This is a genomic window from Arthrobacter sp. NyZ413, assembly GCF_049390645.1.
Lineage (GTDB): Bacteria > Actinomycetota > Actinomycetes > Actinomycetales > Micrococcaceae > Arthrobacter.
Window position 1 is genome coordinate 1,137,210 of sequence record NZ_CP155434.1, and the last position, 56,163, is coordinate 1,193,372.

56 protein-coding genes and 1 pseudogene (2 of these 57 running past the window's edge) are annotated in these 56,163 nt (G+C 62.9%); 27 read left to right on the forward strand and 30 right to left on the reverse strand.

Going from position 1 to position 56,163, the window contains the following annotated elements; all coding sequences use genetic code 11:
- Together ABCW42_RS05410 and ABCW42_RS05415 are read left to right on the forward strand one after the other, a co-directional pair.
- Nucleotides 1-788, forward strand: partial view of a DUF3100 domain-containing protein gene (locus ABCW42_RS05410; protein ID WP_423183887.1) — the 3' portion only. It extends 622 nt beyond the left edge of the window; 788 of the gene's 1,410 nt are visible here — the last part of the coding sequence; its start codon lies beyond the left edge, outside the window; its stop codon occupies nt 786-788.
- A gap of 964 nt (nt 789-1,752) precedes the next feature.
- Nucleotides 1,753-2,250 carry a uracil-DNA glycosylase gene (locus ABCW42_RS05415; RefSeq protein ID WP_133204594.1) on the forward strand — a complete coding sequence of 166 codons (498 nt, stop codon included), beginning with the start codon at nt 1,753-1,755 and terminating at the stop codon, nt 2,248-2,250.
- Between the two features lie 63 nt (nt 2,251-2,313).
- Here the strand turns inward: ABCW42_RS05415 and ABCW42_RS05420 are convergent, their stop codons facing one another.
- The 5 genes and pseudogenes from ABCW42_RS05420 to ABCW42_RS05440 form a co-directional block, all read right to left on the reverse strand.
- Nucleotides 2,314-2,679 (reverse strand): TfoX/Sxy family protein, encoded by a 366-nt coding sequence (locus ABCW42_RS05420; protein ID WP_423183888.1) that lies wholly within the window; start codon nt 2,677-2,679, stop codon nt 2,314-2,316.
- A 224-nt stretch (nt 2,680-2,903) separates the two neighbouring features.
- The gene (locus ABCW42_RS05425) at nt 2,904-3,134 is read right to left on the reverse strand and encodes a hypothetical protein (RefSeq protein WP_423183889.1); all 231 of its coding nucleotides are present in this window, start codon (nt 3,132-3,134) and stop codon (nt 2,904-2,906) included.
- A gap of 18 nt (nt 3,135-3,152) precedes the next feature.
- A complete protein-coding gene (locus tag ABCW42_RS05430) occupies nt 3,153-4,133 on the reverse strand; it encodes a hypothetical protein (protein ID WP_423183890.1) in 981 nt (326 codons plus the stop codon).
- A gap of 272 nt (nt 4,134-4,405) precedes the next feature.
- A pseudogene (locus tag ABCW42_RS05435) lies at nt 4,406-4,897 on the reverse strand (GNAT family N-acetyltransferase); the annotation flags it as partial.
- Nucleotides 4,894-5,874 carry a ribokinase gene (locus ABCW42_RS05440; protein ID WP_423183891.1) on the reverse strand — a complete coding sequence of 327 codons (981 nt, stop codon included), beginning with the start codon at nt 5,872-5,874 and terminating at the stop codon, nt 4,894-4,896. The pseudogene ABCW42_RS05435 and the gene ABCW42_RS05440, both read right to left, overlap by 4 nt.
- A gap of 130 nt (nt 5,875-6,004) precedes the next feature.
- Here ABCW42_RS05440 and ABCW42_RS05445 point away from each other — a divergent pair, with 130 nt between their 5' ends.
- The gene (locus tag ABCW42_RS05445) at nt 6,005-7,459 is read left to right on the forward strand and encodes an MFS transporter (RefSeq protein WP_423183892.1); all 1,455 of its coding nucleotides are present in this window, start codon (nt 6,005-6,007) and stop codon (nt 7,457-7,459) included.
- Between the two features lie 27 nt (nt 7,460-7,486).
- Nucleotides 7,487-8,491, forward strand: a complete 1,005-nt coding sequence (locus ABCW42_RS05450; protein WP_423183893.1) for a nucleoside hydrolase — start codon at nt 7,487-7,489, stop codon at nt 8,489-8,491.
- Nucleotides 8,492-8,503: 12 nt separating this feature from the next.
- On the opposite strand, the gene ABCW42_RS05455 is transcribed toward ABCW42_RS05450, so the two are convergent.
- Together ABCW42_RS05455 and ABCW42_RS05460 are read right to left on the reverse strand one after the other, a co-directional pair.
- Nucleotides 8,504-9,286 carry a GntR family transcriptional regulator gene (locus ABCW42_RS05455; protein WP_423183894.1) on the reverse strand — a complete coding sequence of 261 codons (783 nt, stop codon included), beginning with the start codon at nt 9,284-9,286 and terminating at the stop codon, nt 8,504-8,506.
- Nucleotides 9,287-9,415: 129 nt separating this feature from the next.
- Nucleotides 9,416-10,693 (reverse strand): flavin-containing monooxygenase, encoded by a 1,278-nt coding sequence (locus ABCW42_RS05460; RefSeq protein ID WP_423183895.1) that lies wholly within the window; start codon nt 10,691-10,693, stop codon nt 9,416-9,418.
- Nucleotides 10,694-10,867: 174 nt separating this feature from the next.
- Here ABCW42_RS05460 and ABCW42_RS05465 point away from each other — a divergent pair, with 174 nt between their 5' ends.
- The 3 genes from ABCW42_RS05465 (at nt 10,868) to map (ending at nt 12,744) form a co-directional block, all read left to right on the forward strand.
- Entirely contained in the window at nt 10,868-11,473 is a 606-nt protein-coding gene (locus ABCW42_RS05465) for a glyoxalase (RefSeq protein ID WP_423183896.1), read from the forward strand.
- Between the two features lie 172 nt (nt 11,474-11,645).
- Entirely contained in the window at nt 11,646-11,930 is a 285-nt protein-coding gene (locus ABCW42_RS05470) for a hypothetical protein (protein ID WP_423183897.1), read from the forward strand.
- A gap of 43 nt (nt 11,931-11,973) precedes the next feature.
- A complete protein-coding gene (gene map, locus ABCW42_RS05475; protein ID WP_423183898.1) occupies nt 11,974-12,744 on the forward strand; it encodes a type I methionyl aminopeptidase in 771 nt (256 codons plus the stop codon).
- 53 nt (nt 12,745-12,797) lie between these two features.
- Here the strand turns inward: map and ABCW42_RS05480 are convergent, their stop codons facing one another.
- Together ABCW42_RS05480 and ABCW42_RS05485 are read right to left on the reverse strand one after the other, a co-directional pair.
- A complete protein-coding gene (locus tag ABCW42_RS05480) occupies nt 12,798-13,559 on the reverse strand; it encodes an alpha/beta fold hydrolase (protein WP_423183899.1) in 762 nt (253 codons plus the stop codon).
- Between the two features lie 406 nt (nt 13,560-13,965).
- On the reverse strand, nt 13,966-14,067 hold the full coding sequence (locus tag ABCW42_RS05485; RefSeq protein WP_423183900.1) for a type II toxin-antitoxin system Phd/YefM family antitoxin: 102 nt from the start codon (nt 14,065-14,067) through the stop codon (nt 13,966-13,968).
- A gap of 251 nt (nt 14,068-14,318) precedes the next feature.
- Here ABCW42_RS05485 and cspE point away from each other — a divergent pair, with 251 nt between their 5' ends.
- Nucleotides 14,319-14,522 (forward strand): transcription antiterminator/RNA stability regulator CspE, encoded by a 204-nt coding sequence (gene cspE, locus ABCW42_RS05490; RefSeq protein WP_423183901.1) that lies wholly within the window; start codon nt 14,319-14,321, stop codon nt 14,520-14,522.
- A gap of 62 nt (nt 14,523-14,584) precedes the next feature.
- Here cspE and ABCW42_RS05495 read toward each other — a convergent pair whose 3' ends face one another.
- Nucleotides 14,585-15,004: an excalibur calcium-binding domain-containing protein gene (locus tag ABCW42_RS05495; protein ID WP_423183902.1), complete on the reverse strand. Its 420-nt coding sequence runs from the start codon at nt 15,002-15,004 to the stop codon at nt 14,585-14,587.
- 892 nt (nt 15,005-15,896) lie between these two features.
- Between ABCW42_RS05495 and ABCW42_RS05500 the strand changes: the two genes are divergently transcribed.
- From ABCW42_RS05500 to ABCW42_RS05545, 10 genes are all read left to right on the forward strand, one after another.
- Nucleotides 15,897-18,461: a LuxR C-terminal-related transcriptional regulator gene (locus ABCW42_RS05500; RefSeq protein ID WP_423183903.1), complete on the forward strand. Its 2,565-nt coding sequence runs from the start codon at nt 15,897-15,899 to the stop codon at nt 18,459-18,461.
- A gap of 111 nt (nt 18,462-18,572) precedes the next feature.
- The gene (locus tag ABCW42_RS05505; RefSeq protein ID WP_133207180.1) at nt 18,573-19,646 is read left to right on the forward strand and encodes an IS630 family transposase; all 1,074 of its coding nucleotides are present in this window, start codon (nt 18,573-18,575) and stop codon (nt 19,644-19,646) included.
- A 175-nt stretch (nt 19,647-19,821) separates the two neighbouring features.
- Nucleotides 19,822-20,442, forward strand: coding sequence for a hypothetical protein (locus ABCW42_RS05510; RefSeq protein WP_423183904.1), 621 nt, complete (start codon nt 19,822-19,824; stop codon nt 20,440-20,442).
- Nucleotides 20,443-20,539: 97 nt separating this feature from the next.
- Nucleotides 20,540-21,157, forward strand: coding sequence for a hypothetical protein (locus ABCW42_RS05515; protein ID WP_423183905.1), 618 nt, complete (start codon nt 20,540-20,542; stop codon nt 21,155-21,157).
- A complete protein-coding gene (locus ABCW42_RS05520) occupies nt 21,157-21,753 on the forward strand; it encodes a hypothetical protein (RefSeq protein WP_423183906.1) in 597 nt (198 codons plus the stop codon). The genes ABCW42_RS05515 and ABCW42_RS05520 overlap by 1 nt, the downstream gene beginning before the upstream one ends.
- Nucleotides 21,750-22,373: an LPXTG cell wall anchor domain-containing protein gene (locus tag ABCW42_RS05525; protein WP_423183907.1), complete on the forward strand. Its 624-nt coding sequence runs from the start codon at nt 21,750-21,752 to the stop codon at nt 22,371-22,373. The genes ABCW42_RS05520 and ABCW42_RS05525 overlap by 4 nt, the downstream gene beginning before the upstream one ends.
- The gene (locus ABCW42_RS05530; protein WP_423183908.1) at nt 22,366-23,658 is read left to right on the forward strand and encodes a hypothetical protein; all 1,293 of its coding nucleotides are present in this window, start codon (nt 22,366-22,368) and stop codon (nt 23,656-23,658) included. The genes ABCW42_RS05525 and ABCW42_RS05530 overlap by 8 nt, the downstream gene beginning before the upstream one ends.
- An 8-nt stretch (nt 23,659-23,666) precedes the next feature.
- Nucleotides 23,667-24,329: a hypothetical protein gene (locus tag ABCW42_RS05535; protein WP_423183909.1), complete on the forward strand. Its 663-nt coding sequence runs from the start codon at nt 23,667-23,669 to the stop codon at nt 24,327-24,329.
- A gap of 71 nt (nt 24,330-24,400) precedes the next feature.
- Nucleotides 24,401-25,066 (forward strand): signal peptidase I, encoded by a 666-nt coding sequence (locus ABCW42_RS05540; protein WP_423183910.1) that lies wholly within the window; start codon nt 24,401-24,403, stop codon nt 25,064-25,066.
- Complete coding sequence (locus tag ABCW42_RS05545) at nt 25,050-25,556, forward strand: DUF7507 domain-containing protein (RefSeq protein ID WP_423183911.1); 507 nt, start codon at nt 25,050-25,052, stop codon at nt 25,554-25,556. Before ABCW42_RS05540 ends, ABCW42_RS05545 begins: the two co-directional genes overlap by 17 nt.
- A 21-nt stretch (nt 25,557-25,577) precedes the next feature.
- Here ABCW42_RS05545 and ABCW42_RS05550 read toward each other — a convergent pair whose 3' ends face one another.
- The 13 genes from ABCW42_RS05550 to ABCW42_RS05610 form a co-directional block, all read right to left on the reverse strand.
- Nucleotides 25,578-26,030 (reverse strand): NTF2 fold immunity protein, encoded by a 453-nt coding sequence (locus ABCW42_RS05550; RefSeq protein WP_423183912.1) that lies wholly within the window; start codon nt 26,028-26,030, stop codon nt 25,578-25,580.
- A 335-nt stretch (nt 26,031-26,365) separates the two neighbouring features.
- Nucleotides 26,366-26,932 carry an ABC transporter ATP-binding protein gene (locus ABCW42_RS05555; protein WP_423183913.1) on the reverse strand — a complete coding sequence of 189 codons (567 nt, stop codon included), beginning with the start codon at nt 26,930-26,932 and terminating at the stop codon, nt 26,366-26,368.
- Nucleotides 26,933-26,982: 50 nt separating this feature from the next.
- Nucleotides 26,983-28,518 carry a hypothetical protein gene (locus ABCW42_RS05560; RefSeq protein WP_423183914.1) on the reverse strand — a complete coding sequence of 512 codons (1,536 nt, stop codon included), beginning with the start codon at nt 28,516-28,518 and terminating at the stop codon, nt 26,983-26,985.
- A 6-nt stretch (nt 28,519-28,524) separates the two neighbouring features.
- Nucleotides 28,525-28,932, reverse strand: coding sequence for a hypothetical protein (locus ABCW42_RS05565; RefSeq protein WP_423183915.1), 408 nt, complete (start codon nt 28,930-28,932; stop codon nt 28,525-28,527).
- A gap of 35 nt (nt 28,933-28,967) precedes the next feature.
- A complete protein-coding gene (locus ABCW42_RS05570) occupies nt 28,968-29,576 on the reverse strand; it encodes a YIP1 family protein (protein ID WP_423183916.1) in 609 nt (202 codons plus the stop codon).
- Nucleotides 29,577-29,589: 13 nt separating this feature from the next.
- On the reverse strand, nt 29,590-30,081 hold the full coding sequence (locus ABCW42_RS05575; RefSeq protein WP_423183917.1) for a hypothetical protein: 492 nt from the start codon (nt 30,079-30,081) through the stop codon (nt 29,590-29,592).
- A 72-nt stretch (nt 30,082-30,153) separates the two neighbouring features.
- A complete protein-coding gene (locus ABCW42_RS05580) occupies nt 30,154-30,432 on the reverse strand; it encodes an uberolysin/carnocyclin family circular bacteriocin (protein WP_423183918.1) in 279 nt (92 codons plus the stop codon).
- Between the two features lie 282 nt (nt 30,433-30,714).
- Nucleotides 30,715-32,154 carry a UDP-glucose dehydrogenase family protein gene (locus ABCW42_RS05585; RefSeq protein WP_423183919.1) on the reverse strand — a complete coding sequence of 480 codons (1,440 nt, stop codon included), beginning with the start codon at nt 32,152-32,154 and terminating at the stop codon, nt 30,715-30,717.
- Complete coding sequence (locus ABCW42_RS05590; protein WP_423183920.1) at nt 32,151-33,353, reverse strand: glycosyltransferase family 4 protein; 1,203 nt, start codon at nt 33,351-33,353, stop codon at nt 32,151-32,153. The genes ABCW42_RS05585 and ABCW42_RS05590 overlap by 4 nt, the downstream gene beginning before the upstream one ends.
- Before the next feature lie 205 nt (nt 33,354-33,558).
- Entirely contained in the window at nt 33,559-33,801 is a 243-nt protein-coding gene (locus ABCW42_RS05595; protein WP_423183921.1) for a hypothetical protein, read from the reverse strand.
- 21 nt (nt 33,802-33,822) lie between these two features.
- Complete coding sequence (locus ABCW42_RS05600) at nt 33,823-35,256, reverse strand: flotillin family protein (RefSeq protein WP_423183922.1); 1,434 nt, start codon at nt 35,254-35,256, stop codon at nt 33,823-33,825.
- Between the two features lie 109 nt (nt 35,257-35,365).
- Complete coding sequence (locus ABCW42_RS05605) at nt 35,366-36,589, reverse strand: FAD-dependent oxidoreductase (RefSeq protein ID WP_423183923.1); 1,224 nt, start codon at nt 36,587-36,589, stop codon at nt 35,366-35,368.
- Nucleotides 36,582-37,895: an MFS transporter gene (locus ABCW42_RS05610; protein ID WP_423183924.1), complete on the reverse strand. Its 1,314-nt coding sequence runs from the start codon at nt 37,893-37,895 to the stop codon at nt 36,582-36,584. Before ABCW42_RS05610 ends, ABCW42_RS05605 begins: the two co-directional genes overlap by 8 nt.
- Nucleotides 37,896-37,943: 48 nt before the next feature.
- On the opposite strand from ABCW42_RS05610, the gene ABCW42_RS05615 reads away from it, so the two are divergent.
- The 5 genes from ABCW42_RS05615 to ABCW42_RS05635 all read left to right on the forward strand — a co-directional run bounded on the left by ABCW42_RS05615 (nt 37,944) and on the right by ABCW42_RS05635 (nt 43,217).
- Nucleotides 37,944-38,741 (forward strand): IclR family transcriptional regulator, encoded by a 798-nt coding sequence (locus tag ABCW42_RS05615; RefSeq protein WP_423183925.1) that lies wholly within the window; start codon nt 37,944-37,946, stop codon nt 38,739-38,741.
- A 106-nt stretch (nt 38,742-38,847) separates the two neighbouring features.
- Nucleotides 38,848-39,987 (forward strand): cupin domain-containing protein, encoded by a 1,140-nt coding sequence (locus ABCW42_RS05620; protein ID WP_423183926.1) that lies wholly within the window; start codon nt 38,848-38,850, stop codon nt 39,985-39,987.
- Nucleotides 39,987-40,817, forward strand: coding sequence for a fumarylacetoacetate hydrolase family protein (locus tag ABCW42_RS05625; RefSeq protein ID WP_423183927.1), 831 nt, complete (start codon nt 39,987-39,989; stop codon nt 40,815-40,817). Before ABCW42_RS05620 ends, ABCW42_RS05625 begins: the two co-directional genes overlap by 1 nt.
- Complete coding sequence (locus tag ABCW42_RS05630) at nt 40,817-41,560, forward strand: maleylpyruvate isomerase family mycothiol-dependent enzyme (RefSeq protein WP_423183928.1); 744 nt, start codon at nt 40,817-40,819, stop codon at nt 41,558-41,560. Before ABCW42_RS05625 ends, ABCW42_RS05630 begins: the two co-directional genes overlap by 1 nt.
- Before the next feature lie 325 nt (nt 41,561-41,885).
- Entirely contained in the window at nt 41,886-43,217 is a 1,332-nt protein-coding gene (locus ABCW42_RS05635; RefSeq protein ID WP_423183929.1) for a DUF6350 family protein, read from the forward strand.
- Nucleotides 43,218-43,260: 43 nt separating this feature from the next.
- Here ABCW42_RS05635 and ABCW42_RS05640 read toward each other — a convergent pair whose 3' ends face one another.
- Complete coding sequence (locus ABCW42_RS05640; protein WP_423183930.1) at nt 43,261-43,683, reverse strand: hypothetical protein; 423 nt, start codon at nt 43,681-43,683, stop codon at nt 43,261-43,263.
- A gap of 38 nt (nt 43,684-43,721) precedes the next feature.
- Here ABCW42_RS05640 and purN point away from each other — a divergent pair, with 38 nt between their 5' ends.
- Nucleotides 43,722-44,294, forward strand: coding sequence for a phosphoribosylglycinamide formyltransferase (purN, locus tag ABCW42_RS05645; RefSeq protein ID WP_423183931.1), 573 nt, complete (start codon nt 43,722-43,724; stop codon nt 44,292-44,294).
- Nucleotides 44,295-44,329: 35 nt separating this feature from the next.
- Here purN and murQ read toward each other — a convergent pair whose 3' ends face one another.
- Both murQ and ABCW42_RS05655 read right to left on the reverse strand, forming a co-directional pair.
- Nucleotides 44,330-45,202, reverse strand: coding sequence for an N-acetylmuramic acid 6-phosphate etherase (murQ, locus tag ABCW42_RS05650; RefSeq protein ID WP_423184811.1), 873 nt, complete (start codon nt 45,200-45,202; stop codon nt 44,330-44,332).
- A gap of 76 nt (nt 45,203-45,278) precedes the next feature.
- Complete coding sequence (locus ABCW42_RS05655; protein WP_423183932.1) at nt 45,279-46,205, reverse strand: N-acetylglucosamine kinase; 927 nt, start codon at nt 46,203-46,205, stop codon at nt 45,279-45,281.
- 132 nt (nt 46,206-46,337) lie between these two features.
- On the opposite strand from ABCW42_RS05655, the gene purH reads away from it, so the two are divergent.
- Complete coding sequence (gene purH / locus ABCW42_RS05660) at nt 46,338-48,023, forward strand: bifunctional phosphoribosylaminoimidazolecarboxamide formyltransferase/IMP cyclohydrolase (RefSeq protein WP_423183933.1); 1,686 nt, start codon at nt 46,338-46,340, stop codon at nt 48,021-48,023.
- A 180-nt stretch (nt 48,024-48,203) separates the two neighbouring features.
- Here the strand turns inward: purH and ABCW42_RS05665 are convergent, their stop codons facing one another.
- A complete protein-coding gene (locus ABCW42_RS05665) occupies nt 48,204-49,190 on the reverse strand; it encodes a trypsin-like serine peptidase (protein WP_423183934.1) in 987 nt (328 codons plus the stop codon).
- A gap of 208 nt (nt 49,191-49,398) precedes the next feature.
- On the opposite strand from ABCW42_RS05665, the gene ABCW42_RS05670 reads away from it, so the two are divergent.
- Nucleotides 49,399-51,618, forward strand: a complete 2,220-nt coding sequence (locus tag ABCW42_RS05670; RefSeq protein ID WP_423183935.1) for an NADP-dependent isocitrate dehydrogenase — start codon at nt 49,399-49,401, stop codon at nt 51,616-51,618.
- A 102-nt stretch (nt 51,619-51,720) separates the two neighbouring features.
- Here the strand turns inward: ABCW42_RS05670 and ABCW42_RS05675 are convergent, their stop codons facing one another.
- Nucleotides 51,721-52,845, reverse strand: a complete 1,125-nt coding sequence (locus tag ABCW42_RS05675) for an FAD-dependent oxidoreductase (RefSeq protein WP_423184812.1) — start codon at nt 52,843-52,845, stop codon at nt 51,721-51,723.
- A 113-nt stretch (nt 52,846-52,958) separates the two neighbouring features.
- On the opposite strand from ABCW42_RS05675, the gene ABCW42_RS05680 reads away from it, so the two are divergent.
- Nucleotides 52,959-53,405: a DoxX family protein gene (locus tag ABCW42_RS05680; RefSeq protein WP_423183936.1), complete on the forward strand. Its 447-nt coding sequence runs from the start codon at nt 52,959-52,961 to the stop codon at nt 53,403-53,405.
- A gap of 119 nt (nt 53,406-53,524) precedes the next feature.
- On the opposite strand, the gene ABCW42_RS05685 is transcribed toward ABCW42_RS05680, so the two are convergent.
- The gene (locus ABCW42_RS05685) at nt 53,525-55,219 is read right to left on the reverse strand and encodes a hypothetical protein (protein WP_423183937.1); all 1,695 of its coding nucleotides are present in this window, start codon (nt 55,217-55,219) and stop codon (nt 53,525-53,527) included.
- Between the two features lie 121 nt (nt 55,220-55,340).
- Nucleotides 55,341-56,163, reverse strand: partial view of a hypothetical protein gene (locus ABCW42_RS05690; protein WP_423183938.1) — the 3' portion only. 41 nt of this gene lie beyond the right edge of the window; the window shows 823 of its 864 coding nt (coding positions 42-864); its start codon lies beyond the right edge, outside the window; its stop codon occupies nt 55,341-55,343.

Genomic DNA, 56,163 nt, shown 5'->3' on the forward strand with positions numbered 1-56,163 from the left:
GGATGGGCATCTTCGACCCGCTCGCCCTGGCCCTCGGCTTGGGGCTCGGCTCGGGATCGATGATGCTCGGCGGCGTAGCGGCCCTCTCCATCCTCCATCCGGGGCAAGCGCCGGAAATCATGGCGCTCGCGGCCCTCTCCAACCTCGTGACGAACCTCGTGGGTTTCTACGCCGGCGCCTTCCTTTCATTGCCTATGGCCCTGAGGCTCTACAAGTTCTGGTCGCGCCTCTTCCGGCGTAACGACGACGGCAAGCGCCTTGACCGGTACGGAAAGGTCGTTTCGGCGAACCTTCGCGGGCGCAAGGATAGCGGTACGGTAGACGTTTCGGCGGTGATCCAGGACCCCGAGGTACGTACGAAGCCTTCGACGTGGATCATCGCGTTCGCAGCAAGCATCGCCACCGGAGTAGTCCTCAACGCCCTAGGCACCAAGTCCACCAGCCTTAACGACGTAGTTGGAGTGGTGATCCTCGGCCTCCTGACCGCCCTGGCCTTCGTCCTCGCGAAGTACATCCCCGCCGTGCCGTCGAGCGTATGGGTCCTCGCCCTCGCAACCTTGGCGACGGCGCCGATCCTTCCTTTCAGCGGCGCGATCGTTTCCCTCACCCACAACCTCGACGCCCTGTACGTAGGCCTCGGATCGATTGCCCTGCTCGGCATGAATGTGGGGCGCGATGTCAACGCGCTAAAGACCCTGAACTGGCGCACAGTAGTTGTGGCGACAATCACGTTCTCTGCGAGTTTCGTGGCAGCCGCGGCTCTTGCGCAATTCGTCATCCATGTCTGAGCGGTGACATAACCCCAATCCAGGCGGGTGGAATGGACTCCTTCGTCCCTTCCACCCACCTTCCCGCGTTTCCTGGGCGAAACCCTCGGCAGGGCCTGCAGGTGATATTCGACGCATCGTGGCCCCTTCGAGCCCTAGCGCACGCCATATTCGGTCGAACATGAACGGCGGATGGACAGCAAGCCATCTCGGGCTTGCTAAGATCTAAAGGCTCGTCGGCAAACCGGAGAGCCTCCCCATCAATTGGTCCGGAACGGACGTGCGTCGACGCGCCCGGTACCGGCCCCTGCCCGACCCGAGGAGACCCCCAGCCCTCATGACCGCATTGGCCGAACCGGACTATTTCGAAGACTACGACCAGGATTACCGCAGCGAGCTCGACTCGCGTTATGAGGAAGGCTTCGGGCGCGGCCCCGAGCTGGACGACGACTACGACAGTGGCTATGACGAACTCGACAAGCTCTTCGATGGTCTTTTTGACGACGAGGACGACTTCGACGCCCCTGCCAAGGCCGAAAAGAAGGCTCCGGCCAAGAAGGACGCTGTTAAGGTAGCTTCCGCCAAGGCAACAGCGACGAAAAAGGCCACGGCAAAGTCGCTGCCGAAGGCCAGCCCGGTCATTACCCGCCGGGTAGTGCCCGCCGCCGCTCCGGCGGCCGAGGCCCCCGCCGCCGTCGTGGAAACCGCGCCCGCCGCCGTCGTCGAGCGCACCGCTGTCGAAGAACCGGCCGTCGCTGCAACTCCCGCGCGCGAAAAGGCGACTGTGACCGTCGTCGAACCCGCCGCCGTCGAGCCCGTCAGTGCCGAATCGGTTTCCACGGAAGAAGCCCAGGCTCCTGCGGAAGAAACGGTTCCTGCGGTTCCGGACAGCCCCTTCTTTGCCCCTCACATAGCGCCGGTCAACGAGCACGTGGACTTCCTCCGCAAGCTCCGTCCGGGCTTCGAGGTCCCGTATGTCGATCCGATGCACTCCGTGGAGGAGTGCCGGATTGTTTCCCTGTTCTCCAACACCGGAGAGGCCTCTCCGCGCGGAGTTGTCTGGGCCGGCGACGACGTTGCCGCCACCCGGCTCCTGGGCCTGCAGTTCCAGCTCGGCCTGCGCCCGGAGTGGATGATGCCGTGGAACACCCACCCGTGGTTCACCCCAGGCGAGGCGAACGGAAAACTGACTCCCGAGCAGGTCAACGCCGGCCTCAAGCCGCTCATCGGCTTCCTCAGGCTCGTCCCGCGCGCCTCGGCGATCGTCGCGCACGGAACGGAAGCCAACCGCCTCGCGCAGATGCTCCTCAAGACCGACAATCCGCTGATCTGGCGGCGCGGCTTGAAGGTCTACAAGGCCCGTTCGCTCCACGGGCGTGCCTTCGCCGGGTCCAAGGAACGCCAGACCGAATGGCTGATCGAAATGGGCCGCTCCTACGCAGACGCGATGGCACGAGCGGGCCTCCAAGCAGGACGGCGCTAAGCAAACCGCCTATCCCCGGCAGGCGCTGAGTGGCTTACCACCCAGCTCGCGCCGGGGTTGCGGTTATTTCTTCGGCGAACGCGGTTTCGCGGCTTTTGGCGGAAGGGTGGCTACGTAGGCGAAAGCCTTGTCCACCCATTCGGCCGTTTGCTCTTCGTCGGCGTTCCAGGTTTCGGGCAGTCCGACGTAGCCGCCCATGGGCCGCCCTTCCGGGCCGAAGGGAAGAGTTTGGTGGTTGGCTTCGAGTGACTCCCGATCGGCGTCGGAGAGCCTGACGCCGATCATCGGACCGAACAATCCGGCGAACATGTTGCCGTTCACGAAGGCGCCGAGGTTTCCGAACATCGGCTTGACCACCACCTCGGGGTTGTCCGGCACCACTGCGCGGAAGTGAGCTTTGTCGGCGTCGGACGGTTTGGGTATCTGCACGTGCCTGCTCCGGAGTAGGGGATCGAAAGCCTGGGACTGCATGCAGCATACGACGTGAGGATGCGTGCGGCCAGCGTCTGGGGACCGTGCGCGTGGGCGTTGCGGACAGGGGTGGTGAGCGATCCATGCCGCGAGACTTGCGCTGGAGGGGCTCGGGGTCGGTCCACACAACGACTGGATTGTCGTTGCGCGGATCCGACCACGAGCCGTTCAGACTCCAGGGTCTAGAGAGATCCGTTTTCGCGGGCTTTTCCTGACCGGTAACGGTGAATTGCAGGGACACCAAGAAAGATGTATCCGAATGCGATGACCGGATATGCGGTCCAAAGTGGACCGAGCAGCACTCGAACGGGGTCGACGATAATCATGACGATGCCCAAGAGCGCTATCGCAAGAGTCAGCAAACCGCTCCAGCCGTGAAGCATGACTTGGCGGGTTTGTTCCGCAGAGATCATTTGGTGGCTCCTGCGCCGTTACCTGCAATTGCTGCCATTGTAAATGACAGGGAAGGATATCTGGCTGGTCCATCGATACGTTCGGATTCCTACGCAATCGCCCTGGTTGTGAGCTTGTGACGCAGCGATTGTCAGGGCACCCCCGATTGCCCCGCAAAGCACGGCCATCCCCGGAGTCAGCAGTCCGCAACCGAGGGAGACGACGCCCGTTGCTTGCCATCCATTGTCCGCAATGGTCTTGGTTTCGGACTTATTGAATTCGACAGTGCAGAACCAGGCGTCGCAGGCCGTCCGCGGGTCGGCGACTACTGGGAATGCCGCTCCTCGCAAATTGATGTCCTGTTGGAGAATGTTTCCATTGACTGAGTAGGACGTCGGCAGATCCTTGCCGGTGGCATCTACAGCCCAAGGCGGGAGTATCACATTAACCAGTGTGCCGTCGTTGGAATAGACCGCGACACTACCATTGCTCCGCGATTCGAGGATGGCTGGAGCTCCGTTGACAAGAAGTTCGTAGCCGAAGCTGCTCTTCTTAGCAGAGTTGATGATCGTGTATCCCGCGAGTCGACCGCCCGTGGAACCTGTGGCGTAGTTGTAGTCCGAAGACTTCGACCCGAATACGGTCAGGGGTCCCCTGCTGGCATCAGCTTTCTGAACCGAATCGTCGTGGAAACGGACCTGCAATGTGCCCCCCGGCAGATCGACTTCCGCTCCTCGATCAACGATTCGAATTGCGCGCACAGCCGACTTCGAGTCGACATTGTGCCCGGCTTCGACAGACGACCGCGCCGACGAGCTCGCGCGTGAGTTTTGGTGTGGGATCTCCGTATTTTTGACGGCTCGATCCAATGCGTCCAGTGCTCTAGCCGATTGATCCGAAGGCATTTCGGCTGCCGCGGAAGGAAGTGCAGATAAGACAAGCCCCGCTGCGACGAGCATTGCGGTCAATAACAGCTTTCCTCTGAACTTCATTTCGTTCCCCAGATGGTTCGCGAACATTCTCATATCTCTCCCCAATCGCTGTGACGACATTCGCTATCGGGTCGGGCGTCGCGGTCTAATCTGTCGTCCGAACCCAATTGAAAAATACGGCCAGCAGTCTCCGGCTGGGTGTGAGATTGTCGGATCTAGGTGTGAAAACAGCCAATCTAGGTGTGAAATTACGTCTGTCTAGGTGCAAAAGAGCTTAAACACCTAGTTGGGGTGTCCCTCTGCTCAGCCTTCATTCGCCGTCGGCTATTTGAGGAGGTGGCTCGGGCTATCAGCCCCTCCAACTCCAAACGGAACACCCACAGCAACACGTCCTCGCCCGGCACATACCAATCGCGCTCCGGCGCCCGCCGGAAACCAAGAGACCGATAAAGCGAATGCGCCCGTTCCATGAACGTCGCGCTCGTCAGGCTGATCGCACGAATTCCAGGCAACCGCTGAGCATGCTCAATGATGGATCGAACCACGGCCCGGCCGACGCCCGAGCCCTGCAAGGCAGGATCCACCGCCAGCATCCGAAACTCGAGCTCATTGTCCAGCGCGATCTCGCTGTATGGCTGGCCGGTGAAGGTCAATGTCACAGCGGCCACCACTGCGCCGGCAGACTCGGCCACCCACACCTCCGCGTGCTCCGCCCGGTGTTCCACATCGTCCAAGACACCCATGTAAGGGTGGTCGGCCGTGAAGTGCCCCGCCTGCACATATGCCTCCCGGGTGATCCTCCGAACCTCCGGGAAATCGGCCGCCGAAGCGCGCCTGAAAACCAAGTTCACAGCCCAACCCCAGCCGAAACCACGCGCTCAACATACGAATCCAACGAACCCAACTTCGGCTGGGACGACGGATTCGCCACGGCATCGGCGCCAACCAGATTGGCCACAGCCAGCCCAACCCCAGCCGAAACCACGCGCTCAACATACGAATCCAACGAACCCAACTTCGGCTGGGACGACGGATTCGCCACGGCATCGGCGCCAACCAGATTGGCCACAGCCAGCGCATCCCCATAAGAAAGCCCCGACCGCAACGCCAACACCAAACCAGCGCAGAACGCATCGCCCGCGCCGATCGTATTCGCCACGGTCACTGAAACCGAAGGCGCCTCAGCAACACGGACACCGTGCTCAAACATCGCCGAGCCGGCAGCACCATATGTCACCGCCACTAACTTCGCCCCCGAAAGAGCGGGAATCAGCTCATACTCGGTCTCATTGACGATCACCAGGTCGCACCGTTCCAGCAGTTCCGCCGGAAGGTCCATTGCAGGCGCCGCGTTCAGCACGAAGAAACCCGAAGCGCGACGCGCAACCTCCAGCACTACGGGCAGCCCGACCTCGAGCTGGCACAGCACGGTCTCCTCAGGAGCAAAAGAAACGCCATCCAAGGCAAACCCCGAGTTAGCCCCCGGGCACACGACAATCTGGTTCTCGCCGTCGTGATCCACCACGATCAGCGCCGTGCCGGTCGCGGCGCCATCCAGCACCGCAACCTCCGAAACGTCCACCCCCGCAGACGACAGCGCCGAGAGCATCACGCCGCCTTGGGAATCAGAGCCAACGGCCCCGATCATCCGGGCAGTTCCACCAAGCCGCGCGGCAGCGACCGCCTGGTTCGCCCCCTTGCCGCCGGGTTGCTGGCTTAGAACGCCGCTGCCGATGGTTTCCCCGGCCGTGGGCAGCCTGTCCGTGGTGGCGATGATGTCGAGGTTGATGCTGCCGACCACGGTGACGGCAGGAAGTCGAGTGCTCATGGGAAGTCCTAACGAAAGAGGGCTGATGAGGAAATAGTGTACGGGATGGTTGTACTTGTGTGTCATACATGGTTGTATAACAACTCACATCCCAACGGCAGGACGTGCCTGCAGAACAAAGGAGTTTGATGTGAACACCCCAGCAAGCGTCACAACAACGCCGCCACCCGCCGTCGTCGGCGAAACGGTCACCGGCGAATCAGCCGAAACAGCCGAAAACAAACTCGGCGGCCGCCGCGCGGCGATGCTTATTTCCGCGCTGCTTCTCGGCGTGCTGTCCTTCCAGCTCAACGCGAGCATGGTCACCCCGGCTTTGCCACACATCGCCGAGAGCTTCGGGTTAGGTGCGGACAGTGCCGCCCCGGTCCAGTCCATGTTCTTCCTCGCCGGGGCCATCGCAGGTCCAGTGATCGGCAGGTGGAGCGACTTCATTGGACGCCGCACCGCGCTCCTGCTGGTGCTCGCGATCATGGGCGTCGGCACCATTCTGTGCATCGCGGCACCCACCCTGCCCGTCCTCATCGCGGGACGATTCCTTCAGGGCGTCTCCAGCGCTGTCTTCGCCCTCGCCTACATCGTGCTCAGCGAAAACCTCCAGCCCCACGTCTTCGGCACCTCGGTGGGCATCATCGCCGCCATCAACGGTGGGATCGGCGGAGTTGACGGCTACTTCGGCGGACTCATGTCCGAAACCCTCGGCTTCCGCTCTATCTTCGTCGTCGTCCTGATACTCACCATCATCGCCGCGGGCTGCATCCTCAAGACCGTTCCCAAGGGCAAGCCGCGGGGGATCCGCGGCGCGATGGACTGGTGGGGAGCAGGATCGCTCTCGGTGTTCCTCGTCTTCATCACCTACTTCGTGTCCGACGGCTCGGCCGCCGGATGGACCGCGCCGAGCACCCTCGCCCTGCTCGCGGGAACTATCGCATCCTTCGCTGCCTTCTGGATGATCGAGAAGCGACGCCGCAACCCGCTCATCGCGGTCCACCACCTGCGCTCGCGGCAAGTCTGGCCCGTCATCGCCACCACGGTCCTCACCCTCGCGGGCATCTTCGCGATCATCAACTTCACCGTGGTGCTGCTCAGCCAGGACAACCACCACGGCTTCGGACTCAGCGCATCGCTCTCCGCACTCTTGTTCCTCACCCCGGCCGCGCTTATCGGCGTCTTCGCCGCCCCGCTCGCCGGCTGGCTCGCCGACCGCCGCGGCTGGATCAAGACCCTTCGCGCCGGCACCGCACTCAGCCTCGCCAGCGCGATCGTCGCCGCCGCGTTCTCCAGCAACCAGATCGCGGTGATGGTCGCCGTCGCATCCCTCGGCATCTTCTACAACGGATTCTTCCTCACCGCCATCAACGGACTCTCGGTGCTCCTTTCGCCGAAGGAGGCACCGGCTGCCTTGCCGGGCATCAACGGTGCGGGCTTCGGCATCGGGGCGAGTCTCGGCGTCGTGATCGTTGCGCCGTTCGCCGCCCAAGCGACCTCAGCCGGTTACGCCACAGCCCTCTGGATCTCGGTGGCGATCACCGCCGTCGCGTTCATCGTCAGCCTCTTCGTCGCCGCCCCCAAGGGCGAAACCCTCTAATCCCACTCACCTACCGAAATGAGAACCATGACCACGCCCGCGCCGTTCTATCTCGACTGCGATACCGGAATCGACGACGCCCTCGCCCTCGCCTACCTGCTCGCCTCGCCACATGCCGACGTGCGCGGAATCGGCAGCGTCAGCGGTAACGTCAGCGCCGCCGTCGGAGCCCGAAACACCCTCGACCTCCTCCAACTCGCCGGCCACGCACACATCCCTGTCGCGCTCGGCGCGCATGACCCCCTCGCTGGATCCTTCCATGGCGGAGCGCCGCACGTGCACGGCACCAACGGGATCGGAGAGGTTTCGCTCGCGACGGCGGCTGCCGCACTCGCGCCCGAAACCGCGCCGGAGATGCTGGTCCGGCTCGCGCACGAGCACCCCGGCACGCTGAAGGTCCTGGCCATTGGGCCTTTGACGAACATCGCCGAAGCCCTGCGCCTCGACCCCGAGCTGCCGGGCTTGGTGGACGAAATCACCATCATGGGCGGGGCTGCCTTGGCCCCCGGAAACATCACCCGCGTAGCTGAAGCGAATATCGCCAACGACCCCGAAGCCGCCGCTCTCGTGCTATCCGCGGACTGGAAGATCACCCTCGTGCCGCTCGACGTCACCATGGCCAACGTCCTGGAGGAGAGCCACAGGCAAGAACTCCTCGCTTCGACCGAGGCCGTCCCGCTAGCGCTGGGGGAGATGCTCGGCTACTACTTCCGCTTCTATGAGGGCATCTACGGCCGCGCTTGCTCCGCCATGCACGACCCCCTTGCCGCGGCGCTCGCCGTCGGTGCCGTTTCCGCGGCGGTCGCACCCGTGGTGCGCGTCGACGTCGACACCACTTCCGGTCCCGGCCGCGGCCAAACCATCTGCGAACTGCGCGGACTGTACATGGACTACCCGGAACAGCCCGGCGCACACTGCCGCGTTGTGCTGTCCCTCGCCGACGACTTCGCGCCGCACCTCGTGGAGACGCTGCTGTCGTTTTCGGCTGAGAGTACGACGGCGGATCTCGGGTTGGCTGCGTCCGTCGCCTGACCGCCTGGGGGCTTAGGACTGGAGCGTCTGCATCACCGAGAGGTGCCCGGCGCGGTCGGCGATGAGGCATTTGGCCAGGTAGAAAGGCCGGTTTGCGTGCCGGACGTATTGCGTCAGGACAAGGACGGGGTCCGAGGCGCGCAGGTCCAACAACTTGGCGCGGCTCGGGCCTACCTGGCTCAGGCTGATCTGGCACTCACCCGGCCCCAGGCTGCGGCCCGCCGCTTTGTTGAGCGCGGCAAGCAAGGTGGTGCCGCCGTCGTCGTCGATTTCCAACGGCGCGGCGGGACCGCCGGCAAAGCTGACAGGGAGGGCGGAGATGTTTTCCTGCAGTTGCGCGATCGGCTCGCCGTCCCTGATCAGCACGGACTCCCACAACCAGCAATCCTCGCCAGGCTTAACGCCGACGCCCGGGGCCGCGAACTCGGACGCGGGCTGCTTCACCATCTGGGTCCGCTTGATTTCCACCTTTTTCCCGGGGCCACCGAGGACTTCCTCGAATGGTCGGATGCGTTCGATACCGATGCGGGGCAGGGTATCCGAGACGAAACGCCCGACGCCGCGCCGAGCCCGGATGAGACCGTCTTCCTCAAGCAACATCAGGGCTTCCCGCACCACCGTGCGGCTGACCTTCATGTCCGTGCCGAGTTCTGTTTCGGTGGGAAGCATGGAGCCGGGGTGCAGCAAGTTGTTGCGGATGGCTTCGGCGATCCGTGAGTAAACGACCACTCGAAGCGGTGAGCCGGGCTGCGCCTCCACCGGCTGGGACAGGAACCGGACGGCGTCCTCGTGCACGATATGCCTCGCTTTGTGGTCTTGGGGGGAAAAATCCAGCGTAGCAAGTTGTACGGGCTTGTTGGACAAGGCGGGGCTTTCGGCTCGACAGCGTGCCCACGGGATCCCGGCCAGTTCAGCCCCAGTCCTTCACCGCCCCGCCACGCACGCCGCAACGTACTCGGCATCCACGCCCACACCTCCGATGAGCGCGGAGTAGTGGCCCGTCAACCACGGCAGGCCCACCACGAACAATCCCGGATGCTCGGTGACGCCGCGTTCGTGGCGCGGATAGCTCCACTGGTCCAGGACGGGAAGGTCAACAAAGTTGAGGTCCAACCGGTAGCCCGTCGCCCAAAGAACCGAGCTGATGTTTTCCGACGCCAAGTCGAGCCGGGCCGGCTCCTCCGGCAGCCAGTCATCCGTGGCTCGCACCTCCGCGGGTGGAGCGTCGATTCCCGCGGCGGCGATATATGCGTCGAGCGCACGTTGCATGCGTTGGCTGAAGCCCGATTCGACTGTTGCCAAGCGGTCGGCGAGATCGTCCGTGAAGACGAGTTCGCCGTCGTCGGCTGCTTCCAAGCGACCGTGCAGACGCATGCCGCTGCGGCCCAGCTCGCGGAGGCGGATGTCGTGGCCGCCGTCGGAACCGGACAACAGCGGGTTGCAGCCGAAGCGGGCCGCGGGGGAGGGCAATTGCTGGACCCTCAGGGCGTTGACTCCGTATTCGGGGCCGTGGAGGCCGGTCTGCAGAACCCAATAGAGTGTGTCGCGCCCGCGGTAGCGGCGCGGCGCCTCCGGACACGTCGACACCGCTAGGTGAACCTGCCGCCCGGCCGCGAGCAGCTCCTCGGCGATCTGGACACCCGACTGCCCGGTCCCGACAACCAGTACCGCGCCACCGGGCAGCTGCGCTGGATTGCGGTACTGGTCCGTGTGCAGCTGCACGATATCCCGAGGAAGGTCCGAGGCGACCGGTGGAATCTTCGGCATCTGAAACCCGCCGGTCGCCAACACCACATTCCGTGCGCGCCAGGTTCCGTCCGACGTCTCAACATTGAAACTGCCGTCCGACGCCGACACCCGGGTCACGTCCGTTCCGGTCCTGACCGGTGCATCGATCCGCCGCGCATACTCGCGGAAGTAGTCCACGACGTCGTCGCGCGCCATAAACGCATCAGGTTCCGTCCCCGAATACGGGAGTCCCGGCATATTCAGCGCGAGATTCGGCGTGTTCAGGACGAACGCGTCCCAACGGTCCTGCCACGCGCCGCCCAGCGCGGCCCGCTTGTCAAAGATGACGTGCCCGACGCCGGCCCTGCTGAGGAAGTAGCTAGCGGCCAGTCCCGCTTGGCCGCCACCGACAACCACCGTATTGATGTCCAGGGGATTGCCCGATGGTCCGTCCCCTAGCGGTTCAGTTTCCATGGCTGATCCCTTCTCCTGCTCGCCGGCACCAGGTCAATCTTCGGCGCTTTGGCAGAACCTTACGCCTGGCAATTCAAGGAGGGAACGGATCGGTCAGGATCGGAGAAGCGATCAAAGTGGCCCGTGCCTAGAGTCAAAAGTACGAACCCATCAACATCTATTGAAGGATCTGACATGACCTCCATCGATTCAGTCACCCTCGAAGTTCCGGACCCCGCGGCGGCCGCCGATTTCTATGATGCCGCCTTCGGATTGGGCGAACTCGTGCGCGTTCGCGCGGCCAACGCCGCGACCAACGGATTCCGCGGATACACCCTTTCGCTCGTCGTTTCACAACCCTCTACGGTCAGCAGCCTGATCGACTCCGCCGTAGCGGCCGGAGCCACCACACTTAGACCTGTCCAGAAATCTCTGTGGGGCTACGGCGGCGTGGTGCAGGCCCCGGACGGCGCGATCTGGAAAGTCGCGACGTCAGCCAAAAAAGACACAGGGCCAGCCACACGCGAGATCGAAAAACTCGTCCTCCTCGTGGCAGCCGCTGACGTGACGGCAAGCAAGAAGTTCTACGTCGACCGCGGACTCACCGTTGGAAAGAGCTTCGGTAAGTACGTCGAATTCAACATGCCGTCCAGCCCGGTTCAGTTGGGCCTATACGCCCGCCGTGCCCTCGCCAAGGACGCCGGTGTAACTCCCGACGGCGGCGGATCGCACCGGATCGCGATCGGCAGCCCGGCCGGCCCGTTCACGGATCCCGACGGATTCGCCTGGGAGGCCGCATAGGACAGTGCGTTGCAAGGACAAGACGTGAGCTCTGGGCTGGCGGGATCGCTCCACCTAATGGGGGCGGTTTCGCCACTCAACTTTCGTCAATTCACCACTCACGCGCGGTCGATGGCCCTAACCTTCTTACACGGACAACAGGGTCCGCAACGGCGAAGGTGGAGACAACAACATGATGGCTTCGACCGCGAAGACGATGTTCACCATTTGCGTAATCGTCGCGGTTCTCGGCGCGGGCCTATCGGCAATCACTTTTCTGGGATACGCCGTGCGATACTCACGCCACGATTCGAAGCTCGGTCGCATCCCCTACGACGACTACCTTGAACTCACAAGCATGACTTTGACCGAAAAGTACTTCCTGACGGTCGGTTCCCTTTCGTTCCTGGCGGCAGCGGCGGCTGCGGCGATGATTCTCGTGCGGGCCCACCGGCGATTGCCGCGATCGTCGGAATAGTATTGCCGGGAGAGCTATTCGAAGCGCATGGAAGAGGCGCCGCATGATCGAGATCTTGAACCCTGCCGAGTTGCGCCGCGCAAGGGCAGCGGGTGCCCTTGTTGCTGACGTCCTGTACACGCTGAAGGGCCGCGTCGAAGCTGGAACCAATCTCCTGGACATCGACCGCTGGGCGCGGGAAATGATCGTCGACGCCGGCGGGGTGTCCTGCTATGTGGACTACGCGCCGTCATTCGGACGCGGACCGTTCGGGCATTACATCTGCACTTCCGTTAACGACGCCGTGCTTCACGGACTACCGCACGACTACAAGCTCGTCGACGGCGACCTGCTCACGCTCGACCTCGCAGTCTCCAAGGACGGAGTCGTTGCGGACTCCGCGATCAGCTTCATTGTCGGTGACTCAAAGCCGTTGGAGAGCGTCGCGATGATCAACGCGACCGAGCGTGCGCTCCAGGCGGGAATAGCCGTTGCCGGCCCCGGTGCCCGCATCGGTGATATCTCCTACGCCATAGGCTCGGTCCTGAGTGACGCAGGCTATCCCATCAACACGGAGTTTGGAGGTCATGGCGTCGGATCAACGATGCACCAGGACCCGCATATCCCAAACACCGGGCGGCCGGGCCGTGGCTATGAACTCCAGCCCGGGCTTTTGCTGGCCTTGGAGCCGTGGGTCATGGCGGACACTGCCCTGCTCATCACCGATCCCGACGGCTGGACCCTTCGAAGCGCCACAGGCTGCCTGACTGCGCACAGTGAGCACACCATCGCGGTCACGGACGACGGCGCCGAGATCCTCACCTTGCCGAGTTAGGCGTCCTCGATACCCCGGTTCCGCGCCTTCGCAAGAGCGGCGAGTTGGCGATGCTACAAAACGCCCGATCGTTCCCAGTGCTCACGCAGCATTGCCGCTAGCCGATCGGGTTCGATCCTGTGCGGAGGATCGAAGTGGTGGCGGTCCGGAAAGACCTCGAGTCGGAAATCCGGAAACACCGTAGACAGCCTCTCCGCGACCTCGCCATAGTCATCCGGATTGCTGAGCCCGCCGAGGACGAAAAAGACCGGTCGCACAAACGCCGCCAACTGCGCGCGGTCGAGGTTGTAGACCTTGAAGTCGTTCAGAAACGCACTGATTCCTGCCGGACGCTTGGCCATCCACGGCGGCGGCTCTCCTTCAGGCGGCGGTGGAAGGACGACGTCGGGCTTTACACCCAACCTCATGAAGGCCACCATGAACTGGGCGGGGGGAAGAGTCTCGAGCGCTTCGTATTGTTGCCAGAGCTCGGCGTGCGCAGAGCTCCAGTCCCAACTACCCGCCCAGGCGGCCTCCAAGAGCGTGAGGCTGCGCAATCGCTCGGGGTGTTTGGCGGCGAAAGCAAGCGCCGCGGCACCGCCGCCGGAATACCCGAGCAAATGGAAAGTATCCCAGCCCCGCGAATCCGCCTCGCGGAGGACGCCGTCGACCTCGGTGTCCAGGCTCCATCCCGGCGGCGGCGCATCGCCGTCGTACAGTTCGAGGTCCTTCGCGACGGCGTCGACGTCGGGCCCCAGCGCTTCGATCAGCGCGCCATAGGCGGGTTGGGCGGGAAGCACGCTCCCCGGAAGAAGAATGACCCGAATCGGCTCCATGGCAGAACTGTACCCCGCTTAGATCGGTCCCGGGTCGGGGAGAAGCGGCTAGTTTGTGGGCGACAGGACGGTGACGCCGGCGCGGACATCAGGTCCGAACGCATAACGTCCACAAGGTTGATTCCGCCCAGCACGGTATTGACCGGCCCAGCTTCGAGTCCGCGACGACGCGCAGCGCAATGTAGTTCGGTGTAGAGAAGCATGCACGCGACGAGACTGTGTCCGCCTGCTGCCGCGGCGGAGAGGTATTCGTCGCGCAATTCGGCCAGCATCTCCGAGGTGCTCATTTCACTCTTGATGCGCGGCACGAGCGTGAAACCAACCGGGCTGCTTGCGGCAGGGTGCACTCCGCCCGACAACAGGGCCCGCTCGAAGGGCGACGCGGATGGCGGCATGCGCGTTGCCGCTATTCCCCGTTGTTAGTGACGTCGATGGTTTCGCCATTCTTGACGCGTTCGAGAATCTTGCTGCCGTTGTTGCGAAGCTCCCGGTGCGGGATCGTGGTCATCTGGGCCCCGTGGCAATCGGAGCACTCACGGTGGAGCAATTCGGAGATGGTCGATGAAGAATTTGAGCAAACACTAGCCAAAAGCCCACACCCCTGTATGATTGTGGCTGTTGTTGTGTTTGGCATTTGGTAGTTCAGGCAGTTCCCGCGGTTCATCAACCGCGACCTTCTGAAGTAACGGTGGAGAACACCCCACAACGGAGGCCCGACAGTCGGGGCAAACCTCCACCTTCAGTAAGGAAACTGAAAAAATGGCTACAGGTATCGTCAAGTGGTTCAACGCTGAAAAGGGCTTCGGCTTCATCTCCCCCGAAGATGGCAGCCAGGACGTTTTCGCTCACTACTCCGCAATCAACTCCTCGGGCTACCGCTCCCTCGAAGAGAACCAGAAGGTTTCCTTCGACGTCGAGCAGGGCCCCAAGGGTCCCCAGGCAGTAAACATCCAGGCTCTCTAAGCTTCGGATTACACAAAAGCAGGGCCGGTTCGTTTGAACCGGCCCTGCTTTTGTCTTTCCTGCTATTCGCAGGCTATGCCGTCGTTATCCCTATCCAAAGCGGCCCGATAGCCCGGCTGACCTCGATAGATAGGTGCCGCCCCGGCAGCTCGTGCAGCTGTGCAGTTCGCGTAGTAGACCGACGACGGCGGTGCGGCCGCCTGCTGTGCAGCAGCTCGTGCGGCGGCTTCTTGGGCAGCTTGTGCCGCAGCGGCTTGCGCGGCTGCCTGAGCGGCCGCTTGCGCAGCCGCGGCATCTGCCGCCGCCTTTGCCGCTGCGGCCTGTTCTGCCGCCGCCCTGTCTGCTGCTGCCTTGTCCGCCGCCGCTTTATCTGCCGCTGCCTTTGCCGCAGCGGCTTGCGCGGCCGCTCGTGCATCGGTGACCTTCTTCGACTCGGACCGTTCCATCCAAACCAAAGCGCCAGCATCGGTCTTCGTGCACACAAACTCCTTCGGAGGGTAGCTCTCCGTTGCGTTTTCAGTTACGCAGGATGTTGATTTCGGTGCTGTCGGTGTTGGTGTAGCCGAAGGAGTGGGTGTCGGCGATGCGGACGCCGAAGTCGATTGCACAGCGGCCGCGTTGGTGTGTGCTGTGCCGGCTCCGCCACAAGCAGCCAGCGAGATCGCCACGGACCCTGATGCAATGACGGCGAAAATCCGGAACATATCCTTGCGCGTTCTTGGAAATCCTTGAAACGCTTTTTTGACCCGGTTTTTTGGCGCAGGTGTATTCATTTATTGCCCCCATGAATATTTTATTTTGATGCAAACACCGCAGATCGCAGCACCCGGAATCCCGCAGGCGGAAGTGTTATCCACATACTTGCAGTGGTCCGTTGACTGTTCGCCCCGTGCATGCTGATTCGAATCTATGTTCTAGTTAATAAAAATAGATTCGAACAAATATCCACATGCAAGAAGTCAGACCTGGAGCCCGGCACTCGGTCCCCGTAGCGTCGAAGCATGAGACCGCCCACCCGGATCCACTCGAGGATTGCTTCTTCCCCCGCCCCAACCCCAACTAGGTGTTTTTCGGGAAATACACCTAGTTGGCTCATCCGCACACCTAGACGGCAAGCAAAACCCCACGTCAGCACACCTAGACGCATGCCCGGGCACACCTAGATTGGCCATTTACGCCTGTGGAGCCCGAAAAGACCTCTTACAGTTCCCCGTGGAAGAGGTCCGTGTGCGGGCCCTGGGGGAATCTGCGGCATCGCTTTGGATATCCGTCCGCCAACGCTCGGTATTGGGCGGGACTCAGTCGAATCGTCTGGACATGGCACCACCCAGGGTCCGGGGACTGCTGGTTTAGCCCATCGAAGGAAGTTGGATCGTGTTCGAACAGGAAGTTCGGCGAACACTGGAATACATCGCTCGCGGAATGGCGGTTCGAATAGTTGCGGCTCCTGGAGGCGGACGCACCACCGTAACGCAGAAAGTCATCGCCGAGTTCGAAAAAGGTGGCGTCACCGTATATTCGATTTCCGGACTGCGCTCACATCGAAGAGTGCCTTTCGGCGGAATTCACAGCCTGGGCCAGGAAATTCGCGTTGGCCAATTGGGAGTGCTCGGCGTGGCCGATGTCCTGGCCAGTCGCCTGACCAAGCCGGGAGAACGTGTCCTCGTCGTGGACGATCTCGAATACGTAGACCCCGAGTCCATCGCTGTCCTTGATGCTGTCCGGCGACGAACGCGGCGTCCGATGATCGTCACCATGACCGAGTCGTCCCTTTACACCAAGGGTCGAGTTCCCCTCCTCGGGCTCGGTCCGGAAGCCAGAGTGCACCTGAACCCATTGCGGTATGAGCAAGTCAACGAGCTCATGACCGAAGTCCTTGGCACCCCGGCGGACGCAGACGCCACAGCGCGGGTCCTTGCAAAGTCCGCCGGGAACCCGCGGCTCATAGTCCGTATCGCGGAGACAGCGGCCCTGAGCGGACTCCTTGCCCGCAGGGATGGTCAGTGGCATATGACCAACGACACCTTGTGGAACGAACACCTTCACAGCACCGTTGAGTCCCTGCTTGAAGGACTCGAAGCCGATGAACTCACAGGGCTTCAGACCATGGCGATAGCGGGGACTGCCTCAATCGATGTCCTTCAACAGGTCATCAAACCGGATGTCCTGGACCGGCTGGAACAGCGCGGCTTCATTTCCGTGATCGATAGCGGGCACAACGACATCTCACTAGCCATCACGCCTCCGGTCATCTCCGACTACTTCCGGGGCGAGCGGATGCTCACTACGCGACGCGTGCTGGCCAACCGAATCACGCGCACCCTCAGTGCCGAGCCGCAGGAATCCAACGCAAGCGCAAGCTCCGGTGATTCACTGACGCGCGTCCTGGCCGCACTCCGTGTGGAACGGAGCTCGGGGGACGCAGCCACCGCTCGTCACTTTCACGAACAAACCGCCATTTTGGAACGGCACCGCTTCGAATTGTGGGATGCGGACAGATCGGTATCGAATGCTGCCGCCTTGCTGCGGGTCTATTGGGGTTCCCCGATTGATGCATCGCGGATTGAGCAGGTCCTGACGAGCACGCCCACGGCAGATGGTGACTCGGGCGAACTCTTGTTCTTCGCGATCTCAAAAGCACTTTGGGCTATTTACTCCGGTAAAGGCCTGGACCATGCAGCCGCGGTGCTTAGGAGCTTCGCGAAGGAGCATCCCCGACGCTCGGCGGAAGCTGATGCCTTTGAACTATTCATTAACGCCTCCTATGACAGGATGCCGCAGGACCTTGACCAGGTGCTTGAGCGACTCCACGAGCGCAGGCCTGGAAGCAGTGTCATCGCAAGCGTCCAAGCAATTCTGGAGCTCTACCGATTCAATCCCACCGGAGCGCTCGCCGCCGTCGAATCTTCGCGTGATCCAGGGATAAACCCCGGAATCGAACCATTCATTCGGGGAATGGCCATGTTCAGTCTGGGCAGATTCGAGGACGCAGTCGTCCTGGCCCTCGACAAACGTGCGGAGGCGCGGCGCGACCTCGATCAATTCGGAGTGGTGTCAAGCACCTATGTAGCCGCCCATGCCCTTTCCTATGGCGGCTATTTGGACGAGGCCGACTACTTGATGGGCAGCGTCTTTGCCATGGGGCGGCCGGGCTTCCTGATGGACTCCCTGTACGACGCAATGCTCAGGCTTGCGGGACTCAGGACAGCTGCGTCCACAATCGAGCCCACCATTACGCTGGCTACCCAGGCACGACGCCAAACTGAAGAAGCCGGTCCGCTGCCCGGAATGGGAAAGGGCGTTTACAACCTGGTCGCGGGACGGCCGCTCGTTCCCGCCGTCTTCGATCGGCAGGCCGCGTACCTGGTCAAGGGGCAACTGCAGCGAGGCTACGTGCTTGAAGCCGCGCAATCAGCCCTGTTTCTGACCTGCTTGCTGCCTGGGCGCAAAACGCTGGACCTCCTTCGAGAAGCCCTTCGGGACCACTCAATCACCGCTCACGAACAACTGCTGGAAATTGCCGCCACGGTCGTGAAGGAAGACCACCAATCGCTCGACGCGCTCCTTAAGAAATACAAGCCCGACGCCGATCTCTACCACGTCCGGATGCTCCTTCGGGGAGCCTTCAAACGGTACGCCTTCGTCGACGACTCCATTGGCGCGGCTGCCATGGAACGTGCCTATCTATTGTTTTCCGCCCGTTTTCCGTCGTCCGTTGAGCCTCTGGCCTTCAATTCGGGCAGCTACTCACCGCTGACTGTCCGCGAAATTGAGGTAGCTGCCTTAGCCGGCCATCGCACAAATCCGGAAATCGCGGAGCACCTAGGGCTCAGCATCAGGACCGTCGAGAACCACATTTCCAACGCACTTCGGAAGACGGGCAGCCCGACTCGAAGTGCCCTGTTCGAACTCGTCCGTGATTCGTTGCCCTTCCGTTGATGCAGGTTCGTAGGTGTGCGAACAAACCCTGATCTGTGAGTGGGGCCCTCTCACCACCTAGTGTCGCGTGTCGTTAATAGCTAGACGTTTAGGTGTTTGGGAGGATTGGTTATGGCCAATCGTCCTGCTGCTGCCCTGGGTCTTCGTGATGGTGATTTTGAGGCGTTGAATCGCCTGTCCAGGTCCTCGGCGGGACGGGCGGGACTCGCCCAGCGGGCGCGGATCGTGCTGCTGGCCGCGGAGGGTCTGTCGAACACCGTGATCGCCGAGCGTGTCGGGGCGACACGGACGACGGTCATAGGGTGGCGCAGCCGGTACGAGTCCGCAGGGATTGCCGGACTGCATGATCAGGACCGCCCGGGGCGTCCGCGGCGGGTGGATCACCGGGACATCGTGGCGGCGACGCTGGTGGCGCCGCCGAAGAAGTATGGTGTCACGCACTGGTCCTCGCGTCTGCTGGCCGGGCATCTGGGCATCGGGAACGCCACGGTGGCCCGGGCCTGGCGGGAGTATGGGGTGCAGCCCTGGAGGAGCGGGACGTTCAAGTTCTCCACCGATCCGGAACTCGTCGCGAAGGTCACCGACGTTGTGGGCCTGTACCTGGCACCGCCGGAGAACGCCGTGGTGCTCTGCGTTGACGAAAAAAGCCAGATTCAGGCATTGGACCGCACGGCCCCGATGCTGCCGATGCAGCCGCACCAGATCGAGCGGCGCACGCACGACTACACCCGCCACGGCACCACTACGCTGTTCGCGGCACTCGAAACGGCCACCGGCCAGGTCACGGCTGCGGTGAAGCCCCGGCACCGGCGCCAGGAGTTCCTGTCCTTCCTGCGCCAGATTGACCGCACGTATCCCGGAAAGGAACTGCACCTGATCATGGACAACTACGCCACGCACAAGACCCCCGAAGTCAAGGCATGGCTTGCGGCCCATCCCCGCTTCACCGTCCACTTCACTCCTACCTCGGGATCCTGGCTGAATCTCGTCGAAGTCTGGTTCGGCATCATCGACCGGCAGGCCATCCGGCGCGGCGTCTTCACAAGCGTCAAAGACCTCAACCAGAAAATCCGCCAATTCATCACCGGCTGGAACGACCGATGCCACCCGTTCGTCTGGACCAAAACCCCCGAACAAATCCTCGCAAAAGCCAACCGCTTAACTACTTCAGAAACGCGACACTAGTGGGGGCGTTTTTACCACTCAAAAGGGGTTGAACCACCACTCAACGGGTCCTCGCCGAACATAGTCTCCTCATGGTTGCACGGCGTCATATGGGGGAAACGCTCCAGTTCCTTTGCCGATGCACTGCCCCTCGAACCTGCCGGCAACGGGCCGGCATATCGTGAAAGGAACCATTTTGAAGACAAACCTTAGCTCGGGCCGCAAGCGCACATTCCTGGCAGGAGGCGCACTCCTGGGTGTGACCGCACTGCTGACCGCGGCCTCGTTCACGGACTTCGCCAACCTCAACTTCGGCAATGGCGCGGCTGATTCCGGCTTCGGCGGAAACAACCGATTCAACATCCAGGTTGTCGGTACGGACTCGAGTGGCCTGCCGGTGGCGGGAACCTGGCAGGAAGCCAACAGCGCGAATGGCGTGAACATCAAGATTCCGGGTGCTGACCTGATCACCCCGGGCGACACCGTTTCGGTCAACATCCCGTTCCGCAACGAAAGCCCGGAGCTCAGCGCAGCAATCACCTTCTCGCTCAAGGACCGGGCCGGTTACACCTCCAGCCCCGCTCTGGACGCTGCACTCCGCTACACCGTGACGCTTGACGGCACTGCGCTCGTTACCAACGTACCGAAGTCGTCCGTGGATGCCCTGAACTTGGGTACCTTCGCCAAGGGCGGTTCGGGAGTCCTCGGCGTGAGCGTCACCCTTCCGGACCAAGGCAGCCCGGCGGCCAACAACGCGATGCAGGGCCTCGTTTCCTACGTTCAGGCACACTTCGACGCGACTTCCGTCAAGCCGTAGTACATGAACGGCTGGTGGAGGCTCCTCTCGAGCCTCCACCAGCAACACCGCTTGCCTGAGCAGGCCGAGAGCTGGATCCACGAAGGACAGAAAAAGTATGAGGACAAAACCCCGCGGTCGAATGCGGATAGCGCTTGCAACCGGGTCCCTGGTTGCCGCGGGCGCTCTCATCACAGCCGCCACATTTACGGACTACGCCGACGTCGACGTCAAGCTTGACGGTTCCCGGAACGCTTTCGACATCGTCACGGCAGGAAAAGTTGACCGCACCTGGCTACCCGGCGACGCCGACTGGGTCCAAGGCAATCCAAATGCTTACAGGGTGTCTTTGACCAGTGATAACAGCGGTTACCTCATGGCCCCCGGAAGCGCCGTGGACCTGCGGATCGCGGCTAAAAACAACAGCCCTCGTCTTTCCGGGCTTCTGAGCCTCAGGATCCTGGACCCTCAACCGCGCCACGATGCCAAAGACCCAGTCACTGGGACGTACCTCGAACTTTTTGACCAGCTTGTCTTCACCGTGGCCGATGGAGGCACGGTCCTTCTTGATCGTGTCCCGGCCGACCGCCTGACAAGCATCAGTTGGCCGGATCCGATCAAGGCTGGAGAACACAAAGTGCTGGACGTCAGGATCGAGATGCCCTCAACCGTGGACAACCGCTGGCAGCAGGCTTCGACCGATATCCAGTTCAATTTTGAAGCGGTGAACCTGTGATGACGAGTCGATTCAAGGCAACTGGACGTAAACGCGTCGCACTCGCGGTAGGAGCCGTCACGCTGGCTTGCGGCCTGGGCATTACCGCCGCTGCGTACACTGACTTTGCTGTGGTCAACCTCGGGACTGGCGCCGCGAATTCCGGCATCGGAAATCCCAACAAGTTCGATATCGCAGTAAAAGACGCCGGCGGGGTCCTTCGCGATGCTGATTCCAAGGCGACAGCCGTCGTGCTACCGCTTACCTCAGGCACGGAATTCTCCGAGACCAAAGCGGTCCAATTCGACACCACCGTAGTAAACCGTCAGCCAGGCATCATCGGCGACCTCACAGTTTCGCTGTACGATCCCGATCCCCAGGCCAACGACCTTTTCGGCGGCCTTCTCTTTACTGTCTACCTGGACGGCTCCACGACGCCAGCCATTGCGAATGCCACAGCAACGCAGGTCAACCAGGCGGCCTTGCGTTTCACGGACGTTGCTCCGGGACAAGAACACTCCGTCAAACTTTCCGTCCTTCTGGCCAAAAACAGCGCGTCAACGGCAACCGGCAAGTTCACCCAGTTGGGCGTACTGACCAATGGAGAAAGCAAATGATCGCACTGCGCAAGGGCCGGGCGCTCATCGGCCTTATCGGAGCAGGAATGCTGGTCCTCCTGCAGTCCGCAGGAGCATCTGCCGTCACGTCTGACTTGATCAACACCAACCCAACATCCATCGCGATCGACGCGCCCGCGCCCGGCGAGACCCAGACTTGGAAGATGTCCGTCAGCAATGCGGCCGATTCGGCGCTGCCGCTTGGGCTTGAGATCACGGGGTCTTCGGACGTCCTTTTCTCCGGGGCCACGCCGATGGAAATCAGCGTAAAAACGCTTGACGGCGGCACGGTTGTCGAGCGGGTTCCCGTCGGAAAGATGCTTGGAAAATCGTTGCAACTGCCTGAACTTCAGGTTGGCAAGACGTACGACCTCGTTGGTTCGGTGACTTTGCCGAGGGAAGCCGGCAATTCATATCAGGGAGCCAGCGGCAACCTTAAGTTCCGTTTCGTCACCAGCCTCGACAAGCCCGACGTCAACCCGGCACCACCCTACTCAGGACCAAATCTTGCCAATACCGGCATGAATAACCTGCTTCCCATAACGATCGCGGCCGTCGCGCTGCTTGTCATCGGCCTTGGCGTCGTGGTCCTTCGTCGAAAGAGCTCCTCACATGAGTAACCTTCCATTCCTTCGCCGCCGAGAGTACCTCGCCGCAACCGGCTTGTTCGGCCTCAGCGCGATCTTCGGCTCAGCCGTGACCGTGGCACCCACAAGCGCTGCCTACAAAGACCAGACCCACGCACGATCTGAGGCAGTTCCCGCAGCAGCGGCGCCTCCTTTCATGGTCGGCCTTGCTCGCAACGTACGCATGGTGGACACCGGCCTTGGTGTGGGCGTCGACGGAAACGCTTACGTCTGGGGCCGCACTGACTACTTCATTAATGCCGGCGCTCCGGATCCTGGTCCGTTCAAAGCACCACAGAAGGTCGCCGGCATTCCTGACGGCACCGTCCGACAGGTCACTGGACAGATTTACAACGCCAACGCGCTTGACGCGAACGGCACGGTATGGGGTTGGGGCTTCTACGACTTCCGTGACGGAACCGACGCCGCCAAGCCTGGCAACAACGCGAAGCAGCTTCGGATCAACTCCGCCTGGAATGGTGGCGGTGCCATTCTGGACAAAATCATCACGATTTCATCCACGGAATACGCCGGTGCGGGCATCAGGAGCGATGGCACTATTTGGCATTGGGGCGCGCCGACCGGGTACGGAGGCAATGCCGGAGTCGGAGCGAGCCAGGTCATGGGGATGCCCGATCCCGCCGTGCCGGGAAACCGACCCATCTACCTCAAGGGTGCCTACACGAACTTCTTCGTCATCCTCGAGAACGGGGACGTGTATTACTGGGGCGGCATTGGCGGGAACAGCCTTCCATCGGGACTCCTCAACTCGGATGCCAGCCCTCGCCTAGTGGCTCCCTTGTCGCCGTGGTTCCAGCGCAACGTCGCGCCAGGTGCCCCGTACATCGTGGCCGTCGACGGCGGTATCAACATGGGCGGAGCGCTACTGTCAAATGGGCAAATGGTGAGCTGGGGTGGCAACACTACGCGGATCGGCGGCCGCGCCACAGTCAACGCGACCACGCCGGGCGTTACACCAACGCTCTCAAACATCACATCGATGCAGTTCGGCTTTACCGGTGTGGCCATGATGAACAACGCCGGAGAGTTGTGGGGCTACGGTGCGAGCGATGATTACGGACGCTTCCCGCAGATACCAACTCGTATCGATACGAATGTCGTTCAGTACGGTTCAGGCCAAGGCTTCTACCTCTGGCAAAAGACAGACGGAACGTTCTGGGGCCGTGGCTACGACCCAGCGGGCTCGATAGGTATGCCGACCGGTCAGATCAACACAAGCCGACTGGTCTCCTGGAACCTCGGAATGGTGAAGCTATGAGGAAGTTGATGAAGAATCCAATCAAGACCTTCGGTGACGTACGGAAAGCCGGTCGGGTGAAGCTGGTCCTCACTGCAGGTGTCCTCGTGGCCGCGACGGTAGCCGTTACTGGAGCAACGTCAACCGACTTCGCCCGCCTGAACTTCGTCGGGGCCACGTTGGTTGAGTCGCCGCGGTTCGACATTGGGATTGTGCGGGCCGACGGAACTGTTGAACAGGCAGACAAGGACGGCGGCTTTGACTGGGCCGTCGCCGGTGCAAGCGACCTGGTGCCCGGCAAGTCAGTGTCCACCACTATCCCGGTCTTCAACAACACCTACAACCTCAAAGCCGATACGAGCTTTCAGGTGGTCTTGCGGAACGGCGATGGCCGAGTGGCGCCAGGTGTTCCGATCATCCTTCCTTTCCTTCGATTTACTGCAACCGACGAGACCAACAAGGTGATCTTCACCGATGTCACCTGGGACCAAGCCAAGGGCGCTTTGGGGGTCATGGAGCCAAGGTGGGGCGCCGTCCTCAACAACGGTGAACAGTTCACTCCCGCAGCGTCGGGCTCCGCGAAGAAGCTCAATCTGACCATCAAGTACATCGACGGTCCGGGCGTCGAAAACTACAACGGCGGACAAGCTGCATTATCTGTTCGCTTCGACGCTGTATCAGCCGCGCCGTGACCCTTCCTGACGTCATGCGGGAAGAAGAAGGCATGCCAGTCGACGCAACAGGGCAGGCGAAAAGACGCGAAATGAGGGAAACCCGCTCCACAAGGACGCGTCGAGCCAAGACCGCATCTTGGGTCAACACTGCGGCAGCAAAGGACCCCGTCCATCCCGCAATGAGGATTTACGCAGCGTTCCGGTCGACCGTCATGACGATCGGGGCGATTATCGGCGTCGCATCAATTCTGACCTTTGGAGTGTCGCTCCTTTTCGGAGTTCGGCCACTCGTGGTCGTTTCAGGTTCCATGGAACCCACCATCCCGGTGGGCGCTGTGGTCTTTACAGCGCAGACACCGGCCGGCGACATCAAGGATGGCACGATTGTCACCGTAGATCGGCCGCGGAACCTGGGTTTGGTCACGCACCGTTTGATGAAGTCCGTTGAGACGGAACCCGGCACGTACGAATACACCCTCAAGGGAGACGCCAACTCGAAGGACGATCCCGAGCCCTACAAGGTCAAGACTGCAGGCAAGTATGTTTGGCACGTTGTTGGGCTCGGCTACCTCGCCGAATTCCTGCAATCCAGGAACGGAATGATCGTGGGGATCGGATGCGGCCTGGCCCTTTTTGCTTTGTTCATAGCAGACCCCGATCGGATGGCGAGCCGGCGAAGCAAACGGAACGAAGAGGCTGATCCGGAAGGGGCAGAGCATGCGACTCAACAGGAGACCCATGGAACGCATTCGTGAATGGATTGTCCAGCGTGGTCTTTCCCAAGTTAGCGGGAAAAGGAGTAGGTCGCAGAACGCCGCTGCCAAACCGTCAATCGCACTCATCCACTTCGCAGATCGTTTCACCGCTACCACAGGTGAAACCATCGCCTTCACGGCGTGGATGCTTAACGATTCGAGGGAGACCCTGACCGGGGTCTCCCTCATTGAGCGTTCTTTCACGAACGCGAACCTCGAGAACCTCAGCTACGACACCGGCCCCCATTCCGAGGAACTCAGAAGGGGAAGCTTGGAACCGGGAGAGAGCGCGGAACTTCACTTCAGCTATGTTGTCCGCGAAGAGGACGTCATTCACCGCGGCGAGATCGTCAACGCGCTGCAAGTACGCGCCGTCTCTTCAGCGGGCGTGATTTGGGACGAATGCGACGCTACCGTCCAGCTCTATCCCAAAAAGCTCGGCAATAGCAGGGAGAACGGCCATATCACGCCTCTGCTCGACGTCATCTAAAATTCCTCGAGCATGTTGTCCTTAGATTACGAATTGGTGCCATTTCGAGCGCCTGGCGTCATAGATCTCTCCGCGATCCAGGCGCCAGGCGTCCGCCATTTTCCGGACAATAAACCTCAGCTTCGACTTTGGCCGGACCATTTGCAGATAACGAAATGTCACTTCCCCGGGCACGGACTTCTCCAGCTGGATGACATCACGATCGGCGTCGTAGGTTGGCGGATAACCAATTCCGTTTGAGTCCAATCGCCGACGGTCACCCCTGCCGCGCACCAAGTGCCGCTCGAAAATTCGTGCAAGTTCACGTCGGGCATCTTCCAACTCATCCACTGCGGGCCTGCGGTATTCCAGCAGCGGCGCAATCACTGAGTAATTCTTCATCTCCCAGTGGTGCATGGCGTCAACGAATTCCACGAACGCCCGCACGGCGGGATCATTTGACTTGCTTCGGACATCAATGGCGATCAACTTCAAAATACCTCTCCAAGTTTCCCGTTGAAACTAAGGAATACGGTAGGTGCGCCTCCGCCGATTAGGTGTCCATATCAGTTCGATTGAGTGGTGGAAATCGGCGGATTAGGTGTTCAGGCCCTTTTTGCAGCCCGCAACACCTAATCCGAAGCACTCGCTTCACCCTTGTGCGGTTCCGTGTTCTCCGCAGGCGGGATCCGTTGGTTTCGGGTAACGCGGGTGGTAGCGCCATGCGGGGCAGGAACAGCCCGGATACCGGTTTGTCCGCCTATGCCAGTGACTTTCCGCCCCCAGGGCCACCGCATCCCGCAAAGGTTCGTTGGTGTACATGGTGCCTCCTAGTGGACCTGACCGTCCGGCTGAGCCTCGGCCTCGGGTTTCTTGAAGAGGAAGGAGTGGGTAATCGAGAGTTCATCGGGAACGGTGTGGGAGACCAGAACCACGATCTTGTTGCGCGCCCATTCGTCCAACTCGCCGATGAGGGCGTCAATGCCTTGGACATCCATCCCGTTGAAGGGCTCGTCCATGGCAACAATCGGGGTATCCGCCACCGTGCACATCAAAAGCCAAAGTTTCCTGACGTTGCCCGTCGACAGCATCGAAACAGGTTGCTCGGCCCAGCTTTCCAGTCCGTAACGTGCAAGTCGGGCGAGTCCGGCTTCTGGACGGACGCGACGGCTCCTGGCCGCGAGGGCCAGGTGATCGTGAACGGTCATGGACGGGAACAGCGCGGGCGACGTTCGGCAGACGCTGCGGACTTGGCGCGCGTCGGCGGAACCGGCGTCGATATCGCAAAGCCGGACGCTCCCGGACCACGGCCGGAGGAACCCGCTCAATAGCTCAAGGAAGGTCGATTTGCCGCTGCCATTGCTGCCGGCCACACGGTACAGGCCGGGCGACGTCATGCTCAGGCTCAGTCCTTCCACGACAGGTAAGCCCTGCCGGTAACCCACCGTTACAGAGTCAATCTCGATCGAAGGCTCAAAAGGCGTTGGCGCAAACATACGGCGGCTCCGAGGGTCAAGAAGGCGGAATAGCCCAACAACACAAAGGTGCTAAATCCAGGGCTGACGATAAGGGTGAAAGAACAGGGGGAGACGAGCAAAAGAGTGAGGACAGCGTCCATGACGTCGTTGGATTTGGTGCCGTCAGTAGTTGCCGACGGGCTAGACATCGACTCCGCGACGACGCCCGCCGCAGCGACGATTACGCTTGCCAGAACAGCGCCGGGCGCTAGGACACCCAGCGCGAGGTACGCCGCCCAGAAGATAAAGCTGCCAATCACGGCGCTCAACAGGATGTAAGTTCCCAGCAGTTTGGCGGCAATGGCGGTCGCCGAGGAACCGTTCTCCCACGCGAATCGGTAGTGATAGAGCTTTGCCGTGGGACCGATGCGCTGAAGCGTCGGCTCCGTGACCGCGAGGCTCAAAAGCACGGAGATCCCGAGAAACGACCTGGCCAGCTCCGCCTCGCCAAGAGTCGAATGAAGAGGCAGGATGGCCCGGGCACCGAGCAAGATCCCGACGACCGCAAGCCAGGCAAGGACGATCGTGCTGACCACCGTGCCCTGTTTGCTGCTGACCATGTCAGTGACGACGAAACGTGCGAGTCCTGGTTTTCCCCGGCGGGCGGCAGGGCCCTTCGATGATGCGGGAAGTGAAATGCGCAGGTATGAGAGTCGTCGCCATCCCCGCACGCCGAGCGCGAGAAGCAGTCCGGCAGCGAGCAAAGCAAACACCGTCAGCCAGGGAAGAAAGGACATTCCTTCCAAATCACGGCCATCAAGCGGTCCGATGAGAGGTGCGAGGAATCCGGTGACGATTCCGAGAATCACCCCGAAAACCAAGGCAATGAGGCAGTACTTCCAGTGCAGGCCTACCCGCCGGACGGGAACAGAGGCGAAATGGACCACGGCGTAAAAGCACGCGCTGGAGACAAAAATCAGTACCGCGATTGACGCAGCTGCGAGCCTGGCAAACGTAACGGATTGCTCGAAGAAGACCACAAGGAACCACGCCCACGAATACGCCAGTAGACCGATCCGACGGAAAACAGGAACAAGGCCGTATCTGATGACGACCTGGTGAAAAGGCAAGTCCAAAGCCCTGAAGAGCTCCACGTGCGGGCAGCCCGAAACGGACAGGCGCCGGCTCGAAATGATGTCACCCAGCGTGATCGCGGTTCCGGCATAAAGAAGGCCAAGGAATCCCCAGTTCAGTACGGCTTGCGTGTCCTCGCGAAGGGGCCCATCGCGGAGAACCGACAGGGTTGAGAAGAGCAGGAGTGTGCCCACCACGAGCACGGCAAACGACCCGACGGTGGTGATTGCCTTGAAACCGTCTAGCGTCACCGGCAGGCGCAGTGCATTGACGAACTCAAATGCCCGGAAATCCCGAAGGGTCCGGTAGTCCGCCTTCCATTCCTGTTTGCGCACGTTCGCTGTGCTCCCAAGCTGCCGCTCGACGTCGTGCACTGAGGTTTTTGTGTCCATCGGCGCTTAGAACTTGCTTTGCGGATTCTTCTTCTGGACGGAGTCCATGAAGGTCACCAGGGTGAGCACCGCGAGACCGAGCTCGCAAACGACGGCGATGACCGACGTCGTTCCCTGGAACGGGACCGCGGATCCCGTGCCGAGGGCTGCCGCGTTCGAAAATCCGGCGATCGCGAAGACCACCGTTTTGAGCAGCAACCATTTTCGGGCGGGACTAAATGCCGCAATCAAGGTAGCGGCCACGCCGAAGATGAATAGGACGGCGACCATTGAATTCCGCAGGACGAGCGGATCGATGTTCCTCAGGCCCACCGGGGGAGCGGCGGACCACAGGAGCGTCGCGGATATTCCGGAGAGGACGGCGGCAAGGAGGCCGACGATCCGGAGGAGAAGGCTATAGAGCTGGGTAAACATCGGAACTTTCTGGCTCGGAAATGGTTTCGGACGGCTTAGCCGACGGCGACGATGGATGCCAGGCCGATGGCCGTCAGCACCACGAGGACTTTCCTGCCCGCCGGGAAATGGCGCCAATGTCGGAAGAAGAAGACCAGGACGAGAATCGCCATGGCCGGGAAATAGACCCAGTACCCAGGGACGTCACGTGGTTGAACCACACCGAAAACCACGCTGAAGAGGTTTACCGGAATGGTCGAGAGAACGGCGATGACAAAGAATGCACCCATATTGAATCGTCCGGCGACCCGGCATTTTGCGGGGATTATCCGCTTGTCCAGGACGGAGGCCAGGGAGAAATACAAGGCGATGATTACTGCGTAGACAAGGAAGAACACCACGGTGCCGACCGTCATCGAAAGCTGCAGCAGGCGATCGTCGCCAAGCTCGGATTTCACCTCCTCCGGCACGCGAGTGCTGAGGTGCTGCCTGGTCAAGGGAAGCCGCAAGGCTACCAATGCCATCAGGACGATGTACGCCGCGATCCAGAGGAGGCGCGATGTGGAGATCCGCTCCAAACCGCGTGATGGCTCAGGCCGCAGCTTCCCGACGGTTGCCACGTTGATTACGGTCTCGGATTCCTGATTGTTGCCGGTTCCGGTCATGAAGTCTTCCCCTTTAGGTCTTCAGGTGAATCACGATGGCCTCGATGGCGGCACCGAGGACGATCAAGGCAAGGGCGATGAGAAGGGTGCCCAAGGAACGGGCGGTGTCCTGGATGAAAGACGCGACGGTGGCGGGCTCGCGCTTGAAGGCGAGCCTCTGGACGAGCCCGGCAGTTGGCTGGAAGCCTGCCGTTGCCGCCATGACGAGGCCGAGGAATTCAAACGGCACGTACCAGATCACGTCGGCGAGGAGGTTGCCGCCGCCCACGGAATGCACTCCGAGGGAGACCGTTGCGCCGACATAAAGGGCAAGGATTCCGGCTCCAACAAGAGTGGTAAGGCCGAGCGTCGCGATGCCCGAATAGAGCACCAGGGCCGCCCCTACGTTCCGTGTGAGGATTTGCACGAAATCCTTGCCGTACAGCGGGCTTCCGCCCATGCCCCGGGCGTCCCGGATCCAAGAGGTATCCATTGCCGCGTAGCCGAAGAACGCTATGGCAGCCATGATCAACCCCGTGCTTGGGAGCAACCACCCAGGGATGCTCCCAAGCACGCGTGCTGTTTTAACAAGCATTGATTAGGCGACCGCTTGCGCCCGACCAATGCGGAAGAGAATGCCCCGGGCGGTGGCGATCAAGGCACCGGTAATTCCGGCTCCAAAGACCGCACCGATCACCACGAGGGCCCAGCCTCCGACTTCGATGGCCTGCATGATCTGGGAAGCGGCCGCGGCGGAGATGCCAAGGGATCCCGCGATCCAGGAAACCGCCATGCTTGCCCCGAAGATACCCACCACGGCGATAGCGGCTGCAGCCGCCGCCTGAAGGCCAGTCCTCTTCGTCAGTGTTGATTCCACGTTTTACCCCTTTTTCTGAGAGATGGTTGCCAGCGGGTTGCTGGTCCTGAAGGCAGCGGCCCTGTCCTACGAGGGCTGCCGACAGTTCAGATTCTCTCGGTGAAAATGGGGGTCTAGGTGTGGAAAGGGGCGGATTTGGTCCTATCTAGGGGTAAACAAGCGTGATCTAGGTGTAAGAAGAGGTCCATCTAGGTGTAAATCCGCAAAAACACCTAGTTGGGGTCCGGGCTTCGGATCGTCAGGCCTGGCCAGCACCTTTGCAGCGCCGTAGGCAAGCGAATGTCACCGCCGTGTTGACCGGGCCTTGGCGGGCGAACCCACAACGAATGGCCGCGTGTTGACAGCTTTGCTCGGAAGGACCGCCGGGGTGACGTCGGTGGCGGTCTCCTCGACCTCGTTGACGGATCCGGTTCCGAGTCCACGGACGGTCCAACCTTCCGCCCGCCATGCCGCAGCGTCCAGGACGTTCCGCGCGTCCAGCACCATTCGGCGTCGTACGAGTTTTCCGACGGCGGCGGGTGACAAGTCGCGGTACTCGTCCCACTCAGTGAGCAGCAGCACGAGTTCCGCACCTTCGAGCGCACGGTTGGTGGAAGCCTCGAAACGTAGCTGCGGGTAGCGCATCCAGGCGTTGTTGATCGCTTTGGGATCGGTCACTGTGACGTGGGCGCCCGCGGCAGCGAGCTGGAGCGCGACGTCCAAGGCAGGGGAGTCCCGGATGTCGTCCGTGTCAGGCTTGAAGGCTGCGCCCAGGACCGTGACAGTCCGGCCGGACAGGAAACCCTTGCACAGATCACGAGCCACGAGAACGGTGCGGGACCGCTGGGAGAGGTTGATGGAGTCCACCACGCCCATCCACTCGTCCACGGAGGGAACGGACAGTGCCTGTGCCTGCGCCCGGAACGAACGGATATCCTTCGGCAGGCAGCCTCCGCCGAATCCCAGTCCGGCGTGCAGGTAGCGGTTGCCGATGCGAGGATCCAGGCCCATCGCCTCGCTCAGTTCGGCGACGTCCGCCCCGGAAGCATCGCACAGTTCGGCCATGGCGTTGATGAAGCTGAGCTTCGTGGCCAGGTAGGCATTGGAAGCGGACTTGATGAGCTCAGCCGTGGCAAAGTTGCAGACCAGTCGTGGGATACCGGCGGTGATCAACGGTTCGTAGACGGCGTCGAGCGCCGCGGTGACAGGAAGGCCGCCGGCAGAATCCTTGCCGCCGGGCACACCGTAGACGAGTCGATCCGGCACCAGCGAGTCCTTGACGGCGGTGCCCTGCCGGAGGAACTCGGGGTTCCATCCGAGGAGGACATCTGGCCGGCGGGCAAGGATCCCACGGAGCATGTCCACTGTTCCGACGGGAACAGTGGACTTGCCCACGACGACGGCGCCCCTCGCCAAATGGGGGAGCAAGCTCTTTGTTGCTGCGATCACGTAGGAAAGGTCCGCAGTGTCCGAGGTCTTGGACTGCGGCGTGCCCACGCAGACGAAGTGGACTGACGCATCGGCGGCATCGGCGAAGTCAGTGGTGAACGTGAGCCGCTTCGTTGCGAATCCGTCCCGGAGGAGTTCGTCAAGGCCGGGTTCGTGGAACGGGGCGAAGCCCTTGTTCAGATGGTCTACCTTTTGGGCGTCTACATCGATGCCCACCACCGTGTGTCCCATCGATGCGAGAGTGGCCGCATGCACTGCGCCGAGGTAACCGCAGCCGACGACGGAAATTTTCATGCTGGGAGTCCTTTGCTGGAAGTCGCGGGGAAAGTCGGATGGATTTTGGCCACCGAGGCGGCCGGGGCAGGGAGCTCAGCCAAGACCTCGCCCGAGATGACGGCCTCATAGTGGTTCACGAGCTGGGCGCTCAGGACGGGCCACGTCCGCCCTTGGACCGAAGCGAGGGCCGCCGTTCCGAACGCGCGGCGCTTGGCGTCGTCGCCCACCAGGTCCTGAACATAACCACGCAACTGGGCAAGGTCGCCGGGCTCGTAAAGCCAGCCTGTCCGTGAGTTTTCCACGAGGTCGAGGGGACCGCCGCGGCCCGTGGCGACCACTGGAACCCCCGAAGCCATGGCCTCCTGGATGGTCTGGCAGAACGTTTCGAATTCGCCAGGATGAACGAAGAGATCAAAGCCGGCTACGGCTTCGGCAAGCTCTTCGCCGCCGAGGAACCCGGTGAAGACTGCTTGTGGCAGTGCGGCTTCGAGCGCCGTGCGTTGCGGCCCGTCGCCCACGATCACCAGTTTGGTTCCCGGTAGATCGGCGAGCACCGCGAGGTCCTCCACCTGCTTTTCCACGGCGAGGCGGCCCACATAACCGATGACGCGCTCGCCGTCGGGCGCCACCGAGGCGCGCCACGCCGTCGAACGCTTGGCGGGGGAGAACCGCGCGGTATCCACACCGCGCCGCCACATGCCCACCCGCAAGATCCCGCGGCCGCGCAACTGATTGAGCGCGAACGTGGACGGGACCAGTGTCCGGTCTGCGAGGAGGTGGATGTTGTCCACCCGGTTCCAAGCCCAGTTCTCCAGGATCGGCACGCCGTACCGTCCGGCGTAGCTGGGAACCTCGGTCTGGTAGATGGCCACTGTGGGGATGCCGAGCTGATGTGCCGCTTGCACGGCCCGCCAACCGAGCACGAACGGTGATGCGAGGTGGACGACGTCCGGTGCGTAGTCGGCAAGGATTCTCTTGACCCGATTCACACCGCCCAACGCCACCCGCACATTCGTGTAACCCGCCAACGGCACGGACGGCAGGCGGTGAATATACGCCCCGTTCACGACGTCCGAGACAGCAGTGTCCGACGTCGACGGCGCAATCACCATTACCTCGTCGCCGCGCTCCTGCAGGTGCTCCAGCACCCGAAGGATGGAGTGGGTAACTCCGTTCATGAGCGGCAGGAATGATTCGGCAACCACAGCGATCCTCACACCTCCACGGTCCGCTCGGCGGTTGGCGGGGCGGCGGAATGGGCATGACGCGAAGGGGAAGGTTTGGTTAACAAAGCGATGTTGCTACTTGAAGTAGCACTTCGCGGCAATTGCGGACACAACAGTGCCCGCCGACCCGGGTTGCCTATTGCAATTTTGATTGAAAACGCTGAGGGCGGCCACAGATGTAGCCGCCCTCAGTTGTTCACGGCGCCGACCTCAGGATGTCCGGCAGGACGTCCACAAAGACCGTCTGGGGAGGCTCGTAATAAATGACCAGGACCTCATCGCCGACGTTGAAAACACTTGTCTTGTCGAACGGGTGGGCATGGAAGGCGCTCGTCCCGCCATGGAACGGAAGCATCACCTCGCCCACGGTCCCCGGTCCGATCCGTCCCGTTACCCGGCCGATCTTGCCGGTCAGGCTCCGATCAACCTCTCTGTGCATGGAAACCACTGTGCATCACGGCTACTTGGCGTCGGGAGCTTTGGGCCGCGTCGGCTGTACCTTGCCGTTCTTGAGGGCACCGGTTATCGATGGTAGGAAGCTTCCCACCTGAGACAGGATCCCGCCCACCATGCTGTTGAGTCCCTCGCCGCCATTGAGGACGGTGAGTTGGTCCACATGGGCGAACGGCTCGGCGGCAGCAGCGACGATCGCTGGCATGTTCTCCGCCAATTGCTGCGAGATCACGGCTTCCTGGTTGGTTCCCAGCGCCTCGGCGCGGGCTTTGATACCGTCGGCTTCCGCGAGGGACTTGGCCTTGATTGCCGAGGCGGCCGCGTCACCGCGGGCCCTCGTGGCCGCCGCTTCGGCCTCGCCGGTGACCTTGGTGGCCCCGGCCATGGCCGCCGCTGCCGACGCGCTTGCCTGCGCTTCGACTTCCACGCGACGCGCATTTGCTTGCGCTTCGAGCTCGGTGCGCCGGGCCCGTGCCTCCGCCGCGCTGATATCCGCGGACTTCTGGGCTTCGGCTTCCGTTCGCAGTGCATAAGCTTTGGCGTCTGCCGGCTTGCGAATGGACGTCTGGAGCTTTTGCTCCTCGCGATCGGCCTCCAACTTGGCCACTTCGGTTTCCTGGACAACCACTTGCTGGCGCGCCGTCGCTTCCGCCAAGGGCCCGGCCTGGGCAGCGTTAGCGCGTGCGGTTTCCGCGTTGGCTTGCGCAGCCGACTGCTTGATCGCGGAGAGGCTCTGGGCGTCCGCGATCTGGGCTGCGGCTTCGGCTTCCTTTTCGGAGGCCTCGCGGTTCCGCGTGGCCTCCGCGATGCGGGCCTCCATTTTCACCTGGGCAATGTGCGGCTTGGCGAGGTTCTGGATATAGCCCGTTGGATCCTGGAGGTCCTTTATCTGGAGGGAATCAACCACCAAGCCAAGTTTTTCCATTTCGATTCCGCTGGCACTGCGGACCAATGACGCGAGTTTGTCCCGCTCACGAATGATTTCTTCCATTGTCATGCTGCCAATAATCGAACGCAGGTGTCCTTCGAAGACGTTGTAGACCTGGCTTTCCATTTTGGGCTGTTGGCCGAGAAACCTCCTCGCCGCATTCGCGATGAAAGCCGGGGCGTCGCCGATCTTATAAATCACGACGCCCTCGACCACCACCTGGATGCCCTGGGAGGTCACGCAGTTGACCTGGAGTTCTGTTTCATTCAGCGTCAGGGACAACGTCCTGACGGTCTGAAGTCCTGGAACGACCAGCGCACCTTTTCCGGTGACGATTTTGAAATCCATTCCGTCCCGCTCAAGCGTTCCCCGGGTGAGTCCGGAAATGATGAGCGCTTCATTCGGTTCAGCTACCTTCCACGTCAATCTGATCACCAGCCTGATTACGGCTACGGCGACGACCACCCCCAAAACGATTACAAGAATCGGCAGATAAGCAGCAAGGTCGAGCATGACTGTCCTTTCAACGACTAGCACTCAAGCGGCTCGTGTAGTCAGTCTGCTGCGCTCCGCTCCAGTAGTCCAGCAAATTGTTAACGGAAGATCTCCGGCTCGAGTGCCCTTAGGAGCGCGTTCCCACCAGCGCTTCGGAGGTTTGTCCGTACAGCCAGTCGTTGTACTGGAAATCGCCGTCCTTGCGGCTCTTGAACAGGAGGTTCCGCAACACGCGCGCGACGCCGGAAACGTGCCAGGATTCGCCCCATACCCGGGCGGTCCGCTGGACACGCGCGGTGCGCCCTGCGCGGGCTACGTTGAAATCGCTGATGGCGAGGTCCCACGCACGGGCGTTCACGCCGTCGGCGGTAAAGACGGAACCGAGGGTGGAGTCTTGCAGCGCAGCTGCGTCTTCGAGCGCCTGGCACGCCCCTTGGGCAAGGTATTGGAGCATCGGGTGGGCGGCGTCGCCCATAAGCACCAGGCGGCCGTCGATCCAGTTTTCGATCGGCTCGCGATCGTACATGGGCCAGCGGATGCCGGTTGCGAGATTCTGCAGGGCTGCCCGGACGGCAGGGACGCAGTCCCGGTAGGCGGCCTCGAGTTCGTCCACTCCGCCGTACTGTTCTTCGCCTCGTTCGAAGGACGGGGACTTGAAAACAGCCACTGTGTTGAGCAGTTCGCCCTTGCGGAGCGGATATTGGACGAGGTGGCAGTCCGGTCCGAGGTAGACGATGACGTCCTCAAGATCCGCGGCCGGTGTTTCCGCCGTGATCGTGACCGTACCGCGGTAAGCGACGTACGACGACGATACTGGGCCGTCCTGCGCGACTGCGGCACGAAGGGTGGACTTGAGTCCGTCCGCACCGATCACGACGTCGGCCTCGTAAACCTCGCCGCGGGCCGTGTGCGCGATGCCGCGACCGTTCACGGTCTCCACGTTGTCGACGACGACGTCATTCACCAAATGGACACCGGCCTCCTGGCAGGCTTCCAAAAGGATCCGGTGCAGGTCGCTGCGGTGGATCACGACGTATGGAGCGCCGTACCGTTCCTCGAAGTCGCCGCCGAGGGTCTGGCGGGTCAGTTCCTCACCGGTAAGGGCGTCGCGGAACACCAGGTGCTTGGGCCGGACGCCGATTTCCAGCGCCTTCTCCAGCAGTCCCCATCGCTTCAAGACGCGGGAAGCGTTGGGCGCCATTTGCAGGCCGGCGCCCACTTCGCCGAATTCCGGCGCCCGTTCAACCAGGGTGACCTCGGCACCGTTCGAACGGAGGGCCAGGGCCCCGGCGAGGCCGGCCATTCCTCCGCCGACGACGAGGACTTCAGTGGACGGTGTGCGGTCAGGCATTGCTGGCTCCTACAGAGGTGGTGATTGTGGAATCGTGTGCTTTGGTTCGCGCGTTGTTGATCCGGGCGCGGATGGCTCCGAGCAAGATCGCGGCGACGCCGGCGGCCCCGGCGAACGCGATGAAGTTTGAATTCACGCCCAAGCCCGCAGCGAGCAAGAGCCCGCCGACCTGTGGCGCGGCAACTGCCCCGATGCGGCCGACACCCAGGGCCCAACCCAGGGCCGTTCCCCGCAGGTGGGCCGGGTAATGGCTTGCCACTGCGGCGATGATGAGGCATTGGGTTCCGTGGGTGCCGACACCGGCGAGCACGAGCATGACGTAAACGACCATCACCGGCGGCCCGGCTACGAGGACAGCCAGCGCGACGGCGGCGACGGCGGCTGCCGCTATCGCCGTCGGGACCGGTCCGAAGCGGGTTCCCGCCCAGGCGGTCGCAACCGATCCGACGACGGCACCGAGGTTGAGTGCCAAGGCGAAAGTGAGTGCCGATCCGAGGTTGTAACCGGCCAGTTGCATCAGATTCGGGAGCCAGGTGCCGAGGCCGTACCAAGCGAAGAGGGTCACCAAGGTGGCGACGGCAAAGAGAAGGCTCATTCCAAGGTGGGGGGCTCGGAGGAGTGACTTGAATCCCACGGGTTCGGCGGGCTTAGTGGGAGGCAGCGTTTCCGGCAGGAACCACAAGCCCAAGGGAACGATGACGAGCAAGGCCACAGCTGCCACAAGGAACATCACGGGCCAGCCGAAGGCCGGGATGAGGGGAATGCCCGCCAGCGCGGCGACTGAGCCGCCGATAGGTACGCCGGACATCATCAAGGTGGCGATCGTCGAGCGCCATTTCGCCGGTACCATTTCCGCGACCAAGGCGTTGGCCGAGGGAACAAGTCCACCGAGGCCGATGCCGGCGAGCAGGCGCAGGCCTCCGAAGGCGTACGCGTTCGGGGCGAAAGCGCAGAGGATGGTGAGCGCGGAAAACACGGTTGCACAGAGGATGATGGTGCGGCGCCGGCCCCAACTGTCCGACATCCGGCCCGCGAAAATGGCTCCGATCATCATGCCGACGAAGGCCATCGAGCCGACGGTTCCGGCAGTGGCCTTGCTGAGCCCCCAACCGGTGTCAGTGATGAGCGAGGACTGGACGGTTCCGTAGACGATGAGGTCGTAGCCGTCGAAGACCACGAGCAGCCAGCAAACGAGGACGGCGGCGGCTGAACGCCTCGAGAACGTGGCCGGGGCATCGGGGGAGACCCCGGAGAAGTGGCGCCGTTGGGTCCGCTCCGGCGCTGCAGCGGAAGGGGTGTGATTCATGCCACCACTGTGGCGGCGGTCGCCTCTAGTTCCCAATATAATTCTGTTGTGCAGAATCTTCGGGCTCGCAAGAAGCCCGCCTACTCCATCGAAGCAGTGGACAATGCCTTGCATCTCCTCCAGCTCTTGCGGGATGGCGGTAGCTTGCGGCTCAAGGACGCCGCGGCCGAGCTGGATGTTGCTCCGTCCACGGCCCATCGGCTTTTGGCTATGCTGGTGTACCGCGGGTTCGCGGTCCAGGATGAGACCCGCCGCTACGTGCCGGGGCCGGCGATGGGAGTCGGGCCGGCCGGACTCAGCTGGACCCGGCAGCTTCGCTCGGTGGCCCAGCCGCACATGGAGCTCCTCAGCGGCCGTATCAACGAGACCGTCAACCTCATGGTCCGGGTTGGCACCAAGGTCCGGTTCCTCGCGACGGTCGAAGGTACCAGCGCCTTGCGCGTGGGGGACCGGCAGGGAACTGTCCTTCCGGCCAACAAGGCGTCGGGCGGCAAGGCGATGCTCGCCGAATTGGAGCCGGCCATGATTGAGCAGCTGTTCCGCAGCCACAATGCCGAGATCGGTGGGGACAACATTCCCGACGCCGAATACCCGGCCTTCCTCCGCGAGCTGGAAACGATTCGGAGCAACGGATTCGCCGCAAACTTCGAGGGAACGGAGGATGGAATCAGCGCACTCGGCGTGGCCTTGCACAACAGGCACGGTGCCGCCGTCGGCGCCTTGAGCGTCGCGACGCCGGTGACGAGGTTCCGTAAATTGTTCGACGGCGGCCTCGTGGCCATCTTGCGGGAAACGCAACGCCAGCTCGAGATCGACATCGCCGCCCACCCGGCCGAGCCGGATTGAATCACGCAGCTAAATTCTGCCCTACAGAATTTCATGGAGTTGGCTCGGCGCTGTCCCTAGGGTCTGGAGTACGCAAAACCAGTCCGTACTCCCCAAGGAGGGCCTTGTGTCCGTCAGCGCCGATAACACAACCCATGATTCAGTTGCGGCGGGGCACGTCGTTCCTGAGCCCACGCCCGAAGAAGCAGCCCAACTGGAGCAGTTGTACCGGGACTTCGACAAAGAGAATCTGATCCCGCTGTGGACGGAAATCGCGGACTTGATGCCGATGGTTCCCTCCCCGAAGGCAGTGCCCCACGTGTGGCGGTGGAATGACCTCTATCCGTTGGCCGCACGGGCCGGAGACCTCGTGCCTGTGGGCCGGGGCGGCGAGCGGCGGGCGATCGCCCTGGCGAACCCGGGACTGGGCAATACCCCTTATGCCACTCCGACGCTGTGGGCCGCGATCCAGTACCTCGGCGCGCATGAAACGGCCCCGGAGCACCGTCACTCGCAGAACGCGTTCCGGTTCGTCGTCGAAGGCGAGGGCGTGTGGACCGTGGTCAACGGTGATCCGGTGGCGATGCGCCGCGGCGACTTCCTGCTCACTCCGGGATGGAATTTCCACGGCCACCACAACGACACCGATCAGCCGATGGCCTGGATCGACGGCCTGGACATCCCGTTCGTGCACTATGCGGACGCAGGATTTTTCGAATTCGGCACCGAACGCGTGACGGACGAGGCGACTCCGGACATTTCCCGTTCCGAGCGGTTGTGGGCGCACCCGGGACTGCGGCCCTTGTCCGGGTTGCAGGACACCGTGAATTCCCCGATCGCCGCGTACCGCTGGGAACACACCGATGCCGCCTTGCGCGAGCAGCTTCTCCTCGAAGACGAGGGGCATCCGGCCACCGTCTCACAGGGCCACGCCGCCATCCGGTACTCGAATCCGACCACGGGCGGGGACGTCATGCCCACCATCCGGGCGGAATTCCACCGGCTCCGCGCAGGGGCTTCCACCGAAGCCGTGCGCGAGGTCGGCTCCAGCGTCTGGCAGGTCTTTGAGGGCACCGGCACTGTCGTTTTGAACGGCGAATCGAAGGCTCTCGCGAAGGGCGATCTCTTCGTAGTTCCGTCCTGGCAGGAATGGTCGCTGACGGCGGACGCAGATCAGCCCGGGTTCGATCTCTTCCGCTTCAGCGACGCCCCCATTTTCGAACGACTGAACTTCAACCGCACGTACATCGAAGGACGCAGCAAATAATGAGACTCCTCACCCTCCGCACCGCTGAAGGAACCGGTACAGTGGCCGTCCGCCAGGACGGCGACACCCTGACCGAGATCGACGGGTTCGCCGACGTCGGGGCGCTCCTGCAGGATCCCGCCTGGGAGACCACCGCTGCGGCGGCCAACGGCGCAACGCACGCGCTCGACGGCGCCGACCTCGCCGCCGTCGTGCCCTTACCGGGGAAGATCATCTGCGTCGGGCACAACTACCGCAACCACATCAAGGAAATGGGCCGGGAGATCCCCGAGTACCCCACCCTGTTTGCGAAGTACCCGGAATCGCTGATCGGCCCGAACGACGATCTGGCGTTGCCGCAGGAATCGGACACGGTGGACTGGGAAGCCGAGCTCGCCGTCGTGATCGGCAAGAAGGGACGCCGCATCGCCGAGGCGGACGCCGCGGACCACATTGCCGGGTACGCAGTGCTGAACGACATCAGCATGCGTGACTACCAATTCCGCACGGTCCAGTGGCTGCAAGGCAAGACCTGGGAAAACAGCACCCCCTTCGGGCCGGCCCTTGTCACGAAAGACGAATTCACGGTGGGCCCGCTCATGACGTCCGCAGTGGACGGCGAGATCCAGCAGCGGACTCCCACAGCGGACTTGGTGTTCACGCCGGAATTCCTGGTCTCCTACATTTCCGCCATCATCACCCTGAACCCGGGCGACGTCATCGCGACGGGCACTCCCGGCGGCGTGGGCCACGCACAAAACCCCCAGCGCTACCTGCAGGAGGGCCAGGTCCTGGTCACCGCAATCGAAGGCCTGGGACAACTGACAAACCGCGTGGTCAAGGAAGCCTGATGGTCGCCCGCCACGACCTCACCACGGACCCGGGCCTGCAGGAACAACTTCTGCAGGCCCGGCGTGGGACGGCTTTCTTCGCCCGCAAGCTCAATGAACTCTCCGACGCGGAACTCGACGGCGAGTCCCTCCTGCCCGGCTGGACCCGCCGCCACGTCGCGGCCCACATCGGCTACAACGCCCGGGCCCTCGCCCGCCTGGTTGAATGGGCGGCCACCGGAGTGGAAACCCCCATGTATCCATCCGCGGCGGTGCGGGATGAGGAAATCGAGTTCGGCGCCACCCTGTCACCCATCGCGCTGCGCAACCTCTTCGACCACTCCGCCGTACACCTGTCCGTGGAGTGGCGGGATCTTCCCGACGACGCGTGGCGGCACACCGTCCGGACGATCCAGGGCAGGGAAGTGCCGGCGTCGGAAACTGCATGGATGCGTTCCCGCGAAGTCTGGGTACACGCCGTCGACCTCGCCAACGGCGCAACCTTTGCCGACATACCCGCCCCCGTTCTCGAGCGGTTACTGAAGGACATTACGGGTGCCTGGCACGCGCGTGGAACGGATGCAGGTCTGCTCGTCACAGTTTCCGGCACGGAACTCGCTTTCGGAGATCCGGACGCCGCGGTGGTGGTCGCCGGCCCGCTTCCTGGCGTTGTTGAATGGGCCACAGGGCGCGGGAACCGCGGAGTGACCGCGAGCGAGGCGGGGCGCCGCGGGCCGGTGCTGTCGCCACCTGCCTGGATCTGACTGTTGCCGCGCTCGTTGAACACAAAAAGATGGTTGGCGCAGCTCCGGGCTTCATCACCGATAGAACTGCACCAACCGCTTTTCTGACTATTCAGGTTTAGCTGTAGATCCTACTCATCGGCGGCTCCTGTAATCCCGGGACTAACTCGATCCGGGCCCCTCCACGACCTGCATGCGCCTACTGCGAACACTCTAATTTTACGGCTGACCCGGGCAAAAAGCGCCGGGCTCTGGATGGCGACGGAGGCACGACGTGAGTTCCGGTTGGCGGCTCCCGCAGGCGCCTCCCGGGGGAGCGGGTTGCGCCGTGGCACGATAGAAGGCGATGAAACTGCGTGCTGATCAGACCGGAAACCGTGGCCTGCCTATGCCTTTGTGGCTCCAAGGCGCACTCGAATCGGCCCAAGCCGCTTTCATTTCCTCGCTCGTGGTGATCCTGCCCCTCCTGGGCGTCTGGGCCACGGACGGATTCCAGAACCGCAGCATCGATTTCCTGGCTCGCTTGGCGGGACAGACCTGGCTGCTGGTCAACGGTGTTCCGCTGCAGCTTGCCACGGTCAACATCGGGACAGCTGGACTGCCGGGGTCGGGTGTGCTTTCGCTCATTCCGCTCGGCTTGACCTTGGTGCCGTTCCTCCTGGCCTGGCGCGCGGGCCGGCGACTGGCCCGCGCCTCCTATTCCGATCAACTCTGGCAGGCGTTCCTCGGAGCCGGACTGACTTACGCTGCGTTCGGTGCGGCCACCGGGTTCATCTGCCGCACCCAGGATGTGGTCATCAATGTGTGGCTCGCGGCGTTGATACCCCTCATCCCTTTCTGCCTGGGCATGGTGGTTGGCGCCCGGCGGGAGTCAGGCTCCTGGAGCCGGCTTATCGGCGTGGACGCTGTGGACTGGCTTGCGCGAACCAGCCAACATTCCCGCTGGGCCGGCTCCTATTTCGGCTCCGCCCTCAAGGCCGGGTTCGTTGCCATCATGGCGGCCCTGGCGCTTTCGGCACTACTGCTCACAGTCGACATCCTGGTGCACTGGACGGACATCATCGCCGTTTATGAAGGCCTGAAAGCCGGCGCGCTCGGGGGCGGAGTCCTCACGATCGCCCAACTCGGATACTTGCCCAACCTGGTCGTATTCACCCTGGCGTGGGCGTCCGGTTCCGGATTTTCCCTCGGCGTCGGTTCACACGCCGGGCCGCTGGGCACCGCCGTCGGGCCTTTGCCCGCCATCCCCGTCTTTGGCGCGCTGCCCACCGGCCAGCTCGATTTTGGCGCCGCGGCGCTCGCGCTGCCTGTCATGGCGGGCCTGCTCGCGGGCTGGTGGTTCCTGCGCGAGGGAGAGAACCACTTCGACGAGTGGCTCTCCATCAAGATCAAGGCGCGCTGGTTCACGGCACCTGTTTCCACGGTGTTCCTCGGAGCGCTCGTCGGAGCTGCGGCAGGCGCGATGGCCGGAGTGTTCGCATGGCTGGCGCGCGGTTCGGCCGGTATCGGCCGACTGACCGAGATCGGTCCCGACCCGCTATGGACGGCGGTGTGGGTCGCCGCGGAAGTCGGTATCGGCGTCGTGATCGGCTATTCCGTTGGTCCCTGGCTTGAGCGGCGCCAGAAGCTGCGCGAAGCGGACCTTGACGTTCCCGCGTACGACGGCGAGCGCAGCTAAGCGGCGCACCGCACCTTTCGCGTGTGGGCTAGCCGCGTGTGGGCTAGCGGAGTTCGGACGGGACGGAGTTCTGGAAGTCCACGAGGCATGAATCCTGGGCCTGGAGCGTCAGGGCACCCCGTGAGCAGTCCTGGAAGGTCTGGATTTCGCGGAAGAAGAAGGCCGTGGTCAGGATCAGCAGGCCCATGATGACCGTGACTGCCAGGCCCGAGATGGTGCCGAACAGCAGGAGACGCGACTGCTTGAAGCGCACCGCGCGGACAAGGACCACGATTCCCAGGACCACGGCGATGACGGCGATGACGGCGCTGAGCCACACGTAGCTGATGTTGAGAAGGTAAACGAAGACCGAGCCAAGCACCGAGAGAAGGAACGCCCGGAAAATGGTCCGTGTCACGGCAAGCGCCGATTTGGCAGCCTCGCTTTGCGGATGGTGCTGCGGGCTTGGTCCAACGCTTGAATTCATGTTTTCCAGCCTACGCGAGCCGCCCATAAGCTAGTGCAATGCGCATTGTTGTCCTCGTCTCCGGCACCGGTTCCAATCTCCAAGCAGTCATCGACGCCGTGAAGGCAGGCGAACTGGACGTCGAGATCGCCGCAGTGGGCGCCGACAGGCCCGGCACCTACGGCGTCGAACGCTCGGCCGAGGCCGGGCTGGATACCTTCGTGGTGAATTTCAAGGACTACGCCGACAGGGCCGAATGGAACTCCGCGCTCACGAAGGCTGTTGCCGGATATGAACCGGACGTTGTTGTCTCATCCGGGTTCATGCGGATCGTGAGCCCTGAATTCATCGACGCATTCGATGGCAAATACCTTAATACCCACCCCGCTTTGCTCCCGGCTTTCCCCGGCGCGCACGGGGTCCGCGACGCCATGGCCTACGGGGTCAAGGTCACGGGATGCACTGTGCACTGGGCCGACGCCGGGGTGGACACCGGGCCGATCATCGCCCAGGAAGCCGTCGAGATCCTGCCGGAAGACACCGAAGACACCCTCCACGAACGCATCAAGGTAGTGGAGCGCAGGCTCTTGGTCCGGACGTTGGCGGAGCTGGCAGCGGGAAAGCGCGTTTAGGCTCCCGATCTCCGCCACGTCCCAGCCAGCGGCCCCTACCGTCGGGCCTCGATTGCCTTTCGCAAGAAACCGCCGGCATCATCCAGGGCGCTTTTGGCTTGCCCCGGCTCAACCCCGGTCAGTACCACCAGGATCGCCGCCTTGACCGAACCGCCCACGGAATCCAAGGCCCGGATGGCCGTCTCGGCGTCGACGCCCGTGGCATGTTGGACAGTCCGCTGGGCTCGCGCGAGGAGTTTGTCGTTGGTGGCGCGCAGGTCCACCATGAGGTTTCCGTAGGTCTTTCCAAGCTTGACCATGGTGAGGGTGCTGATCATGTTGAGGACGAGCTTTTGCGCCGTGCCCGCCTTGAGCCGCGTGGAGCCAGCCACGAACTCCGGGCCGACAACAACGTCGATCGCCACGTCCGCCAACTTGCTGATGGGGGAGTCGTGGTTGCAGGCCAGTGAAGCGGTGAACGCTCCCCGGCTGCGGGCTTCCTCGAGGGCGCCAATCACGTAGGGAGTCCGTCCTGACGCCGAAATCCCGACGACGGCGTCCGCTTCCGTAACTTCGATGTCGTGCAGGTCCCTGGCCCCGGCCGTCGCGTTGTCCTCGGCGTATTCCACCGGTTTCTGGATGGCTTGGGGACCACCGGCGATAATCCCGACAACGAGGCCCGGGGGAGTACCGAACGTGGGCGGGCATTCGCTCGCGTCGAGGACGCCGAGCCGCCCGGCCGTCCCGGCTCCTACGTAGAGCAAACGGCCTCCTCGCGCGAGGCGTTCCGCGACGGCGTCGACCACCGCGGCGATCTGCCCACTCGCTTGTTCCACGGCCTCCGGAACACCGCGGTTCTGCTCGTTCATGGCGGCGACGAGCTGGGACGTGGCCATCGTGTCCAGATCGCTGAGGGTCGGGGAAGCCATTTCGGTTTGCAGGCCCGCGAGTTCGGTGCGGAGATCCCCGAGCCTGTCACTATTGGCAGAAGGGACCGGGGTTGCGTCAGATTGTTCGGTCACGGTGGATGTACCTTTCCTGAAGGAGCCCGCGGCGATCCGCTGCGAGGGCGGCCCCGTCCATTCCGTCGCCGAGCGCCGCAACCACCTCAATCCCAGCCGAAGCAAGGGCGTTCTGCAAGAGCCGGGCGAAGAACTCTGATTTCATCACTCCGCCGAGCAACGCAACATGGCGGGTCCCTCCGCATGCCAGGGAAACCGTGCGGACCAGGAGGGAGCACGCTTCCGCCAGGATGGAACGCGCGACGGCGTCACCCGCCTCCGCTTCCTGAAGCACTTCGGGCGTGAATCGGCCCATCGTCCGCGACGGGTTGTCGGATCCCGCGAGCCACGCTGGAAGATGGGCCGCGGAACCAGCCAGCGCGGAAGCCGCCGTGAGCAGGGAAGTGGCCGGGCCGCCGTCGTACGCGTGAAGTGCGGCCTGCAGGCCGGCCTGGCCGATCCACCGCCCGCTGCCGAGGTCGCCCAACAGCGGTCCCCAGCCATCGGCGCGGTGGAGGGTCCCGGCGTCGTCGAAGCGGAAGGCGACGGCTCCCGTGCCCACGATCAGCACAGTTCCGGGCTCTCCGTTCCAGGCGCCAAGCTGCGCGGCCGTGGCGTCGGACAGGACGGCGGCAGGTGCTCCGAACCGTTCGGCGAGTACGACGGCGAGCTCCCGCGACTGCGCCGCGGAAGCCTCCACTCCTGCGACGGCGGCACCGATTCCGCGCAGTGGCGCCGTAGGAAGGCCAGCAGGAAGCATCGCGACCGTATCGACGAGGAGTTCGAGCGCGACGCGCGCCCCGTCGTCCATGCCCAGGCCCGGAAAACCGTGCTGGTCCGCGGACCCCAAGACAGTGCCGTCTTGCCGGAGTTCCACGCGGCACCGGCTTTTGCCAATGTCTGCCACCAAGATTGCGTCTCGGGAATCCATGGCCCCACCCTATGTTGCGGGTGCCGGGATGTCCGGAAACCTGTCGCAAAAAACGAACGTCACCACAACAAGATAAACTTGGCCGTATCCCCAGCAACCGCGCATTTCCCGCGATATAAGACGGAGACTTTTGTGAGCTTGACGCAGCTTGACCGTGTTCCCATCCGCCGTGCACTGATCTCGGTTTACGACAAGACGGGGCTGGAGGAGCTCGCGAAGGGCCTGCATGCCGCAGGAGTCGCGATCGTGTCCACCGGTTCCACGGCGAAGAAGATCGCCGCCGCCGGAATTCCGGTCAAGGAAGTCGAAGAAGTCACCGGTTCCCCGGAGATGTTGGACGGCCGCGTGAAGACTCTGCACCCGCGCGTTCATGGCGGTATCCTGGCCGACCGCCGCGTGCCGGCCCACATGGAGACCTTGGCCAAAATGGAGATCGAGCCTTTCGACCTCGTCGTGGTCAACCTCTACCCGTTCGTCGAGACCGTCCGCTCCGGCGCGGAGCAGGACGACGTCGTCGAGCAGATCGACATCGGAGGTCCCGCGATGGTGCGGTCGGCCGCGAAGAACCACGCCGCTGTCGCGATTGTGGTTGACCCGAACTTCTACGGGGCAGTCGTTGAGGCCGCAGCTGCCGGCGGTTTCGACCTGAAGACGCGTCGCCGCCTCGCGGCGAAGGCTTTCGCCCACACCGCGAGCTACGACACCGCTGTTGCCACCTGGACCGCGAGCCAGTTCCTTGACGAAGATGGCGATGGCCTCATTGACTGGCCCGCGTACGCCGGCTTGGCACTGGAACGCTCCGAGGTCCTGCGTTACGGCGAAAACCCGCACCAGCAGGCGGCCCTGTACGTGGACAAGGCTGCGCCCGCCGGCATCGCCCAGGCCGACCAATTGCATGGCAAGGCCATGAGCTACAACAACTTCGTCGACGCCGATGCCGCATTGCGCGCCGCGTTCGACTTTTCGGAGCCCGCGGTCGCCATCATCAAGCACGCCAACCCCTGCGGCGTTGCTATCGGTTCCGCCGACGCGGCCGACCCCATTGCCGACGCCCATGCCAAGGCCCACGCTTGCGACCCCGTGTCCGCTTTCGGCGGCGTGATCGCGGCGAACAGCATTGTCACGGCTGGAATGGCGCAGACCGTGGCCGGAATCTTTACCGAGGTGGTCATCGCTCCGGGCTTCGAACCCGAGGCCGTCGAGATCCTCTCCAAGAAGAAGAACATCCGTCTCCTCGCCCTCCCGGACGGCTACGGCCGCTACCCGACGGAGATCCGACAGGTTTCGGGCGGCGTGCTGGTCCAGGAATCGGACAAGGTCGACGCCGACGGCGACAACCCCGCCAACTGGACGCTCGCAGCCGGCGAAGCCGCAGACGACGCCACGCTGGCCGACCTCGCTTTCGCATGGACCGCGTGCCGCGCTGCAAAGTCCAACGCCATCCTCCTCGCCAACAATGGCGCAGCGGTGGGCATCGGCATGGGCCAGGTGAACCGCTTGGATTCGTGCAAGTTGGCCGTTGAGCGCGCGAACACCTTGGGCGTTCAGGTGGAGTCCGACGTCGATGGCGCCGGCGGTGCGTCCAATGTCGGCACGACAGAGACAGGCGCGAGCGGCGCCCCCGAGCGCGCCCGCGGTGCCGTTGCGGCTTCCGACGCGTTCTTCCCGTTCGCCGATGGCCTGCAGATCCTGATCGACGCCGGGGTCCGAGCCGTGGTCCAGCCGGGCGGTTCGGTCCGTGACGAGGAAGTGATCGCCGCGGCAAACGCTGCCGGAATCACGATGTACTTCACTGGCGCACGCCACTTCTTCCACTAGGCGGTATTCGCTACAACAAAGAATGGACATGTCCCCTCTTCCCAGGGGACATGTCCATTTTTCGGTGTCAGAAACGGACATATTCGGAATATGTCCGTTTCTCACAGCCAGCGCGGAGCATGTCCAGTGTCCATCCTTAGCGCTGAGCATGCTCCGTGGGGATGAAGCGCCGGGCCAAACTCAGGATTCCGATGCCGCCTTGTAGGCTTCGCGGATGACTGAGCCCCAGTAAGGACCGTAGATCACGGGGGGTCCGCCGGTGTAGCCGTAGCTGGTGATGGAGTTCTGGTAGCAGTCATCGTCCGAGCTGACTATCCAGGGACCGCCCGACGATCCGCCGGTCATATCGCAAGGAATGCCCTGGGCTTTGAATTGCGGGTTGATGGCGTCTTCGGTGGCATCACCTGAACAGCTCTTGAGCGACTGGCCGTCGAACGGCGGGGCGGCCGGGTATCCGTACGCTTTGTAGCTCAGCCCGCGGTCCATATTGAATTCAACCCCCGAAGCGCCTACGACGTCGGCCAGGTGCTTGCCGTTGATGGTCGCCATGACGGCGAAGCCAGTGTCGTAGCGGATATCGCCGGCGGTGCTCCATTGCGCGGTGGTGTATAGGGCCTTTGCGGGCCAAATACCGTAAGGAGCCGTGCCGTTGAGGTAAGCCGGAACGAAGACGAAATTCCGGACGAACGCTCCCGGGCCTTCATTGACGCAGTGGCCGGCGGTGGCAACGGTGCTGTCGTTGTCCGACACCACGGCGTTTCCGGAACATACGTAGTTGAAAGCGCCCATCGAGAAGAAAACTTTGCCGACGTGGTCGATCGGGTCTTCATTCTGGTGCAGGCTCGTACCGCCTCCCTTGGATGTGCCGGCGATCTTCTCCGGTGGACCGGTTTCGACGGCGGTGCTGGCGCTGCTTAGCGCGCCGCGGGCCAGCGCCGGCCCCGCGAGGACGTCGCCGGAAATTGCCGCGCGCATCCGTTCGGGGGTCCAATACGTGGAGGCGTCACCACTAAGTGACGAACTGACGAGCTGCAGCGTCCCAGGCGCCGCGAAGCTCGAAGCTGATCCAACAGGCGCGGCGTACGCCCCTCCAGCGGCGCCGAGGGTCAGAACAGCGAAGGTGATGAGGCTCAGGAGACCGGTGATGGGGAGTGATTTCTTTGTCATGATTGTCCTGCCAATCGCTTGGGGCCATGTGTTGTCGGCCACAGTTTGACGCATCGAACCTACTCCGATTCGGTGTGTTGGTACATAAGGCGCGGTTGTCGATTTGGCGGATGGTCGGGGCATTGCAGTCGCGGTAGGCGTCAATCAGGCGCCCTCAGGTAAGTTAGAGATGTTGAAATCTGCTGACTTTCAGGGAGATGCCCCGCCAATGGCAAAGATTATCTATACCCACACTGACGAAGCGCCGATGCTGGCGACGTACTCGTTCCTGCCGATTGTGGAAGCTTTCGCCTCGACTGCGGGCGTGGAGGTTGAAACTCGCGATATTTCGCTGGCCGGCCGCATCATCGCCGTCTTCGGCGACTACCTGACTGAAGAACAGCGGATCAGCGACGCCCTGGCCGAACTTGGCGAGCTGGCAAAGAAACCTGAAGCGAACATCATCAAGCTTCCCAACATCAGCGCTTCCGTCCCGCAGCTGAAGGCAGCGATCGCCGAGCTCCAGGGCAAGGGCTACGCCCTCCCGGACTACCCGGACAACCCGGCTTCCGACGAGGAGACGGATATCCGCTCCCGCTATGACAAGGTCAAGGGTTCGGCCGTGAACCCGGTCCTGCGTGAAGGCAACTCGGACCGCCGTGCACCGCTTTCGGTGAAGAACTACGCCCGCCAGAACCCGCACTCCATGGGAGCCTGGAGCGCCGACTCCAAAACCAACGTTGCCCACATGACGGCGGACGACTTCCGTTCGAACGAGAAGTCCGTGGTCATCCCCGCCGATGACACCGTCAAGATCCAGATCGTCCGCGAAGACGGCACGGTCAAGGTCCTGAAGCCTGCCTTCCCTGTCCTCGCCGGCGAAGTGTTGGACGGCACCGTGCTGCGCGCGGCCGCCCTCGACGAGTTCCTCGCTGCCCAGGTGGTCCGTGCCAAAGAAGAAGGCGTGCTGTTTTCCGCGCACTTGAAGGCCACCATGATGAAGGTCTCCGACCCCATCATCTTCGGCCACGTCGTCAAGGCGTACTTCTCCGAGCTTTTCGACACCTACGGCAAGCAGATCGCCGCGGCTGGCCTCAGCCCCAACAACGGCCTTGCCTCCATCCTCAACGGCCTTGACGAGCTGCCGGAAGACGTTCGCGAAGGCATCCGCACCGCCATCAAGAAGGGCCTGGAAGAAGGCCCGGCACTTGCCATGGTCGATTCGGACAAGGGCATCACCAACCTGCATGTCCCGAGCGACATCATCGTGGACGCCTCGATGCCGGCGATGATCCGCAGCTCCGGCCACATGTGGGGACCGGACGGTAAGGAAGCGGACACCCTCGCCGTCATTCCGGACAGCTGCTACGCCGACGTCTACCAGGTGGTCATTGAAGACTGCCGCAAGCACGGAGCTTTCGATCCCACCACAATGGGCACCGTTCCGAACGTTGGCTTGATGGCGCAGGCAGCCGAAGAATACGGCAGCCACAACAAGACGTTCGAGGTCGAATACGACGGCACCATCCAGGTAGTCGACTCCTCCGGAACCGTGCTCCTTGAGCACCAGGTTTCTCCCGGTGACATCTGGCGCGCCTGCCAGACCAAGGACGTACCGATCCGCGACTGGGTCAAGCTGGCCGTTACCCGCGCCCGCGCATCGAAGACGCCCGCCGTCTTCTGGCTCGATGAAAGCCGCGCCCACGACGCCCAGCTGATCGCCAAGGTCAAGGAATACCTGAAGGACCACGACACCGAGGGCCTGCAGATCGAAATCATGTCCCCGGCGAAGGCCACCGCGTTCACCTTGGAGCGCATCCGCAAGGGCGAAGACACTATCTCCGTGACCGGAAACGTGCTGCGTGACTACCTCACGGACTTGTTCCCGATCCTCGAACTCGGCACGAGCGCGAAGATGCTTTCCGTTGTTCCCCTGATCAACGGCGGAGGCCTGTTCGAGACCGGTGCGGGTGGTTCGGCTCCCAAGCATGTCCAGCAGTTGCTGCAGGAAAACCACCTGCGCTGGGACAGCCTCGGTGAGTTCCTGGCTTTGGCCGTGAGCTTCGAGCACCTTGCCACCACCACGGGCAACGCTCGCGCCCAGGTCCTCGCCGACACCCTCGATCGGGCGACGGGTACCTTCCTGCTCGACAACAAGTCCCCGAAGCGCCGGGTCGGCGAGATCGACAACCGCGGCAGCCACTACTACCTGGCCAAGTACTGGGCTCAGGAACTGGCAAAGCAGTCTGACGACGCCGAGCTCGCAGCTTCGTTCTCGGCGGTTGCTGAAGCGTTGACCTCCAACGAGGAAACGATCGTCGCCGAGCTCCTCGGAGTCCAGGGTTCGCCCGTCGATATCGGAGGCTACTACCGCCCCGACGCCGCGAAGGCGGAAGCTGTCATGCGCCCTTCGGCAAAGCTCAATGAAGTGGTGGCTTCCCTGAGCTAAGCATTTGGCTTAGCTCAACCGAGATAGTCCACCTGGGTTAAAATCCAGCCAGCCCGCAGCCTTGGCCACCGAAAGGAGGCAAAGGGTGCGGGCTGGTTCTCATTAAGCCGGTGGATGCTGGCTGCGACCCGAGGCCAGGAAGCGGCGCGGTGCTCCGACGCCATCGGCGAGATCGGCAAGCACCCGGCCGATAGCTGGGGTGAACTTGAAGCCATGCCCGGAGAAGCCGGCGCCAACCACCAGCGGACCAAAGCGGTCAAGCACGAAATCTTCGTTTTCGGTGCTTGTGTAGGTGCAGCTGATAGGCGCGGCGGATTCGGCGTCCACCCCGGGAAGCCATTCGCGAACGTAGCGCAGGAGGGCCTCGAACAGGACCGGCTCGGCTGTAAACGTTCGGGCATCCGGGTCCATCACCGGCCCTACGCCGTGCCAGCCCGCCTTGATTCCCTCACCCGGCGTGAGCATCCCGTAAACCGGGCTGTACCAGTAGTCGTCGCGGGGCTCGCCGGGATCCGGTGCGTGGTTGAAGCTCGGCCAGGACAGGGAGCCGTCAATCGCCGTGAAGTGGGCGGGTTGCTCCTGGGTGACTACCAGACGTGGAAGGTGCACCCGTGACCCGATGAGCTTGCTCGTCCACGCGCCGACCGTGATGACCACCCGTTGTGCTGTGATCTCTTGCGTATCGGTGACGACGACGGCGCGGTCCTCGCCGAGGACGCGGATGTCCCGCACCGGCGTCGAGTACTCAAACCTTGCTCCATGTGCCTCGGCCGATGCGCGCAAAGCCCTCAACGCATCGGCGGCCCGGACACGGCCGGCTTCCGGCACGAACAGGACATCGCCGCGGAAGGCCATGCCCTGCCAGCGGTCCTGGGCTTCCTTCGCGGAGATGAAGTAACTGTCGATGCCGCGCAGCTCGTGGGCTGACCTGACCTCCCGGAGCCGGGCGACGTTTCCATGATTGGCCAGGCCAACGAGATCCAGCAACGGTATCCCGGTTTCTTCAGCGAGTGCGTCCCAAAGGTTGCGCGCTTCACTGACGAGGGAAAGGTAATCGTCCTCGGGATAGGCCGTGTTGAAGTTGCGAGTCGCGCCGTGCGAAGCGCCGAGGCGGTGTCCCTCGTCGAACTGTTCGAAGAGGCGGACCGACTTCCCCTTGAGGGAGAGCTGCCATGCGGCGGCCGATCCCATTGCGCCTCCTCCGATAACGACGACGTCAACATCCATTCCCATTCACCTATCCCGTCCGCGGCTTCCGATCGAAGCCCACTGCAGCTTCTATTCTGCCGTCAGGCGTGCCGCCGTTTTGAGCTGCCGGGCTGGCATGGAAGATTGATGGGGTGAAATTCCTCCTTCCTTCACAGACGTCTTCCGCTCGCGGAATCGCGTTCCTCCGGATTGTATTTGGCGGCCTCGTGCTGCTTCACGGGATTCAGAAGGTCCTGGCCGGACAACCAGCCCTTCAGGCAACCATCACCGCGATGGGTGTCGAAAAGGCAGACATGGTGTCCTGGCTTGTCCTCTGGGGCGAAACCGGGCTGGGCGCTCTTCTGGTGCTCGGTGCCCTCTCTCGGGTGGCTGGTTTCCTTGCTGCGCTCATGTACGCCGGGATTTGGTTCGTGACCGAAGCGGGCAAACCTTTGCTTAGTGATCGGCCCGGTATCAACGCCGAGCTGCTCATCCTGTATGTCGCCCTGGCGCTCTCCTTCTCCTTCCTTGGCTCAGGAGCGATGTCCTTGGACCGGAAGCTGTTCTCTGGGAAAGGCCCGCGCAAGGCAGGCCGTTAGGCGAGCCGCCAGCACCCATTACCGCCCGTCCGCACGGCGGCACTCCTGCGGGGGTTCGCCCCGCAGGAGTGCCTGGTTGGGGGCTGTGTCCAGTGCGGTGGAGCAGCCCGGGCCGGTGACTATGCGGGAACAGTAGCCCGGATCTTCCGGCTACCCATCATGGCGATGAGTCCGCCCGTCAACAGTGCAGCCGCGATCAGCAACCACAAACCGTTGAAACCTGTGCTGGCCAAAGCTTGGCTGCCGGTTGAAGAAGCCACAGTCGCGCTCGACTGGCCCGGGCCCGTCATCGTCATGGCGGCAGACGACGGAGCAGCGACCGAAGCGGCAAGCGCTCCCTGAGCCACAACGCCCTGCGTCGCATCGCCCTGTACTTCAACACCCGCATTCGCAGCGGGCGTGGTCACAACCGGCGTGGTGGCAACCGGCGCCGTCGGCAGTCCGAGGCCGAGAGAAGCCGCGCCAAGGACTGTTGCCGGAAGACTTCCGATCAAGTCCAAGGGCGCCGCGATCCCGGCTCCCGAGACGAGGCCGTTCGTGCCCAGCCCGTCGGCGCCGAGCAAGCCCGAGGTCGTGTCGCCGAGGGTGACGGGGAGCACGACGCCGGTGCTTGGCGTGGTGCCGGTGCCGCCCAGCAGGGTGGCGAGGGTAACGGGTACGGCTGCGCCGGTGCCCGTCGTCGTGCCGGTTGCGGTTCCGGTCAGTACGTTGGCGGTGGTGTCGCCGACGGTGACCGGTACTGTCACGCCAGTGCCGGTGGGCGCTGTGGCAGTCCCGTTGAGCACGTTCACAGCTGTGTCGCCGAGGGTGACGGGGGCGGTGACGCCGTTGCCCGTCGTCGTGCCGGTTGCGGTTCCGGTGAGTACGTTGGCGGTGGTGTCGCCGAGGGTGACCGGTACGGTTGCGCCAGTGCCGGTGGGCGCTGTGCCAGTGCCTGTGAGTACGTTGGCGGTGGTGTCGCCGACGGTGACCGGTACCGTCACGCCAGTGCCGACGGGTCCTGTGCCAGTGCCGTTGAGCGCGTTCACAGTCGTGTCGCCAATGGTGACTGGGGCGGTGACGCCGGTGCCCGTCGTCGTGCCGGTTGCGGTTCCGGTGAGTACGTTGGCGGTGGTGTCGCCGACGGTGACCGGTACCGTCACGCCAGTGCCGACGGGTGCTGTGCCAGTGCCGTTGAGCGCGTTCACAGTCGTGTCGCCAATGGTGACTGGGGCGGTGACGCCGGTGCCCGTCGTCGTGCCGGTTGCGGTTCCGGTGAGTACGTTGGCGGTGGTGTCGCCGACGGTGACGGGTACCGTCACGCCAGTGCCGACGGGTGCTGTGCCAGTGCCGTTGAGCGCGGTCACAGTCGTGTCGCCAATGGTGACTGGGGCGGTGACGCCGGTGCCCGTCGTCGTGCCGGTTGCGGTGAGCAGGTTGACCGAAGTGTCACTAGCCGTAACCGGTGCTGCTACAGAGACGGGGGTATTCGATGGAGTGCTGGGTGCCAGCACAGCCAGAGAGGTGGCTCCGACATTAACAGGGACCGATATCGGAGCCACCACCTGGGTTCCCGACGAGACCCCCAGTCCGCCGGAATTTGTCGCCTGGGCTGGAGCCGGGGCGGGTACAGGGGTGGTGGTAGCGACGTTCGAATTTCCAAGCAATCCGAGTGTCGCGGACCCGAGGTTCACCGAGATTGCCGGTGAAGGGGTAGTCGTTGTGCTTTGGGCAGTTGCAGTGGTGTCTGCCGCGTTGGCGGCAGTTGCGCCGAGGGCAATAAGCCCTCCGGCGAAAAGGGTGCCAAGTAACCCTTTCCGGACAATGCTGTGCATTTTTCTCTCCTGAGTGATTTGTTCCGTAGGCGCCTCGGTCCGCGAATACATTGCGCGGGCGCCAGGACTGGCCGTTTGTCACCGTCGCCCTGATGGATTGGCGCGGTGACCTGGCTCGGAACTAGTCAGGAGAGGATCCCGGATCAAAAGACACGGGAGCGGGAAGGTGGTAGCTGGCGGCCGTGGATTCAAGGATCGCGGCCAAGGGATGGAACAGGCTCATGTTTGGAAGCCACGCCGCGGCGGCCCCCGAGGAGTTCCCTGTGATGACCGCCGAACTGTTTCCAGCGACGCCACCGGGGTCTCCGTCAGGATATTTGCCGTCTGACGGAGCCAACGGAGCAGACGCCTCCCCAAAGCTGCTCACAGGAGCCGACGCGGGCCACTGGGCTCCCAAAAACCCAGATGGCCCGACCCGACCTGCGAAACCCATCATCGGAGGAGTAACCGCTGACTCGCCGGCGGGCGGAGTCGTGTCGACCGGCACGGCGGTAACAGGACTGTGGTCGCCCGCTTCGGCTGGAAGGCCGACCGGCTGTGAAACACGAGGAGCCCCGACGCCGGGAACTGTCACCTGGGTCTCCGGAATGGCGTCGGGGAGCTTGGGAAGGCTGTCCACCAGCGGAGTGACGGCCTCGATCGCGGGGCCGGTCACGCCCTGGAGCAGGGTGCCGGCGGGCTCAACTACCGGAGCTGTCACGCTCGAGACAGCCCCGCCAGGGACCACCTTGTTGAGCACCGGCGCGTTGGCGACGAGGTGGTCGACGGCGGGCGGGAGCTTGCTGACGACGACGGCGGGCGCCGGGACTGCTGCGGGCGGTACCGCCGGTTGGTGGGCAGTATGCGCAGGGGCTGAAACCGCCTGCGAAACGATGGCCGGTGCAGCCTCGACAACATGAGTGATGGCGGAATCCACACCATTCACGATCGAATGGTTGTTTGCC

What these genes read in the sequence shown, in the direction of transcription:
- ABCW42_RS05415 (WP_133204594.1), top strand. Translation starts at nt 1,753, where the DNA reads ATGCACTCCGTGGAGGAGTGCCGGATTGTTTCCCTGTTCTCCAACACC.
- ABCW42_RS05425 (WP_423183889.1), bottom strand. Translation starts at nt 3,134, where the DNA reads ATGATCTCTGCGGAACAAACCCGCCAAGTCATGCTTCACGGCTGGAGC.
- ABCW42_RS05430 (WP_423183890.1), bottom strand. Translation starts at nt 4,133, where the DNA reads ATGTTCGCGAACCATCTGGGGAACGAAATGAAGTTCAGAGGAAAGCTG.
- ABCW42_RS05440 (WP_423183891.1), bottom strand. Translation starts at nt 5,874, where the DNA reads ATGAGCACTCGACTTCCTGCCGTCACCGTGGTCGGCAGCATCAACCTC.
- ABCW42_RS05450 (WP_423183893.1), top strand. Translation starts at nt 7,487, where the DNA reads ATGACCACGCCCGCGCCGTTCTATCTCGACTGCGATACCGGAATCGAC.
- ABCW42_RS05460 (WP_423183895.1), bottom strand. Translation starts at nt 10,693, where the DNA reads ATGGAAACTGAACCGCTAGGGGACGGACCATCGGGCAATCCCCTGGAC.
- ABCW42_RS05465 (WP_423183896.1), top strand. Translation starts at nt 10,868, where the DNA reads ATGACCTCCATCGATTCAGTCACCCTCGAAGTTCCGGACCCCGCGGCG.
- ABCW42_RS05470 (WP_423183897.1), top strand. Translation starts at nt 11,646, where the DNA reads ATGATGGCTTCGACCGCGAAGACGATGTTCACCATTTGCGTAATCGTC.
- map (WP_423183898.1), top strand. Translation starts at nt 11,974, where the DNA reads ATGATCGAGATCTTGAACCCTGCCGAGTTGCGCCGCGCAAGGGCAGCG.
- ABCW42_RS05480 (WP_423183899.1), bottom strand. Translation starts at nt 13,559, where the DNA reads ATGGAGCCGATTCGGGTCATTCTTCTTCCGGGGAGCGTGCTTCCCGCC.
- ABCW42_RS05485 (WP_423183900.1), bottom strand. Translation starts at nt 14,067, where the DNA reads ATGACCACGATCCCGCACCGGGAGCTTCGCAACAACGGCAGCAAGATT.
- cspE (WP_423183901.1), top strand. Translation starts at nt 14,319, where the DNA reads ATGGCTACAGGTATCGTCAAGTGGTTCAACGCTGAAAAGGGCTTCGGC.
- ABCW42_RS05505 (WP_133207180.1), top strand. Translation starts at nt 18,573, where the DNA reads ATGGCCAATCGTCCTGCTGCTGCCCTGGGTCTTCGTGATGGTGATTTT.
- ABCW42_RS05515 (WP_423183905.1), top strand. Translation starts at nt 20,540, where the DNA reads ATGAGGACAAAACCCCGCGGTCGAATGCGGATAGCGCTTGCAACCGGG.
- ABCW42_RS05520 (WP_423183906.1), top strand. Translation starts at nt 21,157, where the DNA reads ATGACGAGTCGATTCAAGGCAACTGGACGTAAACGCGTCGCACTCGCG.
- ABCW42_RS05525 (WP_423183907.1), top strand. Translation starts at nt 21,750, where the DNA reads ATGATCGCACTGCGCAAGGGCCGGGCGCTCATCGGCCTTATCGGAGCA.
- ABCW42_RS05530 (WP_423183908.1), top strand. Translation starts at nt 22,366, where the DNA reads ATGAGTAACCTTCCATTCCTTCGCCGCCGAGAGTACCTCGCCGCAACC.
- ABCW42_RS05535 (WP_423183909.1), top strand. Translation starts at nt 23,667, where the DNA reads ATGAAGAATCCAATCAAGACCTTCGGTGACGTACGGAAAGCCGGTCGG.
- ABCW42_RS05540 (WP_423183910.1), top strand. Translation starts at nt 24,401, where the DNA reads ATGAGGGAAACCCGCTCCACAAGGACGCGTCGAGCCAAGACCGCATCT.
- ABCW42_RS05545 (WP_423183911.1), top strand. Translation starts at nt 25,050, where the DNA reads ATGGAACGCATTCGTGAATGGATTGTCCAGCGTGGTCTTTCCCAAGTT.
- ABCW42_RS05555 (WP_423183913.1), bottom strand. Translation starts at nt 26,932, where the DNA reads ATGACGTCGCCCGGCCTGTACCGTGTGGCCGGCAGCAATGGCAGCGGC.
- ABCW42_RS05560 (WP_423183914.1), bottom strand. Translation starts at nt 28,518, where the DNA reads ATGGACACAAAAACCTCAGTGCACGACGTCGAGCGGCAGCTTGGGAGC.
- ABCW42_RS05565 (WP_423183915.1), bottom strand. Translation starts at nt 28,932, where the DNA reads ATGTTTACCCAGCTCTATAGCCTTCTCCTCCGGATCGTCGGCCTCCTT.
- ABCW42_RS05570 (WP_423183916.1), bottom strand. Translation starts at nt 29,576, where the DNA reads ATGACCGGAACCGGCAACAATCAGGAATCCGAGACCGTAATCAACGTG.
- ABCW42_RS05575 (WP_423183917.1), bottom strand. Translation starts at nt 30,081, where the DNA reads ATGGCTGCCATAGCGTTCTTCGGCTACGCGGCAATGGATACCTCTTGG.
- ABCW42_RS05585 (WP_423183919.1), bottom strand. Translation starts at nt 32,154, where the DNA reads ATGAAAATTTCCGTCGTCGGCTGCGGTTACCTCGGCGCAGTGCATGCG.
- ABCW42_RS05595 (WP_423183921.1), bottom strand. Translation starts at nt 33,801, where the DNA reads ATGCACAGAGAGGTTGATCGGAGCCTGACCGGCAAGATCGGCCGGGTA.
- ABCW42_RS05600 (WP_423183922.1), bottom strand. Translation starts at nt 35,256, where the DNA reads ATGCTCGACCTTGCTGCTTATCTGCCGATTCTTGTAATCGTTTTGGGG.
- ABCW42_RS05605 (WP_423183923.1), bottom strand. Translation starts at nt 36,589, where the DNA reads ATGCCTGACCGCACACCGTCCACTGAAGTCCTCGTCGTCGGCGGAGGA.
- ABCW42_RS05610 (WP_423183924.1), bottom strand. Translation starts at nt 37,895, where the DNA reads ATGAATCACACCCCTTCCGCTGCAGCGCCGGAGCGGACCCAACGGCGC.
- ABCW42_RS05625 (WP_423183927.1), top strand. Translation starts at nt 39,987, where the DNA reads ATGAGACTCCTCACCCTCCGCACCGCTGAAGGAACCGGTACAGTGGCC.
- ABCW42_RS05630 (WP_423183928.1), top strand. Translation starts at nt 40,817, where the DNA reads ATGGTCGCCCGCCACGACCTCACCACGGACCCGGGCCTGCAGGAACAA.
- ABCW42_RS05635 (WP_423183929.1), top strand. Translation starts at nt 41,886, where the DNA reads ATGAAACTGCGTGCTGATCAGACCGGAAACCGTGGCCTGCCTATGCCT.
- ABCW42_RS05640 (WP_423183930.1), bottom strand. Translation starts at nt 43,683, where the DNA reads ATGAATTCAAGCGTTGGACCAAGCCCGCAGCACCATCCGCAAAGCGAG.
- purN (WP_423183931.1), top strand. Translation starts at nt 43,722, where the DNA reads ATGCGCATTGTTGTCCTCGTCTCCGGCACCGGTTCCAATCTCCAAGCA.
- murQ (WP_423184811.1), bottom strand. Translation starts at nt 45,202, where the DNA reads ATGGCTTCCCCGACCCTCAGCGATCTGGACACGATGGCCACGTCCCAG.
- ABCW42_RS05655 (WP_423183932.1), bottom strand. Translation starts at nt 46,205, where the DNA reads ATGGATTCCCGAGACGCAATCTTGGTGGCAGACATTGGCAAAAGCCGG.
- ABCW42_RS05665 (WP_423183934.1), bottom strand. Translation starts at nt 49,190, where the DNA reads ATGACAAAGAAATCACTCCCCATCACCGGTCTCCTGAGCCTCATCACC.
- ABCW42_RS05670 (WP_423183935.1), top strand. Translation starts at nt 49,399, where the DNA reads ATGGCAAAGATTATCTATACCCACACTGACGAAGCGCCGATGCTGGCG.
- ABCW42_RS05675 (WP_423184812.1), bottom strand. Translation starts at nt 52,845, where the DNA reads ATGGATGTTGACGTCGTCGTTATCGGAGGAGGCGCAATGGGATCGGCC.
- ABCW42_RS05685 (WP_423183937.1), bottom strand. Translation starts at nt 55,219, where the DNA reads ATGCACAGCATTGTCCGGAAAGGGTTACTTGGCACCCTTTTCGCCGGA.